This window comes from Micromonospora sp. NPDC005254 (genome assembly GCF_042872525.1).
Taxonomy (GTDB): Bacteria; Actinomycetota; Actinomycetes; order Mycobacteriales; family Micromonosporaceae; genus Micromonospora.
This window is the reverse complement of the sequence record NZ_JBIAKM010000010.1, coordinates 192,746-245,764: the sequence shown is the minus strand read 5'-3', so window position 1 is coordinate 245,764 and position 53,019 is coordinate 192,746. Positions and strand designations below refer to the sequence as shown.

Genomic DNA, 53,019 nt, shown 5'->3' with positions numbered 1-53,019 from the left:
GGCCGCCCCCGGCCGGCGGGGGGTGGCGGGGGGCCCGGCGGGGGCCCCCCCCCCGGCCCCGGGGCGCCCCCCCCCCCCCCCCCCCGCGGGGGGGCCGCCCCCCCCCCCGGCCCCCCCCCCCGCTGGCATGTCGGGGAGGCGGGTGGGCGTCAGGCGGCCGAGGCGGTCGCCGTCGACAGCGACCCGGTGGTACGGGTCTGCCGCGGAGCCGAAGCCCGCTCCGGGGACCGGCCGGACGACGTGGCGGCGTCGGGTCGCTGCGGGGCGGCTGTGGGCGGTGTGTCGTCCGCCCGACGGGCCAGCCGGAGCGACTGTTCAGCGCTGCTGCGCGCCGCACACGGCCAGGGTTGGCCGGCGCAGAGCAGGTTGCGGCACGCGCCCTCCTCGTCCGACTCGTGTGCGGCCAGCACGTCGAGCGCGAGCTGCCAGAGCAGCGGATCGGTCACGTCGCGCGGACGCTCGGCACGCCGGCTCGCACGGTTGCTCATGTCGTCGGACATGGTGGTCCCCCCTGTCAGGCTGATTCCCCGGAACGTCTCCACTCGCACCGCCGGCAAAACCCCCCACCTGCTGTGATCTGCGTGGCAGCGCCGATGCGACCGGCGGGCGAGCCAGCCCCGCCCGAGATGCGGAGGCGCAGGTACCGACAGTCGGGGGAACAGGGGTTCTCTGACATCTGCTCGCGTCCCTTGACACGGGTCGGTACGGTGGCGTCCCACGTGCCTCCCGCCGAGGAGTGTCCTGTTGACGACCCTTCAGTCCATGCCTTCTGCCGCCGAGGAGGGTTCAGGCTCGGTCGTTCCCTACCGGACCGCATTCGAGCTCTCCCTGGACCTCGCCGGATCGGTCGTCCGGGTCCGCGAGCAACTACGGGCGTGGCTACGACAGAAGCGCTACGACGTGGAGCGCTTCGACGCGGGCGCGTCGACCCTGGCACCGGGTGTGGTGCTGCTGCACGCCGCCACGAACACGGCCTACGGATGGCAGCTGCGGGAAACGCGCAAGGACGGGGTGGCCTGGGTCAGCACGGTGGCCGTGGTAGGTGGCCGTTCGCCGTACCGGACCTGGGTGTCGGTCAACATCGAGCCCACCGCACCGCCCGGCGTCCCGGTCCCGACACCGCGGACGCCCGGGTTGGTTCGGCTGCTGCTGGACGCCGTCGACGCGTTCGACGGCGAGGCGCCGCTGCGCAGCGCGCCGGTCGCGGTCCCCGCCCCGGCCGTCGACGAGCTGCTGGACCTGGTCTGCGTCGAGGGACGGCGGTTGCCGGTCGTGGTGGCGGTGGCGCCCGGCGGTGAGCCGTTCGAGCGGTGGCGCCAGCTCGTGACACGGCTGATGGCCGACCTCCCCGGCCTGGCGAGCCTGTACATCCTCGATCCGACGGCCGCGCAGGCCTTCAACGACGGTATCGGCGCGACGCACGGGATCGGGCCGGGCAGTATCCGGACCTACCTCCCGGACGTCGATCCGGCGCTCGTCGAGGACGGGCTGCGCCACCGCGTGCTCAGCCGACGCCGTATCGAGACGGAGTCGCATCGCGCGGCCCGAGCGCTTTCGGCCCTGCCCCGGCAACTGGCCGCCAACTCCCTCCCACCGGCCGCCCTCAAGGGCCTGAACCTGTCACTTCGGGACTTCTTCCGCAGCGCAACCCGCCGGCCGACCGCCGACGACCAGCGCGTCGCCCTCGCGGACGAGGTGAAGATCCTCACCAGCCTGCTGGAGACGGCCGACGATGCCGACCGGCAGGCGCGGGCCACCATCAGCCGGCAACAGGACGAGCTGCTGGATCTCACCGCCGAACTGGAGTTCACCCGCAACGAGCTGGAGGGGCGCGACGCGACGATCCGGGCCCTTCGACAGCGGCTGGGGGAACTCAACCGGCACGCGGAGGCGTACGCCCCGCCCGAACTTCCGGATCCGTTGCCGAGTTCGTTCGCCGAGCTGTTCGACCGGCTCGACGTGCTCGCGCCCGACGTGGTGTTCACCGGCGACCGCGGTCTCGCCCTCGACCTGGACGAGCATGCCGCCCACTCGAACTGGTCTCAACTCGCCTGGCAGGCGATGCTCGCGATGGCCGACTACGCGCGGGCCAGACGCGACGGCTGGTCCGGTGGGGACTTCAAGTTCTGGTGCGAGACCCCGGCCGAGGGCGGCCGGGTCATCTCCGCCGGCAAGGTGGCCCGCGACGAGTCGCAGACCGTACGGAACAACCGGCGCTTCGCTCAGCAGCGGACGCTGCCGGTGCCGCCGGGCGTCGACCCGCGGGGTCGGGTCTTCATGGGGGCGCACGTGCGGCTCGGCACATTGGCAACCGTCTCTCCCCGGCTGCACTTTCATGACGACTCGGCCGGTAGCGGCGCCATCTACATCGGATATGTCGGTCGTCATCTGAGCAACACCGCGACCTCGCGGTCCTGACGACATCCGGGCGGGGCAGTGCGTCGTGCCGTCAGTCCGGCAACAGCGGCATCTCGACGCCCGGGTCCCGGCCCAGCAGCACCGCCCGGGTGAGCGCCGAGGAGCCGAACCGGTCGCGGACCGCGTCCACCGCGGCGTCCAGGTCGGCCCCGGGGTCGGCCTGGAACGGCAGTTCCGGCTGCACCGGGTTGTCGTCGAGGTTGCCCACTGAGACGCCGACCAGGGTGACGCCCCGCCTGTCGATCTCCGGTAGCGCGGCTTGCAGCAACGCCCGCGCGGCGGCGAGCAGCGGCACGGTGTCCGCGGTCGCCTTGCGGACGGTGTGCGAGCGGGTGGCCCGGGTGTAGTCGCCGAAGCGCAGCCGCAGCACCACCGTGCGCCCGGACCGCCCGCCCGCCCGCATCCGTCGGGTGACCCGGTCGACCAGGCCGGCCAGGATGGCGTCCAGCTCCGCCGGGGCATGCGGGGTACGTCCCAACGCGTGCTGCGCGCCCATCGAGCCCCGGCGGCGGCCGACCTGCACCGACCGGGGGTCGCGCATGTGGGCCAGGGCGTGCAGGTGCCGGCCGGCGCCCGCCCCGAGCAGGGACACCAGCGCGGCCTCGCCGAGCCGGGCCACCTCCCCGACGGTACGGATCCGGCGCTCCCGCAGCTTGGCCGCGGTGACCGGGCCGACGCCCCACAGCCGCTCCACCGGCAGCGGGTGCAGGAACTCCACCTCGGCGTCGGGGGCGACGACCAGCAGCCCGTCCGGTTTCGCCACCCCGCTGGCCACCTTGGCCAGGAACTTCGTCCGGGCCACGCCCACCGTGATCGGCAGGCGGACCCGGTCGCGGACCTCCCGGCGCAGCCGCTCGGCGATGTCGGCCGGTGCGCCGACCAGCCGCCGCAGGCCGCCCACGTCGAGGAACGCCTCGTCGATGGAGAGCCCCTCGACCAGCGGCGTGGTCTGCCGGAAGATCTCGAACACGGCCCGGCTGGCCTGCGTGTACGCCGCCATCCGGGGCGGCACCACGATGGCGTCCGGGCACAGCCTGCGCGCCTGTTGGCCACCCATCGCGCTGCGGACGCCCCGCGCCTTCGCCTCGTAGCTGGCGGCGAGCACCACACCACCGCCGACGATCACCGGCCGCCCCCGCAGGCGCGGGTCGTCGCGCTGCTCGACGGACGCGTAGAAGGCGTCCAGGTCGGCGTGCAGGATGTGGGCGCCGGTCGACACGTACACATGTTCGCACGACGCCCGACCATCGCGGCAGTGAGCTGGGCGAACGCCCGATCAGTCGAGGCAGAACTCGTTGCCCTCGGGGTCGGCGAGCACGAGGTGACCGGCGCCGAGCGGGGGAGCGGGCTCGTGCCGTGCGAGGCGGGTGGCGCCGCGGGCGACGAGCCGTTCGGCCTCCGCCTCCAGGGCCGCCATCCGGTCGTCACCCGTGAGCCCGGGGGCGGCCCGCACGTCGATGTGCACGCGATTCTTGGCCTGCTTGCCCTCCGGCACGCGCTGGAAGAACAGGCGCGGCCCCGCACCCTTGGGGTCGACCACCGCGGACGCGTCGTTGCGGCGCTCCGGCGGCACACCCATCGCGTCCAGTGCGGCGTCCCACGAGTCGAAGTCCCCGGGCGGCCCCTGCAACTCGTAGTCGAGGGCCTTGGCCCAGAACGCCGCCAGGCTGGCCGGGTCGGCGGCGTCGAACGTTATCTGCACCTCGCGGGCCATGACAGCTCCCTCCTTCCTGGTCTGGCTGGTCATGCCGCCACCCTCTCGTGCCTGGCGGACAGGATCGTTCCGCTATTCGTGCAACGATCGGCGGGTGACGGTGGAGGCGACGACGGAGCGGGTGCTGCGGATGCTGGCCCTGTTGCAGCGGCGGTCGTCGTGGACGGCCACCGAACTCGCCGCCGAGCTGGGTGTCACCGAGCGCTGTGTGCGCCGTGACGTGCAACGGCTGCGCGCACTCGGATATCCCGTCCAGGCGTCGGTTGGCGTTGGCGGCGGCTACCGGCTCGGCGCGGGCACCCGGCTGCCGCCGCTGCTTCTCGACGACGAGGAGGCGATCGCCACGGCGGTTTCCCTGCGACTGGCGTCGGGAGGCACGGTCGCCGGGGCAGCCGAGGCGGCCCTGCGGGCACTCACGAAACTCGACCAGGGGATGCCGGCGCGGCTGCGCGCCGAGGTGCGAGCGGTGCACGGCTGGACGGAGACGCTCATCGGCCCGGTGGCCGAGATCGACGCGGAGCTGCTGGTGACACTCGCCCGTGCCTGTCGTGACGCGGTGCGGGTGCGGTTCCACTACGCCGGCCGCGACAGCGGTGAGCGGGAGCGGACGGTCGAGCCGGTCCGGATGGTCACCACCGGCCGTCGCTGGTATCTGATGGCCTGGGACGTCGATCGCGACGACTGGCGTACGTTCCGCCTGGACCGGATGCGGGCCACGGTGGCGACGACCTGGCGCTTCCCGGCGCGTGACCATCCGGATCCGATCGCCTTCGTGCAGCGGTCGGTGACCGACGCGCCCTACCGGTATCTCGCCCGGGTGCGGGTGCACGCCCCGCCCGAGCGCGTGCGCGAGGCGGTCCCACCACAGGTGGGACGCGTCGAGGCCGGTCGCGACGGCTGGTGCGTGCTCGTCGTCGGCGGCGACAGCCTGGACGGGCTCGCCGCGCACATCGCCCGCCTGCGCTACGAGGTGGAGGTGGTGGAGCCCGCGGAGCTGCGCGAGGCCGCCGCCCTGCTCGCCCGCCGGCTCGCGGCGATGGCCGGGTCGGCGTCGGAGCGCACGGTGTAACGCCGCAGCGACACCGGGCTGCCGTCCGGGGCGGTCCACGATGCCGTGCTGCTGCCCGTGTACCGCCATCCGGTGCGCTCGTACAGGGCGACGGCCGCGGCGCCGTCGGCGACCACCTCGAGCACCAGACGCACCCCGCGCGCGTCCGCCCAGTGCCGTGCCCGGGCCAGCAGAGTGCTGCCCAGCGCCAGCCCGCGGGCGGCCGGCACCACGAAGAGCCGAGCCACCTCGGCCGTCGGATCGGCGCGCGGCTCGTCCGCCGGGTCGGGCAGGCGGTGCACCGCGACGTGTCCGACGATCGTTCCAGCGGGGTCGACGGCGACCCAGGCGCGCGCCGGGTGCGGCTCGCGCAGCCAGCGGTGCGGGTCGGCCGGCCAGTTCAGCGGATAGCGGTCCACCCGGTGGACGTCGGCGAGCGCCGCGATGCAGCCGTCGAGGTCGGCGGCACGCCGGCGGCGGACGCGCGGTGGGTTCACAGGTCGTCGAAGGGGCGGGCGTAGCGGAACTCGCCCCGGATCGACTCGCGCCATGCGTTCAGCGGCCGGGCCATGAAGTACCGCGGACCCCACGGCTGCGGCGGGGTGACGCCCAACTCGACGGCGGGCCGGAACCCGAAGCGCGGGTAGTACCCGGGATGCCCGAGCAACACCACGAGCGGTTCGTCGCGGGCGTCGGCCGCGCCGAGCACCGCGTGCATCAACGCCGTGCCGACACCGCGACGCTGCCACGCGGGAAGCACGCCGAGCGGCCCCAGGCCCAACGCCACCGGCTCACCGCCCACCCGGCCGCGGGTGGCCACCACGTGCCCCACCACCTGGCCGTCCGAATCGGTCGCCACCAGGGAGTACGCGGGCAGCCAGCCCTCGTCGGCCCGCAGCGCGTCGACAAGCGTCGCCTCGACCGGCGTCGCCTCGACTTGCGGTGTGTCCACTTGCGGTGCGTCGACTGGCGTCGCCTCGACTTGCGGTGTGTCGACCGGCGTCGCCTCGACCGGCGCGGCGTCGTCCGTGGTCTTGGCGAAGGCGGCGGCGTGCACCGCGCGGATGGCGTCGACGTCGGCGGGGGTCTCGCGTCTGATCAGCACCGCGCCACGATACGGGTGTCGCCGGCAGCAGCTCCACGCGTTTACCGGTCGGCGATCGCCGATGACGAATGCCCCGGCCCGTCGATCCGGATGCTGCCCAACGCGACCTTCGTGCCGGGCGAAGCGACATCGACCCCGTTCCGCCGCGCTCCGGAGGCGTCGCGCGTGACCTGCGCGGCCCCGCTCCGCCGCGCTCCGGAGGCGACGCGCGTGACCTGCGCGGCCCCGCTCCGCCGCGCTCCGGAGGCGACGCGCGCGATCTGCGCGACCCCGCTCCGCCCCGCTCCGGAGGCGCCGCGCGCGACCCGCGCGGCCCGGCAGCGCGACCGGTGGGCATGATGCGGCAGAGCCATATACCTGTGAGTCATAAATATGACCCACAGGTATACCGCTCGTTGGAGTCATGGCCGCCCCGAGCGGTGGGCCGCGTCTGATTCCGCCGCCCTCAGCCGCCGCCCTCAGCCGACGGCGGTCGCCGACGGAGGGGCGCTGCCGCCCCGGGGCGACTCCGGGGCCATCAGCCGGATGATCTCCTTCTGGTCGGCCGGCGAGGGCAGGCCCCAGTGCGGTCGGTAGCCGTACACCTCGTGCAGTGGGGTGGAGCCGGTGCGGCCGTCCAGGATCTCCACGGCGTCCGTGCCGATCAGGCCGGGGTGTTCGACGCCGCACGCCTCGGCGACCTTGGTCAGGTCCCGGCGCAGCGTCCGCAGGTAGTTGGCCGCCCGGACGGACTTGAGCGTCGGGTCGAGGCCCCGGGCCAGCCACGCGTTCTGCGTCGCCACCCCGGTGGGGCAGGTGTCGGTGTGGCACTTCTGCGCCTGGATGCAGCCGATCGACAGCATCGCCTCCCGACCCACGTTGACCATGTCGCAGCCGAGCGCGAACGCCACGATGGCGTTGTCCGGCAGGCCGAGCTTGCCGCTGCCGACGAACACCACCTGCTCGTGCAGGTCGTGTTCGGCGAAGACCTTGTAGACCCGGGAGAAGCCCTGCTGAAACGGGAGCGACACCGAGTCAGTGAAGATCAGCGGCGCGGCGCCGGTGCCGCCCTCGCCGCCGTCGACCGTGATGAAGTCGACGCCCCGGCCGGTGTCCCGCATCAGGCTGGCCAGCTCCTGCCAGAAGCTGAGGTCGCCGACCGCCGACTTGATGCCGACCGGCAGGCCCGTCTCGGCGGCCAGCAGCTCCACCCAGTCGAGCAGGCTGTCACAGTCGGAGAACTCGGCGTGCCGCGACGGGCTCACACAGTCCTGCCCGGCCGGGATGCCCCGGGTGGCGGCGATCTCGGCGGACACCTTCGCCCCGGGCAGCAGCCCGCCGAGGCTCGGTTTGGCGCCCTGGCTCAGCTTGATCTCCAAGGCCCGGACGGGGGCGCCGGCGACCAGGTCCTTCAGCCGGTCGAGACTGAACCGGCCGTGCTCGTCGCGGCAGCCGAAGTACGCCGTGCCGAGCTGGAAGACCAGCTCACCACCGTTGCGGTGGTACGGCGACAGGCCACCCTCGCCGGTGTTCTGCAGGCACCCGGCGAGCGCGGCTCCCTTGTTCAGGGCGGTGATGGCGTTGCCGGAGAGCGAGCCGAAGCTCATCCCGGAGATGTTGACCACCGACTCCGGTCGGAACGCGCGTGCCCGATCCCGCGCCGCGCCCAGCACCTTCGCGCACGGCAGCCGTACGTCGTGTCCGGCCGTCGGGGACGACGGCGGCACGGCCCGGCCGAACGTGCGGTGCTTGATGATCGGGTAGCCGGGCGTGTGCTCGATGTCGTTGTCCGTGCCGAAGCCGAAGTAGTTGTTCTCCTGCTTCGCCGACGCGTACACCCAGCGACGCTGGTCTCTGGTGAACGGGCGTTCCTCGTCGTTGCCGGCCACGATGTACTGCCGAAGCTCCGGCCCGATGGCCTCCAGCAGGTAGCGGGCGCGGCCGAGCACCGGGAAGTTGCGCAGCAGCGCGTGGTCGCGCTGGATCAGATCCCGCGCGGCGAGTGCCGCGACGGCGGCGGCGACGGCGGGTACGGCTCGACGGGCCCATGTCATGCTCGGCAACCTTTCCGCCCGCGCCGTCGGCCAAACCGACGCGCCGGCGACATTGCGCTGCTCAGGCCCCGGGTGCGTACTGGTGACCAGCGTCCGCCCGCGGGGGAGGCGGCACGGGATCACCCCGCGCCGCCTCCGGCGGAGGGTCAGTGGTGCGTGAACGACTGGCGGACCGTGCCGCCGACGATCGCGCACCACGTGCTCGTGCTGAGCTTGCCGTTGCGGGGCAGCCCGTGCAGCGCCTGCAGGTCCTGCACGGCCCCGCGGGTGGCGTGGTCGTACGCGCCGGTGACGGTGACCGCGTACCCCTTGGTCGCGAGGATCTCCTGGACGGCCGTGACCGGCGCGCCGGCGGCGTGCTGGTCGAGCTCGGGCGCCAGGGTCTCCCAGGTCGGCGTGGTGAGCGTGGCGTCCACGTCCACGGCGATGCCGTTGCGGGCCTGCCAGTCCTGCACGGCGGCCACGGTCGCGGCGTCGAACGTGCCGCTGACCGTCACGGCGTAGCCCCGGTAGGCCAGCAGGTGCTGCACCACCCGGACCGACGGCGAGTTGACGAACCGCCACAGATCCGGCCAGCGGCGGGCCGGCACGTCACCCAGCTTGGTGCCGAGGGCCGCGTGGACCCGCCGCCGCAGCTGCGGGAACTGCCGGTAGAACGCCGCGCCCGGGCAGTCGGTGGTGCGGAAGTCCCAGTGGCCGAAGATGTCGAAAGCGTGCAGCCCGTACTGCCGGCAGATGGCCACGCAGAGCTTGACCAGCGAGTCGGTCAGCGCCTCCGGCGGGGTCTCGGTGACGTAGGTGCCCTCGTTCTCGATGCCGATGGCCCGGCCGTTCTCGCCCGGGCAGTGCGCCGAGATCATCTGGCGGTCGCCCGCTTCGAGGCGTTCCAGGCTGCCCCGGCGGCCCTCCAGCACGTAGCCACCGCGGCTCACCGTGAAGTGCTGGCCGGTGTCCGACCAGCCGTTGCCGTCGATGTGCAGGTCCTGGCAGTCGTGGGCCAGCTTGACCGCCTGCTCGCGGGAGTAGTCGGTGACGTTCGGGAACGCCATGTGATGCACGATGATCTTGTTGGTGGGGATGGCGCTGACCGACAGCGGGTCCTTCGGCGGGCGGGCGGCCCACTCGTCGCAGCTGATGATCCAGTCCAGGTCGGTGCCGGGAGCGGCCTGCGCCGCGCCCGAGAAGGCGAGTTCGCTTCCGACGACGGCGACCGTGGCCGCGCCGAGACCGGCCCGCAGCAGCGTTCGGCGGTCCACTTCGGAATGGTCGACGTGCATGACATCTCCTCCTGCGGCCGACGGCGGGGGGATGAAAAGTAGCTCCAGTGGCCGCACGTACTCCGGAGAATATTGCCAAGACTCGTCCGCGCGCTAGACCCTCCGAGCGGGAGCGGCGTTTCCCCGTCCGCTGGTGGGGGTAGGTCGGTGGCCTACCATCCCGGCTGCTCCGCATGGAGGAACGACCCTATGAGTGACAACGTCAGCGACGCGGTGGGCGACGCCCTTCGCTCGGTGATGCTCTTCCTGCCCAAGGCCGTCGCCTTCCTGGCGATCCTGGTGGCCGGTTGGCTGATCGCCAAGGCCGTACTGAAGATCGTGGAGAAGGTCCTCGAACGCGTGGGCTTCGACCGCGCCGTCGAGCGCGGCGGCATCCGCCGGGCCCTGAACCGCTCCCGGTACGACGCCAGCGACATCGTCGCGAAGCTCGTCTACTACGCGGTGCTGCTGCTCACCCTGCAACTCGCCTTCGGCATCTGGGGGCCCAACCCGATCTCCGACCTGATCACGGCCGTGGTCGCGTGGTTGCCCCGCGCCTTCGTCGCGATCGTCATCGTCGTGGTCGCCGCCGCCATCGCCAACGCCGTGAAGGACATCATCAGCGGCGCGCTCGGCGGGCTGTCGTACGGTCGGGTGCTGGCCGGTATCGCCTCGGTGTTCATCCTCGGCCTGGGCGTCATCGCGGCGCTGAACCAGATCGGCGTGGCCACCGCGGTCACCACCCCGGTGCTGATCGCGGTGCTGGCCACTGTGGGCGGCATCCTCGTCGTCGGGGTCGGTGGCGGCCTCATCCGTCCGATGCAGAGTCGCTGGGAGGCGTGGCTGACCCGCGCCGAGCAGGAGTCGCAGCTGATCGCCACGCACGCCCGCGCCTACCGGGCCGGTCGCCGCGACGCCGAGGCCGAACTGGCCCGCTCGACGGCCGCCCGCGCCGACGCGGACGCCACCCCGGTGACGACCCGGCCGTCCGACCCGGAGGCCACGCAGGTGGTGACCCGTCCCGCCGAGGCGGACGCGACGCAGGTGACGACCCGGCCGTCCGACCCGGAGGCCACCCAGGTGGTGACCCGTCCCGCCGACAGCGTCGACGACACCACGCAGGTGGTGGCCCGTTCGACCGACCCGGACACCACGCAGGTGGTGGATCCCCACCGTGACGCCGACACGACCCAGGTGATCAGCGGCGGGGTTCCGGGCCAGCGCAGCAGCAGCGACGACAGCGAGACCACGACGGTCATCCCGCCGGTGGATCCCCACCGGCGTTGAACCTCGGCGCGACGGCGGGGCGGGATCCACGCGGATCCCGCCCCGCTCCCGTCGGGCCGGCACGCCGAAAGCGCTGGCCGGCACCCTGACGCCGGTCTACCATCGCCGACATGACCTGGCGACATTGATCCAACGCCGTAGGCCGCACCCGTGGACCGCCACGGGCACCGCACGTCCGGTGTCCGTCTCCACTCCCACGGGAAGGCCCCATGACCCACCTCGCCTCGCGCGTGCCCGACCCGGCGGTCCGCCGGCTGTCGGTGACCCTCTACGGGTACGCGTTCCTCAGTGACCTCGTCCTGCTCTACCCGCTGTACGTGGTGCTCTTCGCCGACACCGGCCTGTCGGTGGGGCAGATCTCGTCGCTGTTCGTCATCTGGTCGGCTGCCGGCATCCTGTTCGAGGTGCCGTCCGGCGCGTGGGCCGACGCGGTGTCGCGCCGGCTGCTGCTGCGCCTCGCCCCGCTGGTGACCGCCGCCGGCTACGCGCTGTGGGTGCTGATCCCGTCGTACCCGGCCTTCGCGGTCGGGTTCCTGTTGTGGGGCGCCGGCGGGGCGCTGGTGTCCGGCGCTCTGGAGGCGCTGGTCTGGACCGAACTGGACCGGCTCGGCGCCGCCGGCCGGTACGCCCGGGTGCTCGGTCGGGCACGGACGGCGGGTGTGCTGGGCGTGGTGGTCACCGGGGTGCTCGCCGGCCCGGTGCTCGCCATCGGCGGGTACCCGGCGGTCGGCGCGGCCAGCGTGCTCGCCTGCCTGCTCGCCGCCGCCGTCGCGGCCCGGTTCCCCGAGCACCGCCCGCCGCCCGGCGCGTCACCGTCCCGGCCCGTGCACGACCCGCCGCCACCGGCGTACGACCCGGCGGTGGCCGTGCCGCCCGTCGCCGCGTTGCGCGGCGACCAGGCGCCCGAGTCGGCAACACCGGACGACGACGGCGATCTGACCTGGTGGGACACGCTGCGGGCCGGTGTGACGCAGGTCCGCTCCCGGCCCCCCGTGCGGGCGGCCGTCCTGCTGGTCGCGGTGGTGGCCGCCGACTGGGGCGCGCTGGACGAGTACACGCCGCTGCTGGCCGTGGACACCGGCGTCGGCGCGCAGGCCGTGCCGCTGCTGCTCCTGCTGCTGTGGGCCGGTGTCACCGTCGGTGGGCTGCTCGCCCCGGCGGGGGAGCGGCTGGGCCACCGGGGTTACGCCGTGCTGCTCGGCCTGGTCGCCGTCGCGCTGGCCGGGGGCGCTCTGGTCCGGCACCCGGCGGGCTTCGTGCTGCTCGCGGTGGCGTTCGGCGCCGCGCAACTGGCCACCGTGCTGGCCGACGCGCGGTTGCAGGCCCGGATCACCGGCACCAGTCGGGCCACCGTCACCTCGCTGGCCGGGATGGCCACCGACCTGCTGATCATCGGGACGTACGCCGGTTACGGTCTCGTCGCCACGGCGGCCGGCAACGCGGTGGCGTTCGCGGCGGCGGCCGGGGCGTACCTCGTGGTGGCGCTGGCGCTGCTGGCCCGCCGGCGACACTCCGGACCGACACCGTGACGGCTGGGTCCCCGCGATGACCTCCCGGCTCAGGTGTCAGGGCTGGTCGCCGTCGAGGTAGACCCACCGGCCGTCCTCGCGGACGAACCGGCTGTGCTCGGTCAGCGTGCCCGGCCGACCCGCCTCGCGGTAGTGGGCGTGGAAAGTCACCGTGCCGGTGGCGTCGAGCAGACCGCCGCGCTCGGTCTCGACGATCTCCAGCCGGGTCCACCGCTGCCCCGGGGTCAGCTCCAGTCGAGCGGGTCGGGTCGACGAGTGCCAACTGCGCAGCAGGTAGTCGGCGTCGCCGAGGGCGAAGGCGCTGAACCGGGAGCGCATCAGCGCCTCGGCCGTCGGCGCCTGCGCGGTACCGCCGTGGACCGGGGAGCAGCAGTCGGCGTACGCCTGGCCGGAGCCGCACGGGCAGACCCGTCCGGTCGTCGCGTTCGCCCGCCGGCCACCCGTACCCCTGCCCATCCCGCCATCCTGCCGCACCGCCGGGCGCCCCGAGCGGCCGGCCGTCAGCCGTCCAGCGCCACCGGCAGGGGGACCGGCCGTTTCGCGACCCGGTCGTCCCCGGACGACCGGCCGCGCAGGTGCCGGGCCACCCAGGGCAGCAGGTGCCGGCGGGCCCAGGCCAGCTCGGCGCCGAGCACCTCGGCGCGGCGTCGCAGCGGCGCCGGCGGCAGCGGCGCCGTCCAGGAGTCGTCGAACCCGGGCAGACCGGCGGTGTACGCCAGCGCGGCGGCGATCCGCGCGTGCCCGGCGCTGTTGGCGTGCAGCCGGTCGTCGCTCCACAGCCGTGGATCGGAGGAGACCGGATGCGCTCCCAGGTCGAGCAGCGTGGCCCCGGTCTGCGCGGTGGCCGCGCGCAGGGCCTCGTTGAGTGCCAGCATCCGGCCCCGCAGCGGCCGGGCCAGCGGCATCACCGGCGCCGGGTCCGGCATGGTGAAGGTCAGGACGGTGGCGCCCTGCCCGACGAGTGCCCGCTGCATCGCCGCGACGTCCTCGGCGACCTGGTCGGCGTCGAAGGAGGGGCGCAGCACGTCGTTCATGCCGGCGACCACGGTGGCCAGGTCGGGGGCGAGATCGAGGGCCGGCTGGAGCTGCTCGGCGCGGATTCGCGCGGTGGTCCGGCCACGGATGGCCAGGTTTGCGTACTCCAGGCCGCCCTGGGCGCGCGCCACCGCCAGGGCGAACCGGTCGGCCCAGCCCCGGTAGCCGCCGGCGTCGTCCGGATCGTCGAGCCCTTCGGTGGTGCTGTCGCCGATCGCCACGTACCGCTGCCACATCACCCGGGCGAGGTTAGTCCCCGCCCGGACGGTGGCGGGCCGGTGGTCGACGGGCAGTGATGGTTGACGATTCTCCCTAGACTCGCGCCATGACGCGTTCCCCCGCGATATCGCTCGCCCCGAACGTCTGGCGGATCCCCACCGTGGGGCGTTCGGCCGTCAACTCGTACGCCTTCGTCGACGACGACGGCAGTGTCACGCTCGTCGACTGCGGGCTGGCCAAAGCGCCGGCCCGGATCGTGCGCGGGTTGGCCGCGATGGGCAAGGTGCCGGCCGACGTCACCCGGATCGTGCTGACGCACGCGCACCCGGACCACGCGGGTGGCGCGGCCGAACTGGCCCGCCGCACCGGCGCCCCGGTGGCCGCGCACGCCGACGACATCCCGTACGCCGAGGCCGGCCACAACCCGCCCGCAGACCCGGCGGTGACCGGCGGCCGGTTCTTCACCCGGGTGGCCGGCGGCCGGTTTCCCGCCGTGCGGGTGGCGCAGCCGCTCGCCGACGGCGACGTGCTCGACGTCGGCGGCGGCCTGCGGGTGGTGCACACCCCCGGGCACTCGCCCGGTCACGTGTCGCTGCTGCACGAACCGACCCGACTGCTGATCACCGGGGACGCGCTGTTCAACGTGCTCGGCGTCCGCTGGTCACCGAAGTTGCTGTGCAGCGATTTCCGGATGACCCGGCAGACCTCCCACGTGCTCGGGGAGCTGGAGTACGACATCGCCGCGTTCACCCACGGCCCGGAGCTGACCGACCGCCCGCGGGAGCGGATCCGCGCCTTCCTGAGCCGCCCGCGCTGACCCGCCCGCGCTGACCGCTCGCGGCCGCGATGCCCACCATCGCGCCGCGGCTCAGAGCCAGCCGGAGCGGCGGAACAGGCGGTACAGGGCGAGGGCCGCCGCCGCCATCAGGGCCAGGGCCCCGGCGTAGCCGTAGCGCCACGCCAGCTCGGGCATGTGGTCGAAGTTCATGCCGTAGACGCCGGCGATGCCGGTCTGGGTGGCCGCGATGGCCGCCCACGCGGCGATCTTGCGCATGTCGTTGTTCTGCTCGACGGCGAGCTGCGCCAACCGGGACTGCACGATCGAGGTGAGCAGGTCGTCGTACGCCGCCACCCGGTCCACCGCCCGGGCCAACCGGCCGTCCACGTCCACGAACCAGCGGTGCAGGGCACGCGGCGGCCCGTCGGCGCCCGGGTCGAGCAGCATCCGCATGGGCGTCTGCAGGGGCAGCACCGCCCGCTTGAACTCCACCACCTCCCGCTTGAGCTGGTAGATGTGCTGGATGTCGGCCGAACGGTCGCGGGCGAACACCGCCTCCTCGACCCGCTCCAGGTCCCGCTCCACGTGCCCGGCCACCTCCAGGTACGTGTCGACCATCCGGGCGCAGACCGCGTACGCCACCGCCCAGGGTCCGGCGGCCAGTAGCGCGGGGCGGCGCTCGATGTCGGCGCGGACGTCGCGCAGCGCACCGGCGGCGCCGTGCCGCACGGTGACGGCGAACCGGTCGCCGAGCAGCACCATCACGTCGCCGGTGTCGATCACCTCGGAGGTGTCGGTCAGCTCGGCGTGCTCCACGTACCCGGCGGTGCGCAGCACCAGCAGGGTGACCGGCCCGTGCCGCTGCACGGTGGGCCGGTGCCCGTCGGCGAGCGCCTGCTCGACGGTCAGCTCGTCGAGGCCGAAGGTGCGCCCCACGGCGGCGAGCACGGCCGGTCCCGGCTCGTGCAACCCCAGCCAGACGAAGGCGCCGCGGCCCCGGCGGGCACGGGCGTACGCGTCGGCGTAGTGCGGCCGGCCCGGCTCCCGTCGGCCGTTGACGTAGACGGCGCAGTCGACCACGGCGTCCGGATTGGATCGGCGGGGCGTGGGAGCCTCACCGCCCGGGCGGCCGAGCAGCCGCCGGGCCAGGGCGCGTACGCCTCGACCGGCCCGGTCCCGTACCGCTCGCTGATCCACGACGCGCCCCCTCCCGCGCACCGACGCGGCCACGGTGCTCGCAGGGCATGGTGCCACCGGATTCTGCCCAGCGGCGTCCGGCTCCCGACAGCGGGGGCTGTCGGCTCAGGCGGTGCGGGTGGCGAAGACGACGATGTTGTCCACGTAGTTGCCGGTCGTGTCGTCGAACCGGCCGCCGCAGGTGATCAGGCGCAGTCCGGCGGCGTCCGCCGGGCCGTAGACCAGGCCGCCGGGGAAGCGGTCCTTGGGGTACGCGTGGACGCCGTCCACTGTGAACGTGGTGACCCGCGCGTCGGCGCGGGTGACCTGGATCTCCTGGCCGGCGCGCAGTCGACCCAGGTCGAAGAAGACCGCCGGGCCGGCCGGCGAGTCGACGTGTCCCACCAGGACGGCGTTGCCGGTCTCTCCGGGGCTGACGCCGTGTTTGTACCAGCCGGCGAGGGTCGGCTTGTCCAGCGGGGGGACTTCCAGCACCCCGGCGGCGTCCACGCCGACGGCGACGATCTCCGCGCGTACACCGATGGCCGGAATCTGGACCCGGACGGGCGCGGCGCGGGGCAGCGGGGCCAGGTCCGGCGCGGGCCGGGTGTGTGTCGGCGCGTCGACCGGCGGGCGTGGGGGACGCGCCGGCTCGGCGGTGAGGCCGACGGTGATCAGCCCCAGCCCGGACACGCCGAGCAGGGCGACCACCGCCGGCAGGGTCCGTCGCCTCCACACGTGCTGACCTCCGTAGGGATCGTCGGGTGCCCGTGCCGGTGTCACCGGCACGGGCACCCGTCCTCAGGGATGGAGCGCGTCGCCGGTCAGGCGACGGTGGACACCGGACGACGCCGGCGGAACAGGAGCACCGCGCCCGCGGCGGCGGTGCCGAGCAGGGTGCCTCCGGCGGCGAGGGCGCCCGCGTCGCGACCGTCGCGGTTGTCGCCGCCCGAGCCGGCCGGGGCGCCACCGATCGGGGTGACGGTGAACGTGGCGCTGCCCGCCGAGCTGCCGTCGCCGCAGGTCGCGGCCACCGTGTACGTGCCGAGGGTGAACCCGGCGGTGAACAGTTCGGCGCTGAGGCCGCCGCCGGCGGCGGCCGTGGTGGATCGGACGTTCTCGTCGCGGTTGGGTCCGGTGACCCGGAAGATGACGTCACCCGACTTCGGGTTGCAGGTCGTCGCGGTGAGCACGACGGTTCCTCCGACCGGCGTGGTGGCCGGTGACACGACGGTGTCGGCCAGTGCGGCGCCCGGCAGCAGGAGCGTGCCGAGGCCCACGCCGAGCGCCGCAGAGCAGAGTGCTGTTGAGACCTTCATACGCGTCTTCCCTCACTTTTCGTCCGCTGACTGCGTGGGACGTCGTTCGGGTGGCCAACTCCGTGACTAGCACCGGTGTGCCCAACACTAGGTCGGTTGGGACCCCGATCAGGTGAAAATGAGAAACCTTCGTTGCCGTCACGTGTCCACCCGAAGGCGGGGGAGAGCAGCGCTTGGACCCGGACGGCCCGAGGGGTGCCGGTGCTCCGATCGATGTCCGCTCGGGTCGGGCTGTCGCGGCTGGGCCGATGGCGAGGTATGGCCCAACCACGGCGGGAATGCCCGCCGGCCCGCTCAGCCGGCTCGCTCAGCCGGCCCGCTCGGCCGGTGCCGGTTCGGGCATCGGCTCGCCGGTCTCCAGGAGGGTCTTGAGGCTGGCCAGCAGCTCCGGCCAGCCGCCGCTGCCGTCGAGTTGACCGCTGATCGCCCGGTGCATCTCGCTGTCCGGGGAGAAGTCGTCGTGGATGACGGTCAACCGGACGGCCGAGGGCCCGTGCGGCTCGATCTCGAAGGTCACCGTCGACCGGCGCTCGCCGAGCCGAGCGGCCAGCTCCTCGGTGGACCAGCCGAAGTGCTCGGCGTGCTCGGGTTGGAAGCCGTGCCAGCTGTAGGAGAGGCGACGGTACGGCTCGGCGACCAGCACCCGCTGGCCGAGATCGCGAGGCTCGCCCTCCGGCGCGTCCTGCCACAGCACCGGCGACCCGACCTGCCAGTCGGACACCAGCGCGACCCCACCCCAGTAGCGGCGGGTGAACGCGGGCTCCGTGAGCGCGGCCCACAGCCGCTGCGGGGTGGTGGTGACGTATGTCGTGTAGACGAACGTGGGGCTTGCCATGGGCTGTTCCTCCAATGCTGTGCTCAGGTCGGCGAGCGCGGCCGCCCGCTGCCGGTCGTAGCGGCTCAGCCACCGGTCGGCGATGGCGTTGATCGGGGCGGCGTTGAGGAAGTGCACCTTCTCCCGGCCGCGCCGGACGGTCGTCACCAGGCCGGCTGCCTCCAGCACCGACAGGTGCTTGCTGACCGCCTGCCGGGTCGTCGGCAACCCGTCGCAGAGCTCTCGCAGGGTCTGGCCGTTGCGTGCGTTGAGCCGGTCGAGCAGCCGCCGCCGGCCGGGATCGGCCAGTGCCCGGAACGCCTCGTCCATCCGCCGCCCCCCTGAAAAGCAACCATTTGGTTGCCGATAACTTAGGCAAGCGAATGGTTGCATGTCAACCTCGCGTGGGGTCGAGTGGCCGGAGCGGCGTGTGCGGCCGCCGGGGCGGTGTGGCAGCGTGGTGCGGTGACCGATTCCGCCCCGCTCGACGTCGATCTCGCGCTGCTCGGCGGCGGGGGCGCCGCCTCGCTGCTGCTCGCGGCGCTGGACCGGCACGGCGTCCGCGACCTGCGGATCGCCGTCGTCGACCCGGTGCGCCGGCGCGGCCAGGACCGCACCTGGGCGTTCTGGGGCGACCCGAGCGCCGACCTCGACCCACTGCTGAGCGCGAGCTGGCGGCAGGTCGAGGTGGCGACGCCCGCGCGGCGCCGCGTCCTCGACCTGACCCCGCTGCGGTACGCCATGCTGCGCTCCGGCCCGGTCTACGACCGGGCTGCCGAGGCCGAGCGTCGGCTGGACGCCGTCCGGATCGTCGCCCCGGCCGAGACGGTGACCGACGACGGCACCCGGGTGGTCGTCCGCACCGGCGACGGGCGTGTCGTACGGGCCGGCTGGGTGCTCGACTCCCGCCCCCGCCCACCCGCGCGAGCCGGGCGGACGACCTGGTTGCAACACTTCCGCGGCTGGTGGCTGGAGTCCGACCGACCGGCGTTCGACCCGCGGCGGGCGGTGCTCATGGACTTCCGCACCCCGCAGCCCGCCCGGGGCGTCTCCTTCGGCTACGTGCTGCCGGTCAGCGACCGCTACGCCCTGGTCGAGTACACCGAGTTCTCGCCCGGCCTGCTCACCGACGCCGGGTACGACAGGGCGCTGGCCGGCTACCGCGACCTGCTCGGGCTCGACCCGGCGGGGCTGCGGGTCCGCGAGGTGGAGAACGGGGTGATCCCGATGACCGACGCGCCGTTCTCGGCCCGGCCCTCGCCGCGCGTCGTCCGCCTCGGCACGGCCGGGGGCGCGACCCGCCCCTCCACCGGCTTCACCTTCTCCGCCATGTACCGCCAGGCCGACCAGGTGGCCCGCGCGCTCGCCGCCGGCCAGCCGCCAGTGCCGAAGGCCGCGTACCCGGCCCGGCACCGCTGGATGGACGCGGTGGCGCTGCGCGCGCTGGACCGGGGCGGCGTCGGCGGTCCCGACTTCTTCGATCGGCTCTTCGACCGCAACCCGCCCGAGCGGGTCCTGCGCTTCCTCGACGGCGTCACCACCCCCGCCGAGGAGATCGCGATCATGAACTCCACCCGACTGCTGCCGATGATCGCCGCCACGGCCGGCGACGCGGCGCACCGCGTGCGCGACCGGCTGCGGCCCGCCCGGCCCGCGCCGGCCATCCCGGCGGCCGTGGTGGGCCGGCCGCTCCGGCCCGTCGCCGACTCGGAAACCTGACCCGGGCCGGTCAGCGCCGGGCGGTCACCCGGTCGCGGATCAGCACGCGCAGGTCCTCCATCGGGTCACCGTCACCGGCCCCGAGCAGCGTCTTCGTCGCTGCGATAGTCAACCCCAGCTCCGGGTACGCGTACGCGAGGCTGCCGCCGCTGCCGGCCGCGCCGAACGAACCGTCGTCGTCCACCGCGTACCCGAGGCCCCAGGTCGCCTCCTGCCCGAACACCCACTCCGGTCCGGGCGGCCCGTCCAGCGTCGTCGCCTCCCGCAGCCGGGCCGGCGAGATCAGCCGGATACCGTCCACCTCGCCGATCAGCGCCGCGAGCATCCGTGCCGCCGCCCGCGCGGTCATGGTGCCGGTGGCCGGCACATCGGCGGCCAGGACGTCGGTGCGGCTGCCGACCTGCGCACCCGGTCGGACGCCCGCCGGGGCGACCCGGTCGAAGTTCGGCAGGTTGGCACTCGCGTAGTCGAACAGCGCCGCCATGTTGCGGTCCTCGACACGGGCCAGCCGGCCCAGCTCGGCCGCCGGAACACCGAGGTACAGCTCGTCGGCCACACCGAGTGGCCCGGCCACGTCCTCAGCGAGCACCGCCGAGACGCGCCGGCCGGTCACCCGGCGGACCACCTCACCGACCAGCCAGCCGAAGGTCCACGCGTGGTACGCCTTCACCTCGCCGGGTGGGGCGATCGGCTCCGCGTCGGCCACGACGGCGCACATCCGGTCCCAGTCGGTGAAGTCCTCCGGCGTCACGTCGGCGGGCAGGACGGGCACGCCGGCGGTGTGGGTGAGCGCGTGCCGGAGGGTGATCCGCTCCTTGCCGTGCCGGGCGAACTCCGGCCACACGTCGGCGATCCGCAGGTCGTAGTCCAGCTCGCCGCGCTCGGCCAGCACGTGTACCACGGTCGAGGTGACGGCCTTACCGGTGGACGCGCTCCAGACCGGGGTGTCCGCCCCCAGCGCCCGGCCGGTGGCCCGGTCGGCGATCCCGGCCTGCACCGTCAGGATCGGCTCGCCGTCGAGGTACGCGGCGACCTGCACCCCGGATTCCCGGCCGCTGGCGATCAGCTCGTCGATCGTCTGCCGTACGTCGGCCCGCAGGCCGTCCCAGTTCCCGTCCACGGTCGTCGACTCTGACAGAGCAGGCAGCGATCGCGCGCATGATTATCGGCCACCGGCGCGACCTGCGCGGTGCCCTCAGTCGGTGAGCAGCCGCCCCCGCAGCCGAGTGGTCAACGACTCGTCCACGCCGAGACGGTCGGTGGCGTAGCCGACCACCGACCCGTACGCGGCGGTCAGGTCGGCCAGGAAGTGCCGGATGACGGCTTCGGGGGCGCGACCGTACCCGGGCCAGCGCAGCTCGCGGTCGGGGTTCAGGGCCCGCCAGTCGGCGATGAGGCGCTCGGTGGCCAGCTCGGTGCGCGTGAAGTCGGCGACGATCTGTTCCTCGTCGACGCCCAGCAGGGCCAGCAGCAGCGCGGCCAGCAGGCCGGTGCGGTCCTTGCCGGACGCGCAGTGGAAGGCCAGCGGCGCGTCGGCGGCGGCGATCACCTCCAACGCCTGGCGCAGCTCGGCGACCCCGTCCTCGGCGACCTCGGCGTACCGGTTGGCGAGGTAGCGCCACGGGTCGACGTTCTCCTCGATCGTCGCCTGATCGTAGGGGCGGTGCTCGATGCTGAGGTTGTGCCAGGCCAGCCCGTCGATCTGTGGTGCTCGACCCCGTGCGGCGATCTCCCACGGATACCGCAGGTCGATCACCGTGCCGACGCCGAGGGCGTGGAACCGGTCCAGGTCGGCGCCCGCCAGCTTGCCCAGCGAGTCCGAGCGGTAGAGCAGGCGCCAGCGGACCGTACGCCCGTCGTCGGTGCGGTGACCACCGAGGTCGCGGAAGTTGTGCAGACGGTCGAACGCGACGTGCCGGTCCATCCGGCAGACCCTAGTGCCTCCGGCCCCGGCGTGGCGGCCCCCGACAGGCCAGCGCGAGGTCACCGCCCGGTAGGTTGCCTGCCATGGTGGACGCGGCGGCCGGCAGGGGCGTGCAGATCTGGACCGACGGGGCGTGCAGCGGCAACCCCGGACCGGGCGGCTGGGGCGCCCTGCTGCGCTACGGCGACCACGAGCGGGAGCTGTGCGGTGGCGAGGCGACCCCGACGACCAACAATCGGATGGAGCTGATGGCGGCCATCCAGGCCCTGGAGAGCCTGAACCGGCCGGTCACGGTCGAGCTGCACACCGACAGCACCTACGTACGCAACGGCATCACGAGCTGGCTGGCGTCGTGGAAGCGAAACGGCTGGCGGACGGCCGCGAAGCAGCCGGTCAAGAACGCCGACCTGTGGCAGCGGCTGGAGGCGGCCTGCGAGCGGCACGAGGTCACCTGGCTGTGGGTGAAGGGGCACAACGGTCACCCGGAGAACGAGCGCGCCGACGGTCTGGCCAACAAGGGCATGACCGAGGCGCGGGCGGCGCTGGCGAGCCGCTAGGTCGTCCGCTCGGTTCGGCGGGTCGCGTCGGGGTGCCCCGGCATGCTCGACCCGCCGCCGCTGCTGCCGGAGGAGCCGCCGGTCATGCCCGAGCTGTTGTCCTCGGTGACGATGTCCGGTGGCATGTCGGTATCGGCCGGCGGCGGGACCTCGGTGTCCGCCTCGACCTGCACCAACGGCACCTGGCCGGCCTCGTCCTCGCTGTGCTGCGGGTCGCCCGGCAGCTCACCGTCGCGCTTTCGGTAGCCCACGCCGTGCCCCCCGTCGATGCCGGTCCGCGTCGGCCGTGGCTACCCGGCGTCGTCACCCACGAAACCTCGCGCGGCGGCAGCAGCCGTCTGGGTGAGCGGGGCCGGCTCCGGCGCGGCGCTCGGCAGGCGCAGGGACCGCCGACGGGTGTGGGGCCGGCCGGAGCCGCCGTGCCCGCGTACCGCGCGGCTCGTCGCACCGCCGTCAGCGGCGGCGGCCCCGGCGGGTCGGGGCGGCGGCCCGCGCGGGGCGGCGTACCGGTGTGAGCGCCAGCGCCGTCCAGTGTGCCGGCCGGGTCAGCGTCGCCGGCAGCCCGGTGCGGACGTCCCCCCGGGCGGCGTCCACCTGAGCCTGGTGCAGGAACAGGGTGGCTCGTAGGTCCGCGCCGCGCAGGTCGGCCCCGCGCAGGTCGGCGCCCGTGACGTCGGCCAGACCCAGGTCGACGCCGCGCAGGTCGGCGCCGACCAGCAGCGCGCCGCGCAGGTTGGCCCGGCGCAGGTCCACCCGGCGCAGGTCCGCCCCGAGGAGCTGCGCCCCCCGCCGGTCGATCCCGCCGGGGGAGCGGGCCGCGTCACTGACCTGCGACAGGAGCGGGTTGACGCGGGCCCGGTGCGCGTCGACGTCCACGGTGCCCAGCCGCGCCGGGTCGCTCTCGGCGAGCGCGGCGATCTCGGCGCGGGCGTGCTCCAGCTCGGCGCGCAGCGCGGCCGGTGGGCGCAGCGACACCGCCTCGCCGAGATACCAGAGCAGTTCGTGCAGCGGACGCAGCACCGTGAACGCCTCGGCCATCGCGGGCAGTGTCTCCGGGGCGTCCCGCCAGTCCCGGCCACCGAAGGTGACCTGGGCGACCTGCTGCCCGGCCCCGAAGCAGTCGAAGACCGTGCACCCGGCGAACCCCCGCTCCCGCAGCTCCGTGTGGATGCCGCAGCGGTGGTCCGGGCGCAGGTTCGGGCAGGCCCGTCCGGCCGGCTTGTCGATGGCGAAGTCGGCCGACGCGGCGAAGGCGGGAACGACGCAGCACAACCCGAAACAGCGCGCGCAGTCGGCGCGCAGCTGCGCCGACTGCGACGGCGGCGCGGGATGGGTCGACACGGGGAAACGGTCCTCCTGGCGATCGACGACGACCCCCATTGTCCCGCGCCTCATCCCGACCCGGTGGGTCGGGGGTCACCGTCCGTGCGCGTCGCCGGCCGTCGCGGAGCGAGGAGCGGGGGTACGCGAACCATCCGGCGGCGGCACCAGCCGGCGGATCTCTCGCTGCCCGTCGCCGCCGCCGTACTTCTGGTCGAAGTGCCTGCGTACGGTGGCGGCCGGCGTGCGGTCCCCGTCGACCGGCTCGGCCAGGGCGAACACCTTCGGGGCGCCGCCCGGCGCGCGCGGTGGCAGCACGGCCCGCACGGTCAGCGGCCCGGTCACCTTGAACACACCGCAGTCGACGTAGTGCTGCCCCTCCACACTCACGTAGGGCACCTGCACCTCGACCACGTCGGAGTCGTCGTGGCGCAGCGTGACGGCGACCGACCAGTACCGCTCCAGGTTGACCGTCGCCTGCTCGTGCTCCCACAGCTCCTCGAAACGGGCGTGCACGAACCCGCCCCAGGGGCTGTCCATGTCGACCTCGAGCTGGGGCACGTTGAACGACAGCTTCCCGATCGGGAAGAACGAGATCAGCGCCCGGCTGTCCCACTGGTAGAGCTGGATCGACGGGGACGCGTCGTAGAGCCGAACCTGCAACCGGTGCCGCAGTCGGGCGTCGAGCGAGTCCTGGAACAGCGCCAGGTGCCGCAGGTTGGTGCGGATCTGGCGCGGTACGTCCACCCGCTGCCGCTCCAACTCCTCCGAGCGCTGCTGCGCGGCCGTGCAGTCCGGGTCCAGCAGGAGCAACTGCACCTGCGCGCCGTTGGCGAGCGCCGCCCGCACCCCCCGCAGCGCCTCCTCGCGTTGCGTGTCCTCCAGCAGGATCGTCCAGGTGTCGAGGATCCGTACCCGGCGTCCGGAGCGGTGCAGCCGGGTCACGAAGGCGTGCTGGTCGAAGCTCAGGTGCTCCTGCACCCGCGCCCTGCGGGCCTCCTCGAACAGCGGGTCGAAGATGACGTACGAGATGGCCGCGAGGACCACGCTGGAGCCGATGTTGAGCAGCAGGTCGCTGAGGAAGCCGCTGCTGCGCCAGGCGGCCAGCAGCAGCACGAGGGCGATCCCGAGCAACGCCCCACCGACGCCGAAGGCACGTCGTTGTCGGCCGCCACGGTCGCCCCGACCAGCCCAGTCGGGCATCCGGTCCCCTTCCGTCCTGGCCCCGCCGATCATCGAGATGCGGAGGATACGTGCCGGCTTTGCCGCTCGCTGTCCCGTTCGCGACCGACGGGTTCGCCGACCGGGCCGTCTCGACCGCTTCTCAGGTGACGGTAACGGGGCAGGGCGACTGCGGAGGGTAGGGGTGGATGGACGACGACGAACGCGAGAAGGCCCTGCTCGCCGCCCTGACTGAGCTGACGACCCTCAGACCCGTCGCCAGTCGTCGGTGGTCAACGCGGCGGCCTGCGGGCCCATCAGCAGCATGCCGCCGTCGACGGGCCAGGACGCCCCGGTGACGTAGCTGGCGGCGGGGGAGGCGAGCAGCGCGACCACGGCCGCCACCTCCCGGGCGTCGCCGGGCCGTCCCACCGGCACGCCGGGCCGCTCCTGGGTGAACGGGTCGACGTCCTCCTGACCGGTCATCGGCGTGGCGATCTCGCCCGGAGCGACGGCGTTGACGGTGATCCCGTCGGCGGCCAACTCCTGGGCCATCACCCGGGTCAGCAGCCCCAGGCCGCCCTTCGCGGCGCAGTACGCGGCCGAGCCCACCCGGGGCGCGTGCTCGTGCACGCTGGTGATGTTGATGATCCGTCCGCCCGCGCCGGCGGCCCGCATCCGCCGCGCGGCCCGTTGCGCGCACAGAAAGGGCGCGTCGAGGTCCACGGCGAGCACCTCGCGCCACTGCTCCCAGCCGGTGTCGACGAACGGGGTCGAGCCGCCGATGCCGGCGTTGTTGACCAGCACCCCGATGCCGCCGAGTCGGTCGGCCAGCTCGTCGATCACCGCGGTCGCGTCCGGCAGCCGGGTGAAGTCCGCCTCGGCGATTTCGCACCGCCGTCCGGTGGAGCGGACCTCGGTCGCCGTCCGCTCGGCGCCGTCGGGGTCGCCGTACCAGGTGATGCCGATGTCGAAGCCGGCCTCGGCCAGGGCGACCGCGCTGGCCTTGCCGATACCGGAGTCCGCGCCGGTCACGACGGCGATGCGGGGGTACGTGTCGTATCGATGGGGCATGGACGGGCAGTACCCCGGTCACGCCCGGCGTACCGTCGCCGGATGCGGATCACCCGATTCACGCACTCCTGCGTCCGCGTCGAGCACGACGGTGGGGTGCTTGTCGTCGACCCGGGGACCTGGAGCGAACCAGGGGCGCTGGTCGGCGCGGACGCCGTCCTGGTCACCCACGAACACACCGACCACGTGGACGTGCTGCGCCTGGCCGGGCTGGGCGTCCCGGTGTATGCCCCGGAGGGCGCCCGGCTGCCCGACCTTGCCCCGCTGCCGAGCGGTGGACGCCGCCGCCGCGTACCCGATCCACGACGCGCAGCTCAACGAGCGCGGCCGGGCCAGCGTCGCCGGCTGGTTCGCCGAGACCATCCCCGGCTACCGCCACCTCGCCCCCGGCGACACCGCCTGAGCGACCGCGCCCTCGGACCGCGTCTGTGGGTGGTCGGAGCACACAACGACATCGACGAGCGTGTCGGTCGGGCTCATGTCGGGTGTGGCCTGCGTCACGGTAGCTTCGGCGCACGCCGACGCCCCCGCCGGCGCTGCCAAGGAGAACGTTCATGACCACACCGCGCCGAACCGCCACCGCCCTGACCGCCGTCCTGCTGCTGATCCTGACCATCGCGGCCCCCGCCCAGGCCGCCACCCCCGCCACCAGGCCGCCCGTCTCCGGGTCGTTGGGCACCTACAACATCTCCGGGGTGTACGTCGCCGGTGTGTCCTCCGGTGGCTACATGGCGACCCAGCTGCACGTCGCCTACTCGTCCCGGATCCGGGGCGCTGCCGTCTTCGCGGCGGGCCCGTACTACTGCTCGCAGAACACCGTTGCCCAGGCGCTCTACGGCTGCGGTGACAACCTGTACCCGACGAACGTGTCCGCCCTGCAGACGTACACCCGGACCTGGGCGACGTACGGCTGGGTCGACCCGGTCGGCAACCTCTCCGGCGACCCGGTGTACGTGTTCCACGGCGCCAACGACACCTCCGTCAAGAAGTCCGTCACCGACGACCTGGTCCGCTACTACCAGCACTTCGGGGCCAGCGTGCAGTACGACAGCGGCTCGGCCGCCGGTCACTCGTGGGTCACGCCGTACGGCACGTCGGGGTGTACGGCCACCGCGTCGCCGTTCCTCAACGACTGCGGCACCGACCCGCAGAACGCCCTGCTGCGCAAGCTGCTCGGCGGGGTGAACGCGCCCAATACCGCGGCTCTCGGTGGCACGCTCGTGCGCTTCGACCAGAACACCTTCGCGGTCAACGGCTGGGCCAACGGGCTGAGCATGGACGCCAACGGCTTCGCCTACGTCCCGTCGGCCTGCGCCGCCGGGCAGTCGTGTCGGCTGCTGGTCGCCCTGCACGGCTGCGCCCAGGGGTACGGGTCGGTGGGCACGGCGTTCGTCGACCGGGCAAACCTCAACCAGTACGCGGACACCAACAACCTGGTAGTGCTCTACCCGCAGGCGGGCACGGCCCTGAGCAACCCGAACGGCTGCTGGGACTGGTGGGGCTACCTGGGCGCGACCAACTTCCCGATTAAGGGCGGCGCGCAGGTGGAGTCCATCATGAACATGGTCCGCCGGCTGGACGGCTGAGGGTGGTGGCTCACCGCCGCTGTCACCGAATGCCCGGCACCGCCGCCTGACGGTTGCCGTCACCGGCCGCCGGGGTGCGGAAGCGGGGCGCGGCGGCGGTGAGCACCGCGGCTGTCGCCGGGACGGACCACCCGTCGGTCAACTCCGCCACCAGGGTGTCGACCAGCCGGGTCACGGCCGGCTCGGCACCCTGGTGCAACGCCTCGGCGGCGATCAGCACCGACGAGGTGCCCGCCCGTACGGCGGACCACGCGCTCTGCCGGTTCGTCCACCGCCGGGCGTGCGCCCGCCCGACGGAGTCGACGAAGGTGACCTCGCCCGGGTCGGGGTGCTCGGTGTCGCCGGCGAAACTCAGGTACGTCTCGTCGCCGTGCGCCGGCCGGACCACCAGGTCGCCGTCGACCCGGTCCAGGTCGAGAACGGCGATGGGGATGGCGTAGGCCGCCGAGACGGCGTTGCAGAGATCGACCAGCGGGTGCACGCGGGGCAGTTCGCCGTCCAGACGTAGCCGGCGCAGCAGGGCTTCGGCCGCGCACCGGTACTTGGTGGGTCGTAATCCCATGGCCGCGTACGCCCGCCGCCACGCCTGGATCTCCCCGAAGGTGCTCTCGGCGCCGTCGGCCAACCGCTTCCGGGCGAGGGCGAGGTAGCCGGCCGTGCGCTGCGCCACGTCGGCCGTGGCGGTGATCCCGGTCGCGTGCACCACGCCGGCGACCAGGTCGGGATGTGCGGCGCGAAGCTGCGCCGAGTGCTCGAACTGCATCAGGCTCCCTATCGTTCGGTGAGGGCGAGCGTCACGCCGAGCGCGACGAACGTGCCGGCGACGGACCGGCGCAGCCAGTCGGTGACGCGGGGGCGGGTCAGCACCCGGTCCCGCAGGCGGGCGGCGAAGACGCCGTAGCCGCTGAACACCACGAAGGTGAGCAGCATGAACACCACGCCGCAGGCGAGCATCGCCCGGGCCGAGCCCGGGGCGGTGGTGTCCACGAACTGCGGGAGGAACGCGACGAAGAACAGCGTCGGCTTCGGGTTGAGCAGGTTGACCAGCACACCGGAGACGATCACCCGGGCCGCCGAGCGGGGTGGGCGTTTGCTCGTCGCCGCGAAGGCGCTGCGGTCGCGGATCGTCGACCAGCCCAGATAGAGCAGGTAGCCGACGCCCAGGTACCGGACGGCCTCGAACGCCGTGGCGCTCGCCTGCAACAGCGCCGCCAGCCCGGTCAACGCCGCCAGCAGATGCGGCACCACGCCCAGCGTGCAGGCGAACGCGGCCAGCACGCCCGCCCGGGCGCCCCGGGACAGTCCGGCGGAGACGGTGAAGAACACCCCGGTGCCGGGGGTGATCACCACGATCAGGGCGGTGATCAGAAAGGGGATGCTCACGGTCGTCCTCCGGCGGAGTCGGGCGGGGTGTCTACGGCCCACTCTGCTGCCAAGATGGTCCGGTGAGCAGGGCCAAAGCGAACGACTCCGCGAGGTCCATAACGGCCGGGTCGGATTTTCTGCACCTCACCGTCGCCGACGCGCCCCCCGGCGGGCGTGCCGACTGGCTCGCCGGCCGGCTACGCCAGGCGATCGCCGAGGGGCGGGTGCCGATCGGCGCTCGACTCCCCGCCACCCGGGTGCTCGCCGCCGACCTCGGCGTCTCCCGGGGCGTGGTCACCGAGGCGTACCAGCGGCTCACCGAGGAGGGGCATCTCACCGGCCGGGGCCGGGCCGGAACGGTGGTCGTCGGCGCCCCGGGGGCGCCGCCCGCGCCGCCGCCCGCCCCGGCGGAACCGGCCGCGCTCTTCCCACCGACGCCCGGCAGCGACATCTTCGACGCGGTACGCGCGGCCCGCGCGACGATCGACCTGACTCCCGGCGTACCCGACCTGACCGCCTTTCCCCGCGCGGACTGGCTGCGGTCGGAACGGGCCGTGCTCCGCCGTGTCGCCGCGGCGGACCTCGGTTACGGCGACCCGTGCGGCGCGCCCGCGCTGCGCGGGGCCGTCGCCACCTGGCTGGCCCGCAACCGGGGCATCACCGTCGACCCGGTCGACGTGATCATCGTGGCCGGGGTGTCCCAGGCGGTCGGGCTCCTCACCCAGGCGCTCCGCCCGGCCGGCATCGATCGCATCGCGGTCGAGGAGCCGGGCTCGCTCGGCGTACGGCAGCACCTGAACAACTGGCAGGTCGTCACCCCGCCGATCAGCGTGGACGACGCCGGGCTGCGCGTCGACGAACTGGTCGCCAGCGGCCTGCGCGCGGTGTTGCTCACGCCCGCGCACCAGTTCCCGACCGGCGTGGTGCTCGACGGTGACCGGCGCCGCCAACTCCTCGACTGGGCGCGGGCCGGCGGTCTGATCATCGAGGACGACTACGACGCCGAGCACCGCTACGACCGGCCCCCGGTGCCGGCGCTGCGGGGCCTGCTGCCCGAGCAGGTCTGCTACGCCGGAAGCGTGTCCAAACTGCTCGCCCCGGCGCTGCGGGTCGGCTGGCTGCTCGTGCCGCGGCGACTGCGGGCGGCGGTGGTGGCCGCCAAACGCAACGCCGATCTGGGCAACGCGGTGCTGCCGCAGCTGGTCCTGGCGGAGCTGATGACCTCCGGCGCGCTGGAGCGGCACCTGCGGCTGCTGCGCCGCCGGCACACCCGCCGCCGGGACGCGATGATCGCCGCCCTGGCCCGGCACCTGCCGACCGCCACGGTGCACGGCGCCGCGGCCGGGCTGCACCTGACGATCACCCTGGACGACGCCGCCGTGGCGGACACGGAGGTGGCGGCGGCGACGCTGGCGCGCGGGGTGAAGGTGCAGCCCCTGTCCTGGCACTGCCAGCGGCCACACCGGCCCGGCCTGGTGCTCGGCTACGCGGCCCGGACGGCGACGGAGATCGACGAGGGCGTCGCCGCCATCGCCGCCGCGCTGCGGCCGACCGGCCGGCCGGCTCGCTCAGCCCAGGAAGAGCTGGACGAGCACGAGCACGGCCAGCAGCGCCGGCCCGCGTGAGCCCTGGCGCAGCAGGTCGACCGGGACCATCCCGAACGGCGTGTTGACCGTCGCGCCGCCGTAGTTGATCGGCGGGCGGGTGCCGGCCCGCCAGGCGGCGGCCACCACCCCGACCGCCAGCGTCGGCGCGAGCCAGGTCGGTCCGGCGTCGAGGGTCGGCAGACTCGGCAGGGTCAGCAGCCACCACAGGCCCGCGCCGACCGCCGGCACCACCACGTGGATTCCGCGCAGCGCGGCGTCGCTGCCACCGAGCGCCCGGCGCAGCCCGGGTGACCGACTGACCGCGCGCAGGCCACCGGTGAGCCGGTCGGTGGCGAAGTAGGCGAACACCACCTGAGTGGCCCCGGCGAGCCCCGGCAGGGCGAGCGCGGCGGCGTACTGGACGCCGATCAGCCCGGCCCAGATCAGCAGAGCGCTGGGGTGGCGGCGCAGGCGGCGTACGTCGGCCTGCAGCAGCGCCCACCACGCCGGGCCGGGCAGGAAGCGGCGGCTGCGGACCCGGCCGATGCGCCGCCACCGCCGGCTCTCCACCAGGCTGGTGAGCATGCTCGGGTCGAGCAGGATCGTGGCCGTCGCGGCGGCGTTGGCGAACTGCGCGCCGGTCGTCAGCGTGGCCCGGTCCACCCGGGGCAGCGCGCGCACGGCGAGAACCGTGCCGAGGACCGCGAGGGGCACCCCGACCGCGACCAGCGCGCCGGTCGGCAGCGCCGCCGGCCGGGGCAGTTCGTCGCCGAGGCGACCGGCGATCACCACCACTGTCGCGACGACGGCGGCCGTCACCATCGGCGCCGCCCCGACCACCGTCGGCCAGCGGCGGCCCGCCCGGCTGCTCTGGGCGACGACGCTCAGGGCGAGCGCGGCGGCGCCCCACCCGGCGCCGGCCGCCGCGGCCCAGCCCACCGCACCCAGCTGGGTGACGCCGCCCAGCACGGCCACGGCGACCGCGAGCAGCGCCGTGCCGGCCGCCGCGCCCGCCAGCAGGACGCCGAGGCGCGGCGCCAGCCAGGCCCGCCGGTCGACCGGGGCGCTGGTCACCCAGCTCTGGGTGGCCGGGGTCACCAGCAGCGGGCCGAGCGCGCGCAGACCCCGCCAGGCGAGCCCCGCGCCGGCCAGCAGCGCGGCGACCGCCAGCCACCAGCGCACCCCCTCGTCGGCGCGGCCGACGGTGGGGGAGACCAGCACGTCGCGGCTGGCGCTGACCGCGAACCAGCCGTACATGCCCACGAAGAGCACGATGACGTACGCGTCGCCCAGCACGTCGCCGAGGGAATGCTCGTGGTGGCGGCGGCGGGCCCGGCGCAGGTGCGTACGCACCTGCCGGGCGGTGGGCAGCCCGGCGGGTGTCTCGGCGATCGTGGCCGGCGGGGCGCTCACCGACCGATCTCGATCCGCTCGTCGACCACCGCGTCGATCAGCTCCGGGTCGTGCGAGGCCAGCAGCACGGCGGTGCCGGCGTCCCGTTCCCGGCGCAGCCGATCGGCCAGCCACTGCCGGCCGCGTACGTCCAACCGCTGCTCGGGCTCGTCCAGGATCAGCACCCGTCGTGGGCGTACGAAGCACGACGCCAGCGCCAGCCGACGGCGCTGCCCACTGGACAGGGTCACCGGCAGCTGGTCGCGGGCCGGTTCCAGGCCCAGCTCGGCGAGCACCTCCTCGACCGGCTCGGCGTCGCCCCCGTGGGCGTACGCGACCAGCTCCAGGTGCTCGACCACCGACAGGTCGGGGAAGAAGTCGATGTCGTCCAGGGCGGCCGCGACCAGCGCCCGCACCTGCGGATCGGTCTCGTCGGCCCGGCGGCCCTGCACCAGCACCTCACCGGCGTCCGGACGGTCGGCGCCGACCACGCACCGCAGCAGGGTGGTCTTGCCGCTGCCGTTGGGGCCCAGCAGCACCGCGATCCGACCCGCCGCCAGCGTGAAGCTCACGTCGTCGAGCACGACCAGGTTGCCGAAGTTGCGGCTGAGTCCCCGCACCGAGAGAGCGTCCACGGTCACACACTCTCCCAGACCCGTGCCACCGGCCAACGCGAGCGATGGACATCACGCCGGCCCGGCGGGCCACGCGGTTCAGAGGCCGGCCGGCGGCGCGTCGGCGTCCTGCTCCAGGCGGTCGTCCGCGGCGGCCAGGGCCCGGTCGTCGGCGACCTCCTCGGCCACCGTCGCCGCGTCCGCCCAGAGCCGCCGCGCCTCGGCCCCGTCGCCCAGCGCGGCGGCGGCGTCGCCCAGGTACAGCAGGGTGCGGCCCAGCCCCGCAGTGGGCCGGGCCTCCGCCCGCAGCCGCCGGCTCTCGGCCAGCAGCTCGTACGCCGCCCGCGCCTGCCCCGGCGTGCTGGTCAGCAGCGTCGCGCCGGCGTTGAGCAGCGCCGCGGCGCGGCTGGTCGGGTCGTTGACCGACTCGTACTCGCGCAGGGCGGCCCGCCACGCCTGCGCCGCGTCCAGGTGCTCGCCGAGGGTCGCGTGCACCAGCACCAGGTTGGTCAGCGCCGCGGCGTAGCCGCGCGCGTCACCCACCGACCGGGACGTGTTCGCCGCCCGCACCAGGTGGTGGTGCGCGCTGTCCAGCTCACCCCGGGCCAGTTGCGCCGCGCCCAGGCCCAGGTCGGTGAGGGCATGCCCGGCGCGGTCCGCCGACGAGCGGTGCCGGCGGGACAGCTCCAGGTGCTCCACCGCGTCGTCGAGCTGCCCGAGATCGAGCAGGGCCAGGCCGAGGTTCATCCGTGCCTGGGCGGTGCCCCGCCGGCCGCGCTCGGCCACCGCGAGGGTGAGCGCCGCCGCCGCGCCCTGCGGGTCGTGCCGGCGTCGGCGCAGCACACCCAGCTCGTTGTGCGCCCACCCGGCGATCTCCGGCCGGTCGTCGGCGGTCGGGGTGGCCAGGACCGTGCGGCAGACCTGCTCCCACTCGTCGAGCCGCTCGACGTGCGCGAGCCACCCGCACAGCGCCACGGCCAACCGGAACCACCACCGGCGGACCCGACGGGGCAGCGTCTCGGCCGCTCCGGCCGGCACCCGGACCACCGCCAGCAGCAGCTCCTGGTGCAGGTCGAACCAGCCGTACGGGTCGTCGTCGAGCGGCAGCGACCACTCCCGGTCCGGCGGGGAGCCGAGCACGGCCAGGTTGGCCGCGTGTCTCTCGGCCCGGCGGGCCAGGTGCCGGGTGAGCCGGGCCTGCGCGGCGACCCGGGAGCGGGCCGGCTCGGCGTCGCGCAGGTGCAGCCGGGCGTTCGCGGCGAGCAGCGGGCGGACCTCGTACCGGTCGCCGCTCGCGCCGACCACGAACGCGGCGGCGGCCAACTCATCGAGAAGCGCGCTCACCCGCTCGGGATGGCGGCGGGCCAGCGCGGCGATGGTCGGCCGGTCCACCGGGGCGGGGGTCAGCGACATCAGCCGGTACAGCCGACGCGCCTCGCGGGTCAGCGCCCGGTACGCGGTGTCCCGTTCGGTGACGAGCTGGGCCGCCGGCGAGACGGCGACGCGCTGGTGCGGCGGGGTGCGCACCGCACGCCGCAGCGCGTCCAGCACGTCGGAGTGCCGCCAGCCGTGCTGGGCGGTGCGGTAACCGAGCGCCCGCACGGTGCGGGGCTGCCGCCCGCACAGGTCGACGATCTTGCGTACCGCCGGGTCGGTGCGCGGGTCGGCGCGGCGGATCCGGGCGGCGGGCGCGGCCCCACCGGCCGCCGCGAACAGCTCGACCGCCTCGTCCGGACCGGGCTCGGCGATCCAGTGCTCCACCACGCCGCCCAGGCCGCTGAGCGCGGGGCCGCCGGCCAGCAGCAGCCGGCAGGTGCGGGCGGTCGGCGGCAGCAACGCGCGGACCTGCTCGGGACGGTCGACGTTGTCCAGCACCAGCAGGATCTTGCGACCGTCGAGCTTGCGGCGCAGCGCGGCGGCGGCGGCCGCGAGGGCGTCCGGGCGGCCCGACGTCGGTGGCGCGGTGCCCAGGACGCCCGCCAGCGCGGTGAGCACCTGCCGCGCGGAGCGGGGACGACCACCGCGGCGCAGGTCGAAATGGTACTGCCCGTCCGGGAAGTCCTCCCGGCACAGGTTCGCCGCCTGGACGGCGCAGGCGGACGTGCCCACCGCCCGCCGGCCCAGCACCGCCACCGCGTGCTCGCGGGCGAGCAGGTCGAGCACCGCCCGGACGTGCTCCTCGCGGCCGGCGAACCCGGCCGTGTACGGCAGGGTGGGCACGTCGGTCAGCGGTGTGGTGACGACGTCGGTGGGCTCCGGGCCGGTCTCCCGGACGGCACGTCGTCGGCGCAGCTCGAACACCACGAAACCGACGCCGCCGAGGACCGCCACCACGATGCTTGCCGGGCCGAGCACACTTGCCGCGAACTCGGACAGCAGGTTGCTGGCCAGGTTGCCGAACACGCCGCTGAGCAGCGTGCCGATCGTCACGAGCACCGGCCAGCGCGGCGTCCGGCCGGGACCGGTGGGGCCGGTCACCGCACGCCCCCGGAGACCAGCCCGGCGACGAGCTGCCGTCGGGCGAGCACCATCAGCACCACCGGAAGCACCGAGGCGAGCACCGACCCGGCGGCCAGGACGCCACTGTTGGACACGAAACCGCGGCTCTGCCCGGCCAGGAACAGCCCGAGCGGGGTGGCCTCCGGCCCGCTGAACAGCAGGCCCACGGCCAGGTCGTTCCAGACCTGGACGAACTCCAGCACCGAGACGGCGATCACGGCCGGCAGGTTGTGCCGGGCCAGCCGGTGCAGGGTGCCCCACCAGCGCCGACCGCCCAGCCGGGCGCCCCGCACCTGCTCGGCCGGCAGGTCGGCGAACGCGTTGCGCAGCACCAGCACTGCGAACGGCACCCCCAGCGCCACGTGCACCAGGGCCAGCCCGCGGGCGGTGCCGGAGGAGAGCACCACGCCGAGCACCTCGTTGACCGGCCCGGCGATCACCTGCACCGGGACGACTGTGGCGGCCATCAGCAGCAGCCCGGTCGCCTGCGCGGCCGGCCCGGTCAGCCACGCCAGCGGGTACGCGGCCAGCAGCGCGACGACCAGCACCGAAGCGGTGACAACGGTCGCCAACAGCAGCGTGAAGCCCAGCGCCCGCCACAGCTCGCCGCCACCGAGCAGCGCCGCGTAGGAGCCCGTCCCGGGCGGAGCCGACCACCAGCCCCGTGCGGCGGCGTCCACCTGCCCGTGCGCGGAGGTCGCCACGAGCACCACGAGCGGGATCAGCCAGGCCACCGCGCCGCCCGCGGCGAGCAGCCGGAACAGTCGTCGCGGCGGCGTCGTCGTCGGGGCGGGCCCGGGTGTCGCCTCGACGCGGGGTGGCGGCCACGCCTGGCGGACGAAGAACGCCGCCACCAGCATCCCGGCGGCCACCGCCGCCAGCCAGACGACGCCGAGCGCGGCGCCCTGCCCGGTGGTGGTGCCGCCCGAGGTCTGCCAGACCCGCAACGCGAGCACCGCCGCGTCGTCGCGGACCGACCCGGGCGTCATGACGAGGATCAGGTCGAAGGTCCGGCTGGTGCCGAGCGCCACCAGCGCGAAGACCACCGCGACGGTGCGCAGCAGCAGCGGTCGCCACTGCGCGTCCCACAGGACGTGTCGTCGGCCGCCGCCGTAGGCGCGGACCGCGTCGGCGAGGCTCGGCGGCAGCCGGTCCAGTGCGGCCCGGAAGACCAGCACGGCCAGACCCACCCACGCCCAGACGAACGCCGACATCAGCGCCACCGTGACCAGGCCCGGCCCGAGCAGTTGCGGCGCGTTGTCGTCCGACCGGCCGGTCAGCCGTGCCGCGAGCAGGGTGGCCAGGCCCCGGGTCGGGTCGGGGTCGTACATGAGGCGGAAGGTCACCCCGGTGACGACCAGCGGCAACGCCACCGGCACCAGCAGGATCAGACGGACCAGCCCGCCCTCCTGGGAACGGCGGGACGCCACGGCGAACAGGTAGCCCAGCGCCGTCACCACCGCCGGCACCAGCACCGCCCACAGCACCGTCCGGCCGACCACCGCGCCGGTGCCGGGCGCGGCGAGCGCCGCGCGGAAGTGCTCCGCGCCGACCCAGCGACCGTCGGTGGTGACGCTGGCGTGCAGCGTGCGCAGCACCGGCCACAGCACCAGCGCGCCGAGCAGCAACGCGGCCGGCAGCAGCAGCGCGGAGGTCGCCCCGGCCGCCGGGTAGGCCCGGCCGCGCCGGGGCGGGCCCACGTCGTCCAGCACCGCCAGCTCGCCGAGCACCTTGACCTGGCTCATCGGCCACCGCCCGCGTCGCGCGCCGCCGCCGCGAGCTGCCCGGTGGCCCGGCGAACCGCCTCACCGGCGGAGACACCGTCGGTGACGTCGGCGAAGAAGTCCTGCATGATCCGCCAGATGCCCACCCCGTCGGAGCCGGTGAACGCCCCGGGCAGTTGGTCGGAGAGGTCGAAGTGCAGGGCGTCGGGGCCGCGCATCTCGCGGGCCAGCTGGCGACGGACCGGGTCGGCGTAGTCGGTGAGCGCGATGGTGGTGTTCGGCGACAGGTAGCCGCCGGCACGCAGCCAGGGCTGGAACGAGTCGGCCCGGGTCAGCCACTCGACCAGCTCCACCCCGCCCCGGGCGTCGGCGAACACCACCGCCACGTCCCCGCCCACGATCAGCGCGCCGCCGCCCGTACCGGCGCTCGGGAACCGGAAGGTGACCGGCTCCTCCGGGCCGCGCCGGAACCGGCCGACCACCTCGGCGGTGAAGTCGGCCTCGAAGACCATCACCGCCCGTCGGGAGCGCACCACCTGGATCACCGACTCCTCGTACTGGGTGAGCAGGGCGCGCCGGCCGCCGCCGGGGAAGGCGCCGTCGATGCTCCACAGCTCGGCGAGCCGGTCCAGGGTGTCGCGCACCGGCCGGCCCTGCCAGTCGGCGTCCGGCCCGGCGAGGGCGTCGTAGGCGGTCGGCGCGAGGTCGGCCAGCACGTTCTCGAACCAGTCGGTGAGCACCCAGCCGTCCGCCGCGCCGATCGCCAGCGGCGCCGGGCCGGCGCCGCGCCGGGCGAGCGCGCCGAGGCGGCGGGTCAACGAGACCAGCTCGTCCCAGCTGGTCGGCTGCTCGGGCAGCATCGAGGGCAGGTGCCAGACCAGTGACTTGTGCGCGGCCTTCACCCAGACGCCGTAGCGCTGCCCGCCGGTCATCAGCAGGTCGCTGAGCCCGATGGGCACCGCGTACTCGGTCGAGGGGCGCACCGGGCGCAGCCAACCCCGCTCCGCGTACTCCGTCACCAGGCCGGGGCGCGACAGGATCGCCACGTCCGGCGAGGTGCCCGCGAGGTGTCGGGCGCGCAGGAACGCGTCGATGTCGTTGCCGGCGCTGACCACGCGCACCGGGTGGGGGTAGGTGGCCACGACCTCCCGGAAGCGGTCCAGCTCGCTGCCGCTCCACACCACCGCCACCTGCACCGAGCGGCCGCCGCCGGTACACCCGGCCGCGGTCGCCGCCGCGCCGGCCGCGGCGGCGCGCAGCAGCGTACGCCGGGTGACCCGGCCGGCCGGCGTCACCGCAGCGCCTCGTCGGGCTCGGTGACCAGCTCGTGGCGGCGGGGGATCTCGGCGAGCGTGGCCGGGTCGGCGGTGCAGACGAGCACGGCCACCCCCGGCGCGTCCGGGGGCGCCAGTCGGGGCAGCAGGTCGGCGAGGCGACTGCCGCCGGACGGGTCGACGGGCAGGTCGACCACGAGCACCTCGGGCAGGCAGACCGCCGCCCGGGCCAGCGCCACCCGGAAGCGCTGGGCGTCGGAGAGCAGGTGCGGCAGCAGATCCAGCGTCGGCGCCAGCTCCAGCCGGTCCACCACGGTCGCCGTCCAGTCGTCGGCCACCTCGTGCACCCGCTCGCGTTTGCGCTGGCCGTACTCGATGTTGCGGCGCACGGTGAGCTGCGGCAGCAGCGCGCCGCCGGCGGGCACGTACCCGATCTGCCGGCGCGGCGGCGCGAGCGCCGTGACGTCCCGGTCACCGACCATGATCCGCCCGGTGACCGGGGCGGCGAGCCCGGCCAGCACCCGGGCCACGGCCGTGCCGACCCGCGGTGGCGCGACCAGGGCGACCGTCGCGCCGGACGGGACGTCGAGCGTCACCGGCCCGGTGCCGGCGACGGCGACCAGTGCGCGTAGTCGTAGCGTGGCCCTCACCTCCGGTGACCGCTGGTGCCCGTCCCAGGGTGGCACACCCTGCCGACAGTCGATGTCCCGCCGATCTTCCACTGTGGAAGGGGCGGCGGCTACCGGGTCGGCGGGCCGGAGGGGGCGTAGAGGGCGGCCAGCCCGGCGGCGGTGGCGGCCAGGCGGTCGCGGAGCGCGAGCGGGGTGAGCACCTCCACGTCGGCGCCGAGGCGCAGCAGGTCACCGTGGGCGTGGGTGAGCGACTCGATCGGCAGGACGGCGGTCACCCAGCCGTGCACGTCGGGTGGCCCTGCGCTGGCGTCCACCGCGGACACCACCGGGTCGCTGCCGATCTCCCGCAGCCGTTCCCGGCCGGCGGGGGACAGCCGTACGGTGGCCTCGTCGCGGTGCAGCCGGGCCCGGAACCGCAGCACGTGCTCCCGCCACCAGGCCGGCAGGTCGAAGTCGGCCGGTCGGTCGAACTCCTGCGCCAACGGGGTCAGCGCGAGGATCTGGTTGACCCGGTAGGTCGCCGGCTCGGCGCGGCCCGGTCGCGTGGCCACCACGTACCACCGGCCGCCCTTGAGCACCAGGCCGTACGGCTCCAGCACCCGGGTCACCTCGCCACGCCAGCCGCGGTAGCGCACCTCGACGCGCTGCTGCCGCCAGACGGCCTCGGCCGTGCGGGCCAGCTCGGGGGAGGCGTCGCCGTCGGCGTACCAACCGGGTGTGTCCAGGTGGAAGCGTTGCTGGAGCTGGGTGGCCCGGTCGCGCAGGGGTGCCGGCAGGGCGGCGTGCAGCTTGAGTTGCAGGGCGGCCACCACGTCGCCGTAGCCGAGCTCGTCGGCGGGGCCGGGCAGCCCGGCCAGGAACAGCCGGTCGGCCTCCTCGCCGGTCAGGCCGGTCAGCCGGGTCCGCCAGCCGTCGACCAGCTGGTAGCCGCCGGCGTGCCCGGCCTCGCCGTAGAGCGGGATGCCGGCGGCGTGCAGCGACTCCACATCCCGGTAGATGGTGCGCGGGGAGACCGACAGCCGCTCGGCGAGCTGCGCGGCGGTCAGCCGACCGTGCGACTGGAGCAGCAGCAGGACGGAGAGAAGTCGACTGGCCCGCACTTCACTGACACTAGCTGTCAGGGGAGCCGTCCTACCGTCCCGGCATGGCTTTTCGCGACAAGGATCTACGAACGCTGGCGCCGGTCCTGGTGGACGGTCGGCAGCTCAAGCGCTACCACATCGACCAGCCGGAGCGGCCGATCGAGCCGGAGGTGTGCAAGGCGGCGTACGACCTGCTGCCCGCGCTGCTGGCCGACGTCCCGTCCGACGGCACACCGGCTGCCGGCTGGGTGGTGCTGCACCGGGGCGCGGACACCGGCGCCTACCTGCTGGCGTACACCTGGGTGTGGGACAACGTGGTGGAGGCCCGCATCGCCGTGGCCGGCCAGCCCGCGCTGGACTGCCCGGACGACGACCCGACCCACTTCGTCGACCTGCGCCGGCCCGGGGTGGGCTGCGTGTGGGAGCTGGCGGTGCTGGAGCACGAGCGGGCCGCCTGGGTCCGGCACATGCTGGTGCCGGAGGCTCCCGACCTGACCGGCTATCTGGATGACACGCGAGCGGAAGGGCCGGTGGGCCGCTGATGGGCGACTTCGACTTCTACGTGGGCACCTGGAACGTGGTCAACCGAAGGCTGCGCGAGCGGCTGACCGGCTGCGACGAGTGGGACGAGTTTCCCGGGGTGTCGGTCGCCCACAGCTTCTTCGGCGGCGGCGGCAACTTCGACGAGATCACCTTTCCGACCAAGGGTTTCTCCGGCGCCACGATCAGGATCTTCGACCGGGCGAGCGAGCAGTGGTCGATCTACTGGATGAACAGCGGTCGCGGGGAGCTGGAGCAGCCGCCGATGGTGGGGCGTTTCGTCGACGGGGTGGGCCGCTTCTACGCCGACGACCAGGACGAGGGTCGGCCGGTCCGGTGCCGGTTCATCTGGTCGGGGATCACCGCGACCACGGCCCGCTGGGAGCAGGCGTTCTCGGTCGACGGCGAACGCACCTGGGAGACGAACTGGATCATGGAATCCACGCGAGCGTCCACCGACTAGCCTGCGGGCCATGCGGAGATGGCGGCGGATCAACCCCTGGGGCGCGGCGCAGGCGGTCACCGGACTCATGCTGCTGGTCGGGTCGACGATGGCCGTCGCCGTGGTGGTCGCCGCCAGCCGTGGACCCGCCGAGGGCAGAATCGACGCATCGGCGGCCCTCGGCCTGACCGGCGCGTTGCTGTTCCTCGGACTGTGCCTGACCTTCGTCCTCCGGATGTACCTGGCCGGGATCTACGTCAACGACGAGGGCGTACGGCTGCGGCACGTGTTCCGCACGCGGACGGTGCGGTGGTCGGAGGTGACCGGCTTCGAGGCGCGTCCCGCGCTGCTCCTCGGCGGGCCCACCGGGCGCGACGCCTGCTGGGTGCTGACGACCGACGGGGCGTTCGAGTCGGCGGTGCAGCGGCGTTCCAGGACGGCGAGCCTGCGCAAGAACAACGGCCCGGTGCTCTCCGCCGACGACTTCGCGCGGATGCTCGCCCGGCTCGACGCCGAGCGGGCCGCCCACCGCTACGGTCAGCGCGGCGGCTCGGCGTCGGTCTCGCGTTAGGTGCCAGGTGTCCGGGACGGTGTTAGTGTCCGTCCACCGCCCCGGACGGGAGGAACGCGATGCCCTCCGACCACGTCGACGTGCTCATCATCGGCGCCGGCCTGTCCGGCATCGGCGCCGCCTGCCATCTGCGCCGCGACTGCCCCGACAAGACGTACGCGGTGCTGGAGGCACGCGACGCGGTCGGTGGCACCTGGGACCTGTTCCGCTACCCCGGCATCCGGTCCGACTCGGACATGTTCACCCTCGGCTACTCGTTCCGGCCGTGGACCGACGCCACGGCCATCGCCGACGGCGCGGCCATCCGGGAGTACGTGCGGGAGACCGCCCGGGAGTACGACGTGCAGCGCCACATCCGCTTCTCCCACCGGGTGACGCGCGCCGAGTGGGACAGCGGCACCGCCCGCTGGACGGTGCACGCCCAGCGCACCGACACCGCCGAGACCGTGATCCTGACCTGCTCGTTCCTGTTCGCCTGCACCGGCTACTACCGCTACGACGAGGGCTACACGCCCACCCTGCCCGGCGTGGACGCGTACGCCGGGCGGCTGGTGCACCCGCAGCACTGGCCCGACGACCTCGACCACACCGGCCAGCGGGTGGTGGTGATCGGCAGCGGCGCGACCGCCGTGACCCTGGTGCCGGCCCTGGCGCAGCGGGCCGCGCACGTGACGATGCTGCAACGCTCACCCACGTACGTCATCGCCCTGCCCTCGCGCGACCGGCTGGCCGGCGCGTTGCGGCGCTGGCTGCCGGCGAACGCCGCGTATTCCGTGGTGCGGTGGAAGAACGTGCTGCTGTCCACGGTCAACTTCCAGCTCAGCCGACGCGCGCCCGGCCTGGTCAAGCGGCTGCTCCGGCGCGGCGCGAAGCGCCAGCTGCCGGTCGGGTACGACGTCGAGCGGCACTTCTCGCCCCGCTACGACCCGTGGGACCAGCGGCTCTGCGTGGTGCCCGACGGTGACCTGTTCACCGCCGTGCAGCAGGGGCGGGCGTCCGTGGTGACCGACACGATCGACACGTTCACCGCGCACGGTGTCCGGCTGGCCTCGGGCGACGAGCTGACCGCCGACATCGTGGTGACCGCGACCGGGCTCAACCTGCTCGCCCTCGGTGGCCTGACGCTGCGCGTGGACGGCGTCGACGTCGACCTGCCGAAGACCGTCGCCTACAAGGGCATGATGCTCTCCGGCGTGCCGAACTTCGCGCTGACCATCGGCTACACCAACGCGTCGTGGACCCTCAAGGCCGACCTGGTCGCCGGCTACGTCTGCCGGTTGCTGCGCCACCTGGACCGCACCGGCCAGCAGGTCGTCACCCCGCTCCCACCGCCCGACGCGCAGCGGGTGCCGCTCATCGACCTGCGCTCGGGCTACGTGCTGCGCAGCGTCGACGCGCTGCCCAAACAGGGCGCGCGGGCACCCTGGCGGCTGCACCAGAACTACGCCCGCGACGTGCTGCTGATGCGGCACGGCCGGCTCACCGACGAGGGTGTGCGCTTCTCCCGCGGCACCCGCCAGGGAAGGAGCACCGATCGTGCGGAGGTTTGAGTTCGCCGGCGCGACGGCCGTCGTGACCGGCGCGGCCAGTGGCATCGGCGCCGCGTTGGCGCACGGCCTGGCCGCTCGGGGCAGTGACCTGGTGCTGCTGGACCGCGACGCCGTGCGGCTGGACGCCGTCGTCGCCGCCATCCACGCCGCGCACCCGGACCGGCAGGTGCACACGTTCCGGGTGGACCTCGCCGACGCGGTGGCCACCGCCCGGGTCGCGGTCGAGATCGGCCAGCGGCACCCGCGCGTCCGGCTGCTGGTGAACAACGCCGGCGTCGGCCTCGGCGGCCGGTTCGACCAGGTGACGTTCGACGAGTTCAGCTGGGTGATCGACATCAACTTCCGGGCCGTGGCGCAGCTGACCCACGCGCTGCTGCCCGCCCTCAAGGCCGAGCCGGGCGCGCACCTGGTCAACATCTCCAGCCTGTTCGGGTTGATCGCGCCGGCCGGGCAGACCGCGTACGCGGCGAGCAAGTTCGCCGTCCGCGGCCTCACCGAGGCGCTGCGCCACGAACTCGTCGACGACGGCATCGGTGTGACCTCGGTGCATCCCGGCGGGATCCGCACCCGGATCACCGAGAACGCCCGGGTCGGCAGCGGCGTGTCGATCGAGGAGTACACCGCCGGCCGGGCCCAGTTCGAGAAGCTGCTCACCATCGCGCCGGAGCGGGCCGCCGAGGTGATCCTGCGAGGCGTCGAGCGGCGCCGGGGCCGGGTGCTGATCGGCTGGTCGGCGAAGCTGCCCGACCTGCTGGCCCGGATCATGCCGGCCTCGTACAACCGGCTGCTGGTCGTCGGCCTCAACCGGGGCGTCGCCCGCCCGGTGCCGGCCGCGCCGCCGGTCGCGGACCTCACCTGATCACGGAGGGCTGCTGCCCCGCTTCTCCTCCTGCGCCAGCACCGCATCGCGGTGCTCCGGCTCGTCGCGGCGGGCCAGTTCCGCGGCGAGCCGCGGGTCGGCCACCAGCCGGTCCCGGTTGCGGTGCAGGAAGCTCTCGAAACCCCCGGTGTACGGGCAGGCCAGCTCGCCGAGCGCCCGCTCCGGGGTGTAACGGCAGCCGGCGCAGTAGTCGCTGATCTCGTCGATGTCGGTGCCGTCCACCGCGTACGGGCGGGTGTCCACCCTGGCCAGGTCGGCGTACTGGCTCATGCCGATGACCGTCGCGTTCATCACCCAGTCGGTGCCGTCGACGAAGCAGTGCCGGAACCAGTCCGCCACCTCGGTGGGACGCCAGCCGCGCTGCAACGCGTAGTTGCCGAGCACCAGCAGCCGGGGGCTGTGGTGCGTCCACGCCCGGTCCCGGACGGCGGCGAGCACGTCGGCCAGACAGCGCGCCTCCACCGCGTCGGCGTCCAGCTCGGCGAACCACTGCGGCATCGGCTCGGTCGCGGCCAGCCAGTTCGCGCCCCGAAACCGTGGCTCGTAGTACCAGTACAACTGCCAGAGGAACTCCCGCCAACCGAGCAGCCCGCGGATGAACGGCTCCACAGCCGTGCGCGGCGCGGCACCGGACCGCCACGCCTGCTCGGCGGCGCGGACGGCCGGCTCGGGGTGCAGCAACCCCAGGTTGAACGACGACGAGAGCGCCGAGTGCGCGAACAGCGGGTCGTCGGCGCTCATCACGTCGGCGTAGCGGCCGAACCCGGGCAGCCGGTACGTCAGGAAGTGCGCCAGCCGGGCCTGCGCCTCGGCGTGCGTGGCGGGGTGCTGCCGGGGGCCGTCGCGGCCGACGAACCGCACCCCGTCGGCCGCCCACCGGTCCAGATCGTGGCGGACCTGCGCGTCGATGTCGTCCTCGACGATCGGCGGTGGAGGCGGCGGCGTCGCCGGCACGGTCGGGGCCTCCGCCCGGGGCCGACGCGGCGCCGGGGTGCCACCGGACCCGCCGGTTCCCCGGGCCGGGCCGCTCAGCACGTCGTGCCAGCGACGGGCCTGCCGGTAGAAGTCGGCCATCCGCAGCGGGCCCCGGCGGGTGCGGTCCGCCCACGCTGCGAAGTCGGCCTGGCTGGTGATGAAGCCGCGCGGCGGCAGCACGGTCAACCCGGGCACCGAGCGGGCGAACTCCAGCGCGGCCCGGGAGTGCGGATGGCACACCTCCACCGGCTCGGTGACCTGGGCCAGGGCCTCGCGGAACGTGCCGGTACGCAGCAGCAGCGCCCGGTCGCCCAACTCGGCGGCGCGGTGGCGCACGGCGGAGAGGATCAGGTGCGCCTTCTGCCGGTGCATCGGCCGACGACGAAACAGCTCCCGGACCTCCACCAGCAGGACCGGTTGATCGGGGTCGTCGAGGAAATGTGGCCCGAGTTGGTCGGCCAGCAACCATCGGCGGTGAAGCATGCCGCAATTCTGCCCACTTCCGGGCCGTCCCGCGCGCCGGCAGGCCGGGTGGTCGATGCCTGATCCAGATCGGGATCAGGCCGTGCGCGTCGCGGCCGGCCCGGCGTCGCGTCCGCGCAGCAGCACCGTCAGCGTCACGAGGGCGACCAGCAACACCGCGAGCACCTGCACCGGGGCCGGACCCAGGGGCGCGAGCAGCGCCAACAGGGCGACGACCGGATAGGCGACGACCACAGCGCCGTGCTGCTGGCGGCGAACGAGCAGCACCCAGACGGTCAGCAGGAAGACGGCTATCGGCACGGCCACCGCGTACGCGGCGGTCGTGCCGGAAATGTGCGCGAGGTGCCGCTCGTGGTCCACCGCCACGGGCAGGCCGGCCCCGACCGCGGCGATCGCCCCGAAGATCAGATAGTGGCCGTAACCCCAGATGAGCGAGTACGGCAACCGGTCCGGCGCCTCGACCGGACGGTCGAAGTAGAGCCACCAGAGCGCGAACACGATGAGCGCGCCGGCCGCCGCGAGCGCCCAGAGACCGTGGTCGCCCGCGTCGAGCCCGGTCTGGATCGCCACCGAGATCGCCAGCACCGCCTCGCCGAGCACGATAAGCGTGAACAGTCCGTACCGCTCGCCGATGTGTCCGGGGTGCCACGGCGTCATCCCGGAACGCTCGGCCACCGCGGGCACCAGCAGATCGGCGAGCGCCAGCAGCACGAACGCCGCGATGCCCCAGCCGTCGGGCAGCGCCAGCCGCAGCAGCCAGCCGAGCTGCACCACTGTCACGCCGATCGCGTAGCGGCGTGCCGCCGCGCGGTGCGCCGGATCGCCGGCGGCCGCCCGGATCCACTGCGTGACGGCGGCCAGCCGCATCACCACGTACCCGTAGGTGATGACGGTGAAGTTGCCGTCGGCGAACGCCCGCGGCACCCCGGCCGCCAGGATCAACGCCCCGGTGATCTGCACCAGCGTGGTGATCCGGTAGACGTCGTCGTCGGTGTCGTACGCCGAGGCGAACCAGGTGAAGTTCATCCACGACCACCAGATCGCGAAGAACACCATCAGGTAGCTGGTCAGCGCGTGGGCGAGGTGGTCCTCGGCTACGTCGTGGTGCAGGCTGGTCGCCGCCTGCGCCACGGCCACCACGAAACACAGGTCGAAGAAGAGCTCCAGCGGGGTGGCGGCACGGTGCGGCTCGTCGCGGCGGCGGGGCCTCATCGGCCGGTAGAAGGGCCGCACCGAACGACTGTGGGTCACCGCAGCTCCTCAGACCGACCGCCGGGTCGCCCACACGATAACGGTCGCGGCGACACGATCCGCCCAGGTCAGCCCCGCCGACGGCCGTGGGTCAACCCCTCCAGCACCAGGGTCAGGCCGGCACCGACCAACCAGATGTCCTTGGCCAGCCCCGCGCCCTGCTGTGTCGGCCGTACGCTGCCCGGCTCGCGCATCCCGGGCGTCTTCAGGTACAGCTGCACGAGGCCCGCGCCGAACGCGGTCAGGCCGAGCCCCACCAGGGGCGCCGGGACGAACGGCGTGAGCAGCGCGGCTCCCAGGGCGATCTCGGAGTACGACAGCAGCTTGGCGAACCGCGGCGGCTCCATCTGACCGAGCTGCGGCATGGCCGCCACCGCCATCCCGTGCATGGCCTGCGCGGCCTCGCCCTCCAGGTTCCGCTTGCCCAGACCCGAGTTGAGAATGTACGCGCCGATGCTGGCCCGCAGCGGCAGGTGCGCGATTTTCATTGTCGCTCCCGGTGGTCGTGGTCCGAATTGTGGCCCGCGTACCCCGCGTGACCCCTGATAACCCGCCCGCCCGTCCGACTGGGCCGACCGTGGTGATCGCGGTAGGTTCGGCAGGGGCCCACCGGCGAGCCCGGTTCATCCGCCTGCCCGGCGTCCGGCCCCGCCGCAGACCACCAGCAGGAGGCGAAGTGAGCCAGGAAGTCCGGGGAGTCATCTCCCGCAGCAAGGGCGCACCGGTCGAGGTCACCACCATCGTGGTGCCCGACCCCGGCCCCGGTGAGGCGATCGTCCGGATCCAGTCCTGCGGGGTCTGCCACACCGACCTGCACTACCGCGAGGGTGGCATCAACGACGACTACCCGTTCCTGCTCGGGCACGAGGCGGCGGGCGTCGTCGAGCAGGTGGGGGAGGGCGTCACCGACGTCGCCCCGGGCGATTTCGTGGTGCTCAACTGGCGGGCCGTCTGTGGCGTCTGCCGGGCCTGCCGCCGGGGTCGGCCCTGGTACTGCTTCAACACCCACAACGCCGCGCAGCGGATGACGCTCACCGACGGCACCGAACTCACCCCGGCGCTGGGCATCGGCGCGTTCGCCGAGAAGACGCTGGTGCACGCCGGTCAGTGCACGAAGGTGAACCCGGCCGCGCGGCCGGCAGCGGTGGGCCTGCTCGGCTGCGGCGTGATGGCCGGGCTCGGCGCGGCGATGAACACCGGCAACGTGACCCGCGGCGACTCGGTAGCGGTGATCGGCTGCGGCGGCGTCGGGGACGCGGCCGTCGCCGGCGCGGCCCTCGCCGGCGCCACCACGATCATCGCGGTGGACACCGACAGCCGCAAGCTCGACTGGGCCCGACAGTTCGGCGCGACGCACACCGTCAACGCCTCCGAGACCGACCCGGTCGAGGCCATCCGTGCCGCCACCGGCGGTTTCGGGGCCGACGTGGTGATCGACGCGGTGGGGCGACCGGAGACCTGGAAGCACGCCTTCTACGCCCGGGACCTGGCCGGCACGGTCGTGCTGGTCGGCGTTCCGACCCCGCAGATGCGGATCGAGCTGCCGCTGCTGGACGTCTTCGGGCGCGGCGGCGCCCTCAAGTCCAGCTGGTACGGCGACTGCCTGCCCAGCCGGGACTTCCCGATGCTCACCGAGCTGTACCTGCAGGGCCGTCTCGACCTGGACGCGTTCGTCACCGAGGAGATCGCTCTGGACCAGGTCGAGAACGCGTTCGACCGGATGCACCACGGCGACGTGCTCCGCTCGGTTGTGGTTTTCTGATGGCCGTCCGGGTCGACCACGCGGTCACCTCGGGCACGTTCTCGCTCGACGGGCAGACGTTCGAGGTGGACAACAACGTCTGGGTGATCGGCGACGACGACGAGTGCGTCATCCTCGACGCGCCGCACGACGTGGCCGCGATCCTCGCGCTGGTGGGCGGCCGCCGGGTCCGGACGATCCTGGCCACCCACGGGCACGATGACCACGTACGGGTGGCGCCCGAACTGGCCGAGGCAACCGGCGCTCCGGTACTGCTGCACGCCGCCGACCGGGTGCTCTGGGACCTGGTCCACCCCCACCTGCCGCCGCACGGTGAGCTGCGGGACGGGCAGAGCATCGAGGTGGCCGGCACCGCGCTGTGGGTACTGCACACCCCCGGGCACAGTCCCGGCGCGTGCAGCTTCTACGCCCCGGACCTGGGGGCGGTGTTCACCGGCGACACCCTGTTCCAGGGAGGGCCGGGCGCGACCGGGCGCTCGTACAGCGACTTCGGCACCATCGTCGAGTCGATCCGCACCCGGCTGCTGACCCTGCCCGCGGAGACGGTCGTGCACACCGGGCACGGCGACGACACCACCATCGGCGCGGAGGCCCCGCACCTGCCCGAGTGGCTGGCGCGCGGGCACTGACGGCGGCTCAGCGCTCGTCGGCGGGGCCGAGCACCGGCTTGACGTCCAGGACGGGGGTGCCGTCGAGGGCCTCCAGGTCGGCCACCTCGACGCGCAGCCCGTCCACCGCCAGCACCCGCACCCGGTGCAGGCCGATCGGGTTGGGTCGGTGCGGGGAGCGGGTGCTGAACACGCCGGTGTGCGGGCGGGCCTCGTCGCCGCGCGGGTGCACGGCCAGCACGTCGCGCCGGGCGCGGTCCAACCAGGTCAGCACCAGCAGCTCCGCGCCGGCCGACAGGTCGGTCAGGGCCCGCTCGACCTGCCGGTCGAAGATCAGCCACGCCGTTGGCGCGCCCTCATCGCCCTGCCGGGGCGCGCTCGCCGCGTCGGTCAGCGGCGAGGCCACCCGACCGACCGGACGCAACAGGTACGTGTCGTCGCCATACGTCTCGACCATCGTCGCTCCCTTCCGGACGGTGTCAGCCTAGGGCGTTGTTAGGATCCGCCGCATGACCGCCGAGCAGCACCCCGCACCCGTCGTCCGTCAGCTGCGCCTCGTGGTGGAGGCGGCCGACCACGAGGCCGCGGTGGCGTTCTACCGGGACGCCCTCGGCCTGCCCGAGGAGGCGGCGTTCACCGGTGACGGCGATGCCCGGGTGGTGATCCTGGACGCCGGTCGGGCCACCCTGGAGATCGCCAACCCGGTGCAGAAGCGCATGATCGACGACGTCGAGGTGGGCCGGCAGGTCGCGCCGCGCATCCGGGTGGCCTTCGAGGTGGACGACGCGCGGGCGACCACGGCTCGGCTGGTCGCCGCCGGGGCGAGCGAGATCGCCCCACCGACGCGTACGCCCTGGCAGTCGCTGAACTCCCGCCTGGACGCCCCGGCGGACCTGCAGATCACCGTCTTCGAGGAGCTGGGCGCACCGCAGGAGCGCGCCGTGGACCCCGGACATGACGGCGACGTCTGAGCGACGGCTCCGCGCCGCACTCACCCCGGCACAGGCGGCTGCCCTCGCGTACGTGCGGTCGTCGGCGGTGGTCGATCGTCCGGCGGCGCTCGCCGCGATCGAACGGCACCTCGTCGCCGCCGACCTCGGCCACCGGCCGCAACGGCTGCTCGCCGCGGCAGCCCAGCGTGGCCGGCTCACCGTCAACTTCCACCCCGACCGCCGGTGCGCCGACGGGCGTGACGTCGCGTCCGCGCTGGCCGAGGACGGGGTGTACCGCAGTCAGTTCGTCACCGGCATCTCCAACGGCGGGCTCACCGCGTACCCCGGTGGCGACCGCGACCGGTGGGAGCACCGGATGTTCGGCGGCGCGTACCAGGCGCCCGGGGTGGCGCCGGCGGACCGACCCACGTACGGCGGGATGAACCTGCTCGACCACGCGGACGGCGGCTGTCCCCGCTTCGGCTCCTGTCACCTGCGGCTGCGTCCGGCGGTGCTGGGCCGGGCGACCTTCTGCCTCGGCGACAGCCACCTCGGTCCGGGCGTGGTGGGCACGGCCGACGCCTTCGAGGCGGTGCTCGCCGGGCTGCTGGCCGGCGTGGCCGGCACGGGCGCGTGCCTCGGGCGGGCCGGGATGGACGTCGCCACCCTGGCCCGGACGCTGCTGGAGGCGCCGAGCACGCAGGCCACGGTCGGGCGCGCGCTCGACGACTACGTGGAGGCCCAGATCCACGGCCCTCTCGACCTCGCGCACGACGTCGAGGAACTGGTGGTGGACCCGTCCTTCGCCGGCACCCCGACCGGGGCGACGCTGGAATCGATCGCCCGGCGGTACGGTTTCCCGCTGCGGTGGCACCCCGGCTTCGCGCTGGCCGTCGACGAGGTCGACGCCGAGTTCCGGGGCCCCGCGATCCCGGTGCTGGCGGCACGCCTGCACCGGGAGTTCGCCCGCCCGGGCGCACCGGTGGACGCGGAGCTGATCGGTCGGGGCGCCGTCTCGGTGGTCACCGAACCCCAGCGGTGGGCGGACCGGGGCCCGGTCGCCGACACCCTGCAGCACCTCAAGCAGCTCTGGCACGTTCTCGTCCGGTTCGGCACGACCCACCCCGGCTGACCCGGTCCGGGCGGGCCGCGTCAATCGTCCCGTTTCGCCGCCCGGTGTGCCCGCCATCCGATTGTCGGAGTGACCGGGACCGCAGGCCGCCGCGGCTCGGGCATTTCCGGAATGACCGACACGTCAACCCGGTTGTGTCCCCCGTACCGCCGGAGCCCAAACCTTTCCGCGGTCATCTCTCCCGAGGAGCGTTCACCCCGGAGCGCTCCGCACGATCGAAAGGAACCATCGTGAAGGTCGACTTCACTCGATGGCTCCCCGCCATCGCTAAGGACTCGTACCGCAAGACCGCGCTGAGCGTGGTGGGTGTGGCTGCCCTCGGTGGTCTGGCGCTCGCGCCGACCGCGGCCGCCGCCCCGGTCACCACCGGGCCGCACCAGGGCGCTGTCGCCGCCATCGACCTCGCCACCGGCAAGGCCGCCACCGCGGCCCACCAGGATCAGCCAGTCGAGTCCGGGCTGACCACCGGCTCCGCCACCGGCAAGCCGCCGGCCGGCAAGCCGAGCCGCGACGAGTTGATCCCGCACGGCATCGAGGGCGCCCAGTCGCGCATCCCGCTCGACGACGCGCAGCTCGACAACGCCCGGGCGATCGTGGACGCCGCCAAGAAGACCGGCGTCGGCGACCGTGGCGCGGTGATCGGCGTCGCCACCTCGTTGCAGGAGTCGAAGCTCTACAACCTCGGCCACCTCGGCGCGTACAACGACCACGACTCGCAGGGCCTGTTCCAGCAGCGCCCGTCGTCCGGTTGGGGCACGCCCGAGCAGATCACCGACCCGGAGTACGCCGCCACGGCGTTCTTCAGCGCGCTGAAGAACGTGGGCGGTTGGCAGGACCTGCCGCTGACCGCCGCCGCGCAGACCGTGCAGGTCTCCGCCTTCCCGTACGCGTACGCGCAGTGGGAGGAGCAGGCGGCGGACGTCGTCCAGCAGCTCTGGTGACACGACACGCACGCACACGCCGGCCGACTCCCCTCTCGGGAGCCGGCCGGCGCCGTCGTGTCCGGCTACCTCAGCAGGCCGCGTACAGGCGACGGGTGCCGACCCCGGCGGCGTACGCGGCCCGGTCGCTGAACCGGCAGCCGTAGTCGGGTCGGGCCACCACCGCCGGGTCGGTCACCGTGTCGCCGGCCGGGCGCTTGCCGGTGCGTACCCAGGACGCCAGGTCGTCCCAGGCGGCGCCGGCCTCGGCCGGGCTGAACTCGCAGTGCTGCGCGGCCCGGATGGCCCGCTGCACCACCAGCCGGCTGCGACCGTGCCGCGCCACGTCGGTGGCGTACGCCTGCTCCATGCTGAACGGCACGAACATGTCGCCCAGGTCGTGCAGGCTGACCACGGGCGCGCTCGGCCGCCCGGCGATCTTCGGCACCTCGGTAAGAGTCGGCAGGAGTCGCTGCACGATGTTCTCCGGAGCCACCCGCTGCACCGACGAGTTGACGTCGACGGGGCTGTTCGGGCTGTAGCGGGTCAGCAGGTTGGTGGAGATCTGGCTGGGCCGCTGGGCGGGGGAGTCGCCGCCGTCGGTCACCGCGATGGAGAAGAGGAAGTCCTTCCAGACCGCGAAGGCCGCCTCCGCGCCGGGCCGTGGTCCGCCCGTACGGTTCACGGTGATGGCCCGCAACTGTTTGCCCCGGTCGGTGGTGGTGTCCGGCCCGGTGGGCGTGAGCCCCGCCAGCCCGAGCGCCACCTGGATGCGGGGCACCGCGTTGCTCAGGTAGTCGGCCGGCGTCGGGTAGGCCGGCACTCCGGCGAGGGCCTGCGCGACCAGGTTGTAGTCGAGATAGAAGTCCAGCAGCGTCTGGTCACCGAGCACGCCGCACATGGGCAGCGCCCCGTCGTAGTAGCCGGGGTACTGCTCCAGCGAGCGCCCGATGACGTACCCGCCCATCGACACCCCCGCCAGGTAGGTGCGGTGGGGCCTGCGCACGGTCCGTCCGAAGTGGTCGGCGAGGTCCCGCGTGCTCAGCACGCCGGAGCGGATGTCGAAGCCGTTGCGGTCGTACGACGACGACGCCCACGCGTACCCCTGGGCCAGCAGCCGCTGGCGCAACTCGAAGGCCGGCGGCTCCGGCGAGAGCACCGTGCCCTGGCCGCGGTAGCCGTGCGCCCACACCACCAGGTCGCCGTTCCACCGGGCGGGAACCTCGATGATGTACGCGGCGTGCCGGTGCACGCCCTGGCGTACCGTCGTCGGCTTGCCGGCCACCACCAGCGGCGCCAGCGGCGGATTCTGGAAGGTGTAGCCGGGCAGCGGCTGGTCGCCGGAGGGGTCGTGGCCGCCGGTGGAAGCGCCTGCGGTGCTGGGTGCGGCGGCGGTGGGTGCGGCGGCGGTGGGTGCGGCGTCGAACAGTCCGACGGCCAGGGTCAGTGTCGCGGTGGCGGCGATCAGGCGGCGCAGCCTACGAACGGGTACGGACAGCATCGATGCTCCCCATCGGACGGATGTCGCCTGCGGGGGCGACCAGGCGGGACGGTTGCCTACCGGCCGGTAGCGCCCTGAACCTAGGACTGCCGTCGACCGGAGTCAATGGCTGAGCTGACCGACCAGTCAGACGGTCGGTGCGGCCTGCCCGGACTGGCGCCCTGGCCGTGCGGTGCGTGTCCTGGCCGTGCGGTGCGTGTCCTGGCCGTGCGGTGCGTGTCCTGGCCGTGCG

General features: G+C 74.1%; 53 protein-coding genes and 1 pseudogene. 21 read left to right on the top strand and 33 right to left on the bottom strand.

All coding sequences use genetic code 11. From position 1 onward, the window contains the following. Positions 1-149: 149 nt before the first annotated feature. Complete coding sequence (locus ACFYPR_RS28190; protein WP_387263371.1) at positions 150-488, bottom strand: hypothetical protein; 339 nt, start codon at positions 486-488, stop codon at positions 150-152. 274 nt (positions 489-762) lie between these two features. Between ACFYPR_RS28190 and ACFYPR_RS28185 the strand changes: the two genes are divergently transcribed. After that, positions 763-2,418, top strand: a complete 1,656-nt coding sequence (locus ACFYPR_RS28185; protein WP_363940179.1) for a hypothetical protein — start codon at positions 763-765, stop codon at positions 2,416-2,418. A gap of 31 nt (positions 2,419-2,449) precedes the next feature. Here ACFYPR_RS28185 and dinB read toward each other — a convergent pair whose 3' ends face one another. Together dinB and ACFYPR_RS28175 are read right to left on the bottom strand one after the other, a co-directional pair. Then, complete coding sequence (gene dinB / locus ACFYPR_RS28180; protein WP_387263368.1) at positions 2,450-3,637, bottom strand: DNA polymerase IV; 1,188 nt, start codon at positions 3,635-3,637, stop codon at positions 2,450-2,452. Positions 3,638-3,694: 57 nt separating this feature from the next. After that, positions 3,695-4,132, bottom strand: coding sequence for a VOC family protein (locus ACFYPR_RS28175; protein ID WP_387263431.1), 438 nt, complete (start codon positions 4,130-4,132; stop codon positions 3,695-3,697). A 94-nt stretch (positions 4,133-4,226) separates the two neighbouring features. On the opposite strand from ACFYPR_RS28175, the gene ACFYPR_RS28170 reads away from it, so the two are divergent. Beyond that, on the top strand, positions 4,227-5,201 hold the full coding sequence (locus ACFYPR_RS28170; RefSeq protein WP_387263366.1) for a helix-turn-helix transcriptional regulator: 975 nt from the start codon (positions 4,227-4,229) through the stop codon (positions 5,199-5,201). Here the strand turns inward: ACFYPR_RS28170 and ACFYPR_RS28165 are convergent. From ACFYPR_RS28165 to ACFYPR_RS28150, 4 genes are all read right to left on the bottom strand, one after another. Beyond that, positions 5,096-5,677 carry a GNAT family N-acetyltransferase gene (locus ACFYPR_RS28165; protein WP_387263363.1) on the bottom strand — a complete coding sequence of 194 codons (582 nt, stop codon included), beginning with the start codon at positions 5,675-5,677 and terminating at the stop codon, positions 5,096-5,098. The two genes, ACFYPR_RS28170 and ACFYPR_RS28165, sit on opposite strands and share 106 nt — an antisense overlap. Continuing rightward, positions 5,674-6,285: an N-acetyltransferase gene (locus tag ACFYPR_RS28160; protein ID WP_363940172.1), complete on the bottom strand. Its 612-nt coding sequence runs from the start codon at positions 6,283-6,285 to the stop codon at positions 5,674-5,676. The genes ACFYPR_RS28165 and ACFYPR_RS28160 overlap by 4 nt, the downstream gene beginning before the upstream one ends. A 458-nt stretch (positions 6,286-6,743) precedes the next feature. Then, positions 6,744-8,318 carry an FMN-binding glutamate synthase family protein gene (locus ACFYPR_RS28155; protein WP_363940170.1) on the bottom strand — a complete coding sequence of 525 codons (1,575 nt, stop codon included), beginning with the start codon at positions 8,316-8,318 and terminating at the stop codon, positions 6,744-6,746. 146 nt (positions 8,319-8,464) lie between these two features. Beyond that, positions 8,465-9,595, bottom strand: a complete 1,131-nt coding sequence (locus ACFYPR_RS28150) for an N-acetylmuramoyl-L-alanine amidase (RefSeq protein ID WP_354861263.1) — start codon at positions 9,593-9,595, stop codon at positions 8,465-8,467. Positions 9,596-9,784: 189 nt separating this feature from the next. Here ACFYPR_RS28150 and ACFYPR_RS28145 point away from each other — a divergent pair, with 189 nt between their 5' ends. Together ACFYPR_RS28145 and ACFYPR_RS28140 are read left to right on the top strand one after the other, a co-directional pair. Next, positions 9,785-10,861, top strand: a complete 1,077-nt coding sequence (locus ACFYPR_RS28145; protein ID WP_354861264.1) for a hypothetical protein — start codon at positions 9,785-9,787, stop codon at positions 10,859-10,861. Between the two features lie 209 nt (positions 10,862-11,070). Beyond that, a complete protein-coding gene (locus ACFYPR_RS28140) occupies positions 11,071-12,390 on the top strand; it encodes an MFS transporter (protein WP_387263360.1) in 1,320 nt (439 codons plus the stop codon). 36 nt (positions 12,391-12,426) lie between these two features. Here ACFYPR_RS28140 and ACFYPR_RS28135 read toward each other — a convergent pair whose 3' ends face one another. After that, complete coding sequence (locus ACFYPR_RS28135) at positions 12,427-12,846, bottom strand: YchJ family protein (protein WP_387263359.1); 420 nt, start codon at positions 12,844-12,846, stop codon at positions 12,427-12,429. 44 nt (positions 12,847-12,890) lie between these two features. Then, positions 12,891-13,661 (bottom strand): SGNH/GDSL hydrolase family protein, encoded by a 771-nt coding sequence (locus ACFYPR_RS28130; RefSeq protein WP_354861290.1) that lies wholly within the window; start codon positions 13,659-13,661, stop codon positions 12,891-12,893. 89 nt (positions 13,662-13,750) lie between these two features. Between ACFYPR_RS28130 and ACFYPR_RS28125 the strand changes: the two genes are divergently transcribed. Next, a complete protein-coding gene (locus ACFYPR_RS28125; protein ID WP_354861271.1) occupies positions 13,751-14,461 on the top strand; it encodes an MBL fold metallo-hydrolase in 711 nt (236 codons plus the stop codon). Between the two features lie 51 nt (positions 14,462-14,512). On the opposite strand, the gene ACFYPR_RS28120 is transcribed toward ACFYPR_RS28125, so the two are convergent. The 4 genes from ACFYPR_RS28120 to ACFYPR_RS28105 all read right to left on the bottom strand — a co-directional run bounded on the left by ACFYPR_RS28120 (position 14,513) and on the right by ACFYPR_RS28105 (position 18,061). Beyond that, the gene (locus tag ACFYPR_RS28120; protein WP_387182664.1) at positions 14,513-15,619 is read right to left on the bottom strand and encodes a magnesium and cobalt transport protein CorA; all 1,107 of its coding nucleotides are present in this window, start codon (positions 15,617-15,619) and stop codon (positions 14,513-14,515) included. Between the two features lie 105 nt (positions 15,620-15,724). Continuing rightward, positions 15,725-16,336, bottom strand: a complete 612-nt coding sequence (locus tag ACFYPR_RS28115; RefSeq protein WP_354861275.1) for a class F sortase — start codon at positions 16,334-16,336, stop codon at positions 15,725-15,727. Between the two features lie 86 nt (positions 16,337-16,422). Further along, entirely contained in the window at positions 16,423-16,917 is a 495-nt protein-coding gene (locus ACFYPR_RS28110) for a hypothetical protein (protein WP_354861277.1), read from the bottom strand. Between the two features lie 307 nt (positions 16,918-17,224). Continuing rightward, positions 17,225-18,061 carry a metalloregulator ArsR/SmtB family transcription factor gene (locus tag ACFYPR_RS28105; protein ID WP_363940736.1) on the bottom strand — a complete coding sequence of 279 codons (837 nt, stop codon included), beginning with the start codon at positions 18,059-18,061 and terminating at the stop codon, positions 17,225-17,227. Between the two features lie 117 nt (positions 18,062-18,178). Between ACFYPR_RS28105 and ACFYPR_RS28100 the strand changes: the two genes are divergently transcribed. After that, positions 18,179-19,450, top strand: a complete 1,272-nt coding sequence (locus ACFYPR_RS28100) for a lycopene cyclase family protein (RefSeq protein WP_387263430.1) — start codon at positions 18,179-18,181, stop codon at positions 19,448-19,450. Between the two features lie 10 nt (positions 19,451-19,460). On the opposite strand, the gene ACFYPR_RS28095 is transcribed toward ACFYPR_RS28100, so the two are convergent. After that, the gene (locus tag ACFYPR_RS28095; protein ID WP_387263355.1) at positions 19,461-20,570 is read right to left on the bottom strand and encodes a serine hydrolase domain-containing protein; all 1,110 of its coding nucleotides are present in this window, start codon (positions 20,568-20,570) and stop codon (positions 19,461-19,463) included. Between the two features lie 75 nt (positions 20,571-20,645). After that, the gene (locus ACFYPR_RS28090) at positions 20,646-21,374 is read right to left on the bottom strand and encodes a tyrosine-protein phosphatase (protein ID WP_355136875.1); all 729 of its coding nucleotides are present in this window, start codon (positions 21,372-21,374) and stop codon (positions 20,646-20,648) included. Positions 21,375-21,457: 83 nt separating this feature from the next. On the opposite strand from ACFYPR_RS28090, the gene rnhA reads away from it, so the two are divergent. Beyond that, the gene (gene rnhA, locus ACFYPR_RS28085) at positions 21,458-21,931 is read left to right on the top strand and encodes a ribonuclease HI (RefSeq protein WP_007459445.1); all 474 of its coding nucleotides are present in this window, start codon (positions 21,458-21,460) and stop codon (positions 21,929-21,931) included. Here rnhA and ACFYPR_RS28080 read toward each other — a convergent pair. The 4 genes from ACFYPR_RS28080 to ACFYPR_RS28065 all read right to left on the bottom strand — a co-directional run bounded on the left by ACFYPR_RS28080 (position 21,928) and on the right by ACFYPR_RS28065 (position 25,486). Further along, a complete protein-coding gene (locus ACFYPR_RS28080; RefSeq protein ID WP_354861285.1) occupies positions 21,928-22,182 on the bottom strand; it encodes a preprotein translocase YidC in 255 nt (84 codons plus the stop codon). The genes rnhA and ACFYPR_RS28080 overlap by 4 nt on opposite strands. 202 nt (positions 22,183-22,384) lie before the next feature. Beyond that, positions 22,385-23,272: a pentapeptide repeat-containing protein gene (locus ACFYPR_RS28075; protein ID WP_387263352.1), complete on the bottom strand. Its 888-nt coding sequence runs from the start codon at positions 23,270-23,272 to the stop codon at positions 22,385-22,387. Between the two features lie 75 nt (positions 23,273-23,347). After that, positions 23,348-24,454, bottom strand: a complete 1,107-nt coding sequence (locus ACFYPR_RS28070; protein WP_354863023.1) for a DUF5919 domain-containing protein — start codon at positions 24,452-24,454, stop codon at positions 23,348-23,350. A gap of 225 nt (positions 24,455-24,679) precedes the next feature. Continuing rightward, a complete protein-coding gene (locus ACFYPR_RS28065; protein ID WP_355068287.1) occupies positions 24,680-25,486 on the bottom strand; it encodes an SDR family oxidoreductase in 807 nt (268 codons plus the stop codon). Positions 25,487-25,528: 42 nt separating this feature from the next. Between ACFYPR_RS28065 and ACFYPR_RS28060 the strand changes: the two are divergent. The 3 genes and pseudogenes from ACFYPR_RS28060 to ACFYPR_RS28050 all read left to right on the top strand — a co-directional run. Beyond that, positions 25,529-25,720: pseudogene (locus ACFYPR_RS28060) on the top strand (MBL fold metallo-hydrolase); the annotation flags it as partial. 40 nt (positions 25,721-25,760) lie between these two features. Beyond that, complete coding sequence (locus ACFYPR_RS28055; protein WP_387263434.1) at positions 25,761-25,889, top strand: hypothetical protein; 129 nt, start codon at positions 25,761-25,763, stop codon at positions 25,887-25,889. 151 nt (positions 25,890-26,040) lie between these two features. After that, complete coding sequence (locus ACFYPR_RS28050; RefSeq protein ID WP_354863027.1) at positions 26,041-27,072, top strand: PHB depolymerase family esterase; 1,032 nt, start codon at positions 26,041-26,043, stop codon at positions 27,070-27,072. Positions 27,073-27,094: 22 nt separating this feature from the next. Here ACFYPR_RS28050 and ACFYPR_RS28045 read toward each other — a convergent pair whose 3' ends face one another. Both ACFYPR_RS28045 and ACFYPR_RS28040 read right to left on the bottom strand, forming a co-directional pair. Then, positions 27,095-27,835: a phenylalanine--tRNA ligase beta subunit-related protein gene (locus tag ACFYPR_RS28045; protein WP_355068289.1), complete on the bottom strand. Its 741-nt coding sequence runs from the start codon at positions 27,833-27,835 to the stop codon at positions 27,095-27,097. Positions 27,836-27,843: 8 nt separating this feature from the next. Then, complete coding sequence (locus ACFYPR_RS28040) at positions 27,844-28,455, bottom strand: LysE family translocator (RefSeq protein ID WP_355068291.1); 612 nt, start codon at positions 28,453-28,455, stop codon at positions 27,844-27,846. 62 nt (positions 28,456-28,517) lie between these two features. On the opposite strand from ACFYPR_RS28040, the gene ACFYPR_RS28035 reads away from it, so the two are divergent. After that, positions 28,518-30,062: a PLP-dependent aminotransferase family protein gene (locus ACFYPR_RS28035; RefSeq protein ID WP_387263348.1), complete on the top strand. Its 1,545-nt coding sequence runs from the start codon at positions 28,518-28,520 to the stop codon at positions 30,060-30,062. On the opposite strand, the gene ACFYPR_RS28030 is transcribed toward ACFYPR_RS28035, so the two are convergent. The 7 genes from ACFYPR_RS28030 to ACFYPR_RS28000 form a co-directional block, all read right to left on the bottom strand. Then, the gene (locus ACFYPR_RS28030) at positions 30,006-31,436 is read right to left on the bottom strand and encodes a DUF6297 family protein (RefSeq protein WP_387263346.1); all 1,431 of its coding nucleotides are present in this window, start codon (positions 31,434-31,436) and stop codon (positions 30,006-30,008) included. The two genes, ACFYPR_RS28035 and ACFYPR_RS28030, sit on opposite strands and share 57 nt — an antisense overlap. After that, positions 31,433-32,035: an ATP-binding cassette domain-containing protein gene (locus ACFYPR_RS28025; protein WP_387182630.1), complete on the bottom strand. Its 603-nt coding sequence runs from the start codon at positions 32,033-32,035 to the stop codon at positions 31,433-31,435. Before ACFYPR_RS28025 ends, ACFYPR_RS28030 begins: the two co-directional genes overlap by 4 nt. 93 nt (positions 32,036-32,128) lie before the next feature. After that, a complete protein-coding gene (locus ACFYPR_RS28020) occupies positions 32,129-34,507 on the bottom strand; it encodes a tetratricopeptide repeat protein (RefSeq protein ID WP_387263343.1) in 2,379 nt (792 codons plus the stop codon). Then, positions 34,504-36,273, bottom strand: a complete 1,770-nt coding sequence (locus ACFYPR_RS28015; protein ID WP_387263341.1) for a hypothetical protein — start codon at positions 36,271-36,273, stop codon at positions 34,504-34,506. The genes ACFYPR_RS28020 and ACFYPR_RS28015 overlap by 4 nt, the downstream gene beginning before the upstream one ends. After that, positions 36,270-37,547 (bottom strand): hypothetical protein, encoded by a 1,278-nt coding sequence (locus tag ACFYPR_RS28010; protein WP_387263339.1) that lies wholly within the window; start codon positions 37,545-37,547, stop codon positions 36,270-36,272. Before ACFYPR_RS28010 ends, ACFYPR_RS28015 begins: the two co-directional genes overlap by 4 nt. Further along, positions 37,544-38,176 (bottom strand): ATP-binding cassette domain-containing protein, encoded by a 633-nt coding sequence (locus tag ACFYPR_RS28005; RefSeq protein ID WP_387263336.1) that lies wholly within the window; start codon positions 38,174-38,176, stop codon positions 37,544-37,546. Before ACFYPR_RS28005 ends, ACFYPR_RS28010 begins: the two co-directional genes overlap by 4 nt. Positions 38,177-38,265: 89 nt before the next feature. After that, the gene (locus ACFYPR_RS28000; protein WP_363938939.1) at positions 38,266-39,258 is read right to left on the bottom strand and encodes a WYL domain-containing protein; all 993 of its coding nucleotides are present in this window, start codon (positions 39,256-39,258) and stop codon (positions 38,266-38,268) included. A gap of 44 nt (positions 39,259-39,302) precedes the next feature. Here ACFYPR_RS28000 and ACFYPR_RS27995 point away from each other — a divergent pair, with 44 nt between their 5' ends. The 5 genes from ACFYPR_RS27995 to ACFYPR_RS27975 are packed head-to-tail and all read left to right on the top strand — an operon-like array spanning position 39,303 to position 43,202. Further along, positions 39,303-39,782, top strand: a complete 480-nt coding sequence (locus tag ACFYPR_RS27995; RefSeq protein WP_354861306.1) for a hypothetical protein — start codon at positions 39,303-39,305, stop codon at positions 39,780-39,782. Next, positions 39,782-40,243 (top strand): hypothetical protein, encoded by a 462-nt coding sequence (locus tag ACFYPR_RS27990; RefSeq protein ID WP_387263331.1) that lies wholly within the window; start codon positions 39,782-39,784, stop codon positions 40,241-40,243. The genes ACFYPR_RS27995 and ACFYPR_RS27990 overlap by 1 nt, the downstream gene beginning before the upstream one ends. A 10-nt stretch (positions 40,244-40,253) precedes the next feature. Continuing rightward, positions 40,254-40,793, top strand: coding sequence for a PH domain-containing protein (locus ACFYPR_RS27985; protein ID WP_387263330.1), 540 nt, complete (start codon positions 40,254-40,256; stop codon positions 40,791-40,793). A gap of 59 nt (positions 40,794-40,852) precedes the next feature. Further along, on the top strand, positions 40,853-42,343 hold the full coding sequence (locus ACFYPR_RS27980) for a flavin-containing monooxygenase (protein WP_387263327.1): 1,491 nt from the start codon (positions 40,853-40,855) through the stop codon (positions 42,341-42,343). Continuing rightward, entirely contained in the window at positions 42,330-43,202 is an 873-nt protein-coding gene (locus ACFYPR_RS27975; protein WP_363938943.1) for an SDR family oxidoreductase, read from the top strand. Before ACFYPR_RS27980 ends, ACFYPR_RS27975 begins: the two co-directional genes overlap by 14 nt. Here the strand turns inward: ACFYPR_RS27975 and ACFYPR_RS27970 are convergent, their stop codons facing one another. The 3 genes from ACFYPR_RS27970 to ACFYPR_RS27960 all read right to left on the bottom strand — a co-directional run bounded on the left by ACFYPR_RS27970 (position 43,203) and on the right by ACFYPR_RS27960 (position 46,420). Then, positions 43,203-44,681, bottom strand: coding sequence for a cryptochrome/photolyase family protein (locus ACFYPR_RS27970; protein WP_363938945.1), 1,479 nt, complete (start codon positions 44,679-44,681; stop codon positions 43,203-43,205). Between the two features lie 75 nt (positions 44,682-44,756). Further along, a complete protein-coding gene (locus tag ACFYPR_RS27965; RefSeq protein ID WP_387263324.1) occupies positions 44,757-45,932 on the bottom strand; it encodes a low temperature requirement protein A in 1,176 nt (391 codons plus the stop codon). A 68-nt stretch (positions 45,933-46,000) separates the two neighbouring features. Next, positions 46,001-46,420, bottom strand: a complete 420-nt coding sequence (locus ACFYPR_RS27960) for a hypothetical protein (protein ID WP_355136913.1) — start codon at positions 46,418-46,420, stop codon at positions 46,001-46,003. 188 nt (positions 46,421-46,608) lie between these two features. Here ACFYPR_RS27960 and ACFYPR_RS27955 point away from each other — a divergent pair, with 188 nt between their 5' ends. Together ACFYPR_RS27955 and ACFYPR_RS27950 are read left to right on the top strand one after the other, a co-directional pair. Next, complete coding sequence (locus ACFYPR_RS27955) at positions 46,609-47,694, top strand: S-(hydroxymethyl)mycothiol dehydrogenase (protein ID WP_355136915.1); 1,086 nt, start codon at positions 46,609-46,611, stop codon at positions 47,692-47,694. Then, complete coding sequence (locus ACFYPR_RS27950; protein WP_355068319.1) at positions 47,694-48,323, top strand: MBL fold metallo-hydrolase; 630 nt, start codon at positions 47,694-47,696, stop codon at positions 48,321-48,323. Before ACFYPR_RS27955 ends, ACFYPR_RS27950 begins: the two co-directional genes overlap by 1 nt. A 7-nt stretch (positions 48,324-48,330) precedes the next feature. On the opposite strand, the gene tsaA is transcribed toward ACFYPR_RS27950, so the two are convergent. Continuing rightward, positions 48,331-48,759: a tRNA (N6-threonylcarbamoyladenosine(37)-N6)-methyltransferase TrmO gene (tsaA, locus tag ACFYPR_RS27945; protein WP_355136917.1), complete on the bottom strand. Its 429-nt coding sequence runs from the start codon at positions 48,757-48,759 to the stop codon at positions 48,331-48,333. A gap of 52 nt (positions 48,760-48,811) precedes the next feature. Between tsaA and ACFYPR_RS27940 the strand changes: the two genes are divergently transcribed. The 3 genes from ACFYPR_RS27940 to ACFYPR_RS27930 all read left to right on the top strand — a co-directional run bounded on the left by ACFYPR_RS27940 (position 48,812) and on the right by ACFYPR_RS27930 (position 51,307). Next, positions 48,812-49,273, top strand: coding sequence for a VOC family protein (locus tag ACFYPR_RS27940; RefSeq protein ID WP_355136919.1), 462 nt, complete (start codon positions 48,812-48,814; stop codon positions 49,271-49,273). Further along, positions 49,257-50,366, top strand: a complete 1,110-nt coding sequence (locus ACFYPR_RS27935; protein ID WP_387263320.1) for a DUF3626 domain-containing protein — start codon at positions 49,257-49,259, stop codon at positions 50,364-50,366. Before ACFYPR_RS27940 ends, ACFYPR_RS27935 begins: the two co-directional genes overlap by 17 nt. Positions 50,367-50,596: 230 nt before the next feature. Then, positions 50,597-51,307, top strand: coding sequence for a hypothetical protein (locus ACFYPR_RS27930; RefSeq protein WP_387263317.1), 711 nt, complete (start codon positions 50,597-50,599; stop codon positions 51,305-51,307). 70 nt (positions 51,308-51,377) lie between these two features. Here the strand turns inward: ACFYPR_RS27930 and ACFYPR_RS27925 are convergent, their stop codons facing one another. Beyond that, positions 51,378-52,787 carry a hypothetical protein gene (locus ACFYPR_RS27925; RefSeq protein ID WP_387263314.1) on the bottom strand — a complete coding sequence of 470 codons (1,410 nt, stop codon included), beginning with the start codon at positions 52,785-52,787 and terminating at the stop codon, positions 51,378-51,380. Between the last annotated feature and the right edge of the window lie 232 nt (positions 52,788-53,019).

Bases quoted from the DNA above. Each gene is read 5' to 3' on its own strand.
- ACFYPR_RS27950 (WP_355068319.1), top strand. From the start codon at position 47,694: ATGGCCGTCCGGGTCGACCACGCGGTCACCTCGGGCACGTTCTCGCTC.
- ACFYPR_RS27970 (WP_363938945.1), bottom strand. From the start codon at position 44,681: ATGCTTCACCGCCGATGGTTGCTGGCCGACCAACTCGGGCCACATTTC.
- ACFYPR_RS27985 (WP_387263330.1), top strand. From the start codon at position 40,254: ATGCGGAGATGGCGGCGGATCAACCCCTGGGGCGCGGCGCAGGCGGTC.
- ACFYPR_RS27980 (WP_387263327.1), top strand. From the start codon at position 40,853: ATGCCCTCCGACCACGTCGACGTGCTCATCATCGGCGCCGGCCTGTCC.
- ACFYPR_RS28105 (WP_363940736.1), bottom strand. From the start codon at position 18,061: ATGGACGAGGCGTTCCGGGCACTGGCCGATCCCGGCCGGCGGCGGCTG.
- ACFYPR_RS28135 (WP_387263359.1), bottom strand. From the start codon at position 12,846: ATGGGCAGGGGTACGGGTGGCCGGCGGGCGAACGCGACGACCGGACGG.
- ACFYPR_RS28190 (WP_387263371.1), bottom strand. From the start codon at position 488: ATGAGCAACCGTGCGAGCCGGCGTGCCGAGCGTCCGCGCGACGTGACC.
- ACFYPR_RS28090 (WP_355136875.1), bottom strand. From the start codon at position 21,374: ATGGACCGGCACGTCGCGTTCGACCGTCTGCACAACTTCCGCGACCTC.
- ACFYPR_RS28155 (WP_363940170.1), bottom strand. From the start codon at position 8,318: ATGACATGGGCCCGTCGAGCCGTACCCGCCGTCGCCGCCGCCGTCGCG.
- ACFYPR_RS28125 (WP_354861271.1), top strand. From the start codon at position 13,751: ATGACGCGTTCCCCCGCGATATCGCTCGCCCCGAACGTCTGGCGGATC.
- ACFYPR_RS27935 (WP_387263320.1), top strand. From the start codon at position 49,257: ATGACGGCGACGTCTGAGCGACGGCTCCGCGCCGCACTCACCCCGGCA.
- ACFYPR_RS27960 (WP_355136913.1), bottom strand. From the start codon at position 46,420: ATGAAAATCGCGCACCTGCCGCTGCGGGCCAGCATCGGCGCGTACATT.
- ACFYPR_RS28045 (WP_355068289.1), bottom strand. From the start codon at position 27,835: ATGCAGTTCGAGCACTCGGCGCAGCTTCGCGCCGCACATCCCGACCTG.
- ACFYPR_RS27940 (WP_355136919.1), top strand. From the start codon at position 48,812: ATGACCGCCGAGCAGCACCCCGCACCCGTCGTCCGTCAGCTGCGCCTC.
- ACFYPR_RS27995 (WP_354861306.1), top strand. From the start codon at position 39,303: ATGGCTTTTCGCGACAAGGATCTACGAACGCTGGCGCCGGTCCTGGTG.
- ACFYPR_RS28145 (WP_354861264.1), top strand. From the start codon at position 9,785: ATGAGTGACAACGTCAGCGACGCGGTGGGCGACGCCCTTCGCTCGGTG.
- ACFYPR_RS28140 (WP_387263360.1), top strand. From the start codon at position 11,071: ATGACCCACCTCGCCTCGCGCGTGCCCGACCCGGCGGTCCGCCGGCTG.
- ACFYPR_RS27990 (WP_387263331.1), top strand. From the start codon at position 39,782: ATGGGCGACTTCGACTTCTACGTGGGCACCTGGAACGTGGTCAACCGA.
- rnhA (WP_007459445.1), top strand. From the start codon at position 21,458: ATGGTGGACGCGGCGGCCGGCAGGGGCGTGCAGATCTGGACCGACGGG.
- ACFYPR_RS28130 (WP_354861290.1), bottom strand. From the start codon at position 13,661: ATGTGGCAGCGGTACGTGGCGATCGGCGACAGCACCACCGAAGGGCTC.
- ACFYPR_RS28050 (WP_354863027.1), top strand. From the start codon at position 26,041: ATGACCACACCGCGCCGAACCGCCACCGCCCTGACCGCCGTCCTGCTG.
- ACFYPR_RS27925 (WP_387263314.1), bottom strand. From the start codon at position 52,787: ATGCTGTCCGTACCCGTTCGTAGGCTGCGCCGCCTGATCGCCGCCACC.
- ACFYPR_RS28070 (WP_354863023.1), bottom strand. From the start codon at position 24,454: ATGCCCGACTGGGCTGGTCGGGGCGACCGTGGCGGCCGACAACGACGT.
- ACFYPR_RS28150 (WP_354861263.1), bottom strand. From the start codon at position 9,595: ATGCACGTCGACCATTCCGAAGTGGACCGCCGAACGCTGCTGCGGGCC.
- tsaA (WP_355136917.1), bottom strand. From the start codon at position 48,759: ATGGTCGAGACGTATGGCGACGACACGTACCTGTTGCGTCCGGTCGGT.
- ACFYPR_RS28110 (WP_354861277.1), bottom strand. From the start codon at position 16,917: ATGAAGGTCTCAACAGCACTCTGCTCTGCGGCGCTCGGCGTGGGCCTC.
- ACFYPR_RS28185 (WP_363940179.1), top strand. From the start codon at position 763: ATGCCTTCTGCCGCCGAGGAGGGTTCAGGCTCGGTCGTTCCCTACCGG.
- ACFYPR_RS28175 (WP_387263431.1), bottom strand. From the start codon at position 4,132: ATGGCCCGCGAGGTGCAGATAACGTTCGACGCCGCCGACCCGGCCAGC.
- ACFYPR_RS28015 (WP_387263341.1), bottom strand. From the start codon at position 36,273: ATGAGCCAGGTCAAGGTGCTCGGCGAGCTGGCGGTGCTGGACGACGTG.
- ACFYPR_RS28065 (WP_355068287.1), bottom strand. From the start codon at position 25,486: ATGCCCCATCGATACGACACGTACCCCCGCATCGCCGTCGTGACCGGC.